This window comes from Pseudomonas sp. NFACC41-3, assembly GCF_900109505.1.
GTDB lineage: Bacteria > Pseudomonadota > Gammaproteobacteria > Pseudomonadales > Pseudomonadaceae > Aquipseudomonas > Aquipseudomonas chlororaphis.
Map to the genome: position 1 here is coordinate 956,206 of NZ_FOAE01000002.1, position 57,671 is coordinate 1,013,876.

The 57,671-nt window shown below is 64.3% G+C and carries 46 protein-coding genes (2 of these 46 only partly in view); 21 read left to right on the plus strand and 25 right to left on the minus strand.

From position 1 onward, the window contains the following. Positions 1-308, plus strand: partial view of an ammonium transporter gene (locus BMY68_RS13860; RefSeq protein WP_085531678.1) — the end only. 901 nt of this gene lie to the left of the window's left edge; the window shows 308 of its 1,209 coding nt (coding positions 902-1,209); its start codon lies off the left edge, out of view; the stop codon is at positions 306-308. Positions 309-357: 49 nt separating this feature from the next. Here the strand turns inward: BMY68_RS13860 and BMY68_RS13865 are convergent, their stop codons facing one another. After that, positions 358-2,316, minus strand: a complete 1,959-nt coding sequence (locus tag BMY68_RS13865) for a cation:proton antiporter (protein WP_085531676.1) — start codon at positions 2,314-2,316, stop codon at positions 358-360. A gap of 216 nt (positions 2,317-2,532) precedes the next feature. On the opposite strand from BMY68_RS13865, the gene BMY68_RS13870 reads away from it, so the two are divergent. The 4 genes from BMY68_RS13870 to BMY68_RS13885 all read left to right on the plus strand — a co-directional run bounded on the left by BMY68_RS13870 (position 2,533) and on the right by BMY68_RS13885 (position 4,666). Continuing rightward, positions 2,533-2,769, plus strand: coding sequence for a glutaredoxin family protein (locus BMY68_RS13870; RefSeq protein WP_009044929.1), 237 nt, complete (start codon positions 2,533-2,535; stop codon positions 2,767-2,769). Positions 2,770-2,881: 112 nt separating this feature from the next. Further along, positions 2,882-3,310: a S24 family peptidase gene (locus BMY68_RS13875; RefSeq protein WP_009044928.1), complete on the plus strand. Its 429-nt coding sequence runs from the start codon at positions 2,882-2,884 to the stop codon at positions 3,308-3,310. Positions 3,311-3,366: 56 nt separating this feature from the next. Beyond that, positions 3,367-3,687 carry a hypothetical protein gene (locus BMY68_RS13880; RefSeq protein WP_007923266.1) on the plus strand — a complete coding sequence of 107 codons (321 nt, stop codon included), beginning with the start codon at positions 3,367-3,369 and terminating at the stop codon, positions 3,685-3,687. 88 nt (positions 3,688-3,775) lie between these two features. Beyond that, a complete protein-coding gene (locus BMY68_RS13885) occupies positions 3,776-4,666 on the plus strand; it encodes a pseudouridine synthase (RefSeq protein WP_085531674.1) in 891 nt (296 codons plus the stop codon). Between the two features lie 81 nt (positions 4,667-4,747). Here the strand turns inward: BMY68_RS13885 and BMY68_RS13890 are convergent, their stop codons facing one another. Both BMY68_RS13890 and BMY68_RS13895 read right to left on the minus strand, forming a co-directional pair. Continuing rightward, complete coding sequence (locus BMY68_RS13890) at positions 4,748-4,969, minus strand: YgdI/YgdR family lipoprotein (protein WP_007923269.1); 222 nt, start codon at positions 4,967-4,969, stop codon at positions 4,748-4,750. 71 nt (positions 4,970-5,040) lie between these two features. Next, on the minus strand, positions 5,041-5,436 hold the full coding sequence (locus tag BMY68_RS13895) for a glycosyltransferase family protein (protein WP_085531672.1): 396 nt from the start codon (positions 5,434-5,436) through the stop codon (positions 5,041-5,043). 79 nt (positions 5,437-5,515) lie between these two features. Between BMY68_RS13895 and moaB the strand changes: the two genes are divergently transcribed. Beyond that, complete coding sequence (gene moaB / locus BMY68_RS13900; RefSeq protein ID WP_007923271.1) at positions 5,516-6,055, plus strand: molybdenum cofactor biosynthesis protein B; 540 nt, start codon at positions 5,516-5,518, stop codon at positions 6,053-6,055. Positions 6,056-6,077: 22 nt separating this feature from the next. Then, positions 6,078-7,265 (plus strand): molybdopterin molybdotransferase MoeA, encoded by a 1,188-nt coding sequence (gene glp, locus BMY68_RS13905; protein WP_175534842.1) that lies wholly within the window; start codon positions 6,078-6,080, stop codon positions 7,263-7,265. Positions 7,266-7,323: 58 nt separating this feature from the next. Here the strand turns inward: glp and BMY68_RS13910 are convergent, their stop codons facing one another. Next, on the minus strand, positions 7,324-7,587 hold the full coding sequence (locus BMY68_RS13910; protein ID WP_009044924.1) for a hypothetical protein: 264 nt from the start codon (positions 7,585-7,587) through the stop codon (positions 7,324-7,326). Positions 7,588-7,811: 224 nt separating this feature from the next. Here BMY68_RS13910 and yegS point away from each other — a divergent pair, with 224 nt between their 5' ends. Beyond that, positions 7,812-8,714: a lipid kinase YegS gene (gene yegS, locus BMY68_RS13915; RefSeq protein ID WP_085531668.1), complete on the plus strand. Its 903-nt coding sequence runs from the start codon at positions 7,812-7,814 to the stop codon at positions 8,712-8,714. Here yegS and BMY68_RS13920 read toward each other — a convergent pair. The 3 genes from BMY68_RS13920 to BMY68_RS13930 all read right to left on the minus strand — a co-directional run bounded on the left by BMY68_RS13920 (position 8,711) and on the right by BMY68_RS13930 (position 11,232). Then, positions 8,711-9,370, minus strand: a complete 660-nt coding sequence (locus tag BMY68_RS13920) for a response regulator (RefSeq protein ID WP_009044922.1) — start codon at positions 9,368-9,370, stop codon at positions 8,711-8,713. The two genes, yegS and BMY68_RS13920, sit on opposite strands and share 4 nt — an antisense overlap. Next, positions 9,367-10,260: a sensor histidine kinase gene (locus BMY68_RS13925; protein ID WP_085531666.1), complete on the minus strand. Its 894-nt coding sequence runs from the start codon at positions 10,258-10,260 to the stop codon at positions 9,367-9,369. The genes BMY68_RS13920 and BMY68_RS13925 overlap by 4 nt, the downstream gene beginning before the upstream one ends. 504 nt (positions 10,261-10,764) lie before the next feature. Next, positions 10,765-11,232, minus strand: coding sequence for a hypothetical protein (locus BMY68_RS13930; protein ID WP_009044920.1), 468 nt, complete (start codon positions 11,230-11,232; stop codon positions 10,765-10,767). A 539-nt stretch (positions 11,233-11,771) separates the two neighbouring features. Between BMY68_RS13930 and BMY68_RS13935 the strand changes: the two genes are divergently transcribed. Both BMY68_RS13935 and BMY68_RS13940 read left to right on the plus strand, forming a co-directional pair. Further along, complete coding sequence (locus BMY68_RS13935) at positions 11,772-12,707, plus strand: chemotaxis protein CheV (RefSeq protein ID WP_009044919.1); 936 nt, start codon at positions 11,772-11,774, stop codon at positions 12,705-12,707. Positions 12,708-12,806: 99 nt separating this feature from the next. Further along, positions 12,807-13,610, plus strand: coding sequence for an MOSC domain-containing protein (locus BMY68_RS13940; RefSeq protein WP_085531664.1), 804 nt, complete (start codon positions 12,807-12,809; stop codon positions 13,608-13,610). An 84-nt stretch (positions 13,611-13,694) separates the two neighbouring features. Here BMY68_RS13940 and BMY68_RS13945 read toward each other — a convergent pair whose 3' ends face one another. The 8 genes from BMY68_RS13945 to BMY68_RS13980 all read right to left on the minus strand — a co-directional run bounded on the left by BMY68_RS13945 (position 13,695) and on the right by BMY68_RS13980 (position 23,162). Next, complete coding sequence (locus tag BMY68_RS13945) at positions 13,695-13,979, minus strand: pyrimidine/purine nucleoside phosphorylase (RefSeq protein ID WP_007930001.1); 285 nt, start codon at positions 13,977-13,979, stop codon at positions 13,695-13,697. Positions 13,980-14,061: 82 nt separating this feature from the next. Continuing rightward, positions 14,062-14,604 carry a 3'-5' exonuclease gene (locus tag BMY68_RS13950; RefSeq protein WP_009044917.1) on the minus strand — a complete coding sequence of 181 codons (543 nt, stop codon included), beginning with the start codon at positions 14,602-14,604 and terminating at the stop codon, positions 14,062-14,064. 69 nt (positions 14,605-14,673) lie between these two features. Continuing rightward, a complete protein-coding gene (locus BMY68_RS13955; RefSeq protein WP_085531662.1) occupies positions 14,674-16,632 on the minus strand; it encodes an acetyl/propionyl/methylcrotonyl-CoA carboxylase subunit alpha in 1,959 nt (652 codons plus the stop codon). 115 nt (positions 16,633-16,747) lie between these two features. Beyond that, positions 16,748-17,545, minus strand: coding sequence for an enoyl-CoA hydratase/isomerase family protein (locus tag BMY68_RS13960; RefSeq protein WP_085531660.1), 798 nt, complete (start codon positions 17,543-17,545; stop codon positions 16,748-16,750). Next, positions 17,542-18,699, minus strand: coding sequence for a citronellyl-CoA dehydrogenase (gene atuD, locus BMY68_RS13965; RefSeq protein ID WP_007930006.1), 1,158 nt, complete (start codon positions 18,697-18,699; stop codon positions 17,542-17,544). Before atuD ends, BMY68_RS13960 begins: the two co-directional genes overlap by 4 nt. Positions 18,700-18,854: 155 nt before the next feature. Further along, the gene (gene atuC / locus BMY68_RS13970; protein ID WP_085531658.1) at positions 18,855-20,471 is read right to left on the minus strand and encodes a geranyl-CoA carboxylase subunit beta; all 1,617 of its coding nucleotides are present in this window, start codon (positions 20,469-20,471) and stop codon (positions 18,855-18,857) included. Positions 20,472-20,474: 3 nt separating this feature from the next. Next, a complete protein-coding gene (locus tag BMY68_RS13975; protein WP_085531656.1) occupies positions 20,475-21,359 on the minus strand; it encodes an SDR family oxidoreductase in 885 nt (294 codons plus the stop codon). A gap of 12 nt (positions 21,360-21,371) precedes the next feature. Then, positions 21,372-23,162: an acyclic terpene utilization AtuA family protein gene (locus BMY68_RS13980; protein ID WP_085531654.1), complete on the minus strand. Its 1,791-nt coding sequence runs from the start codon at positions 23,160-23,162 to the stop codon at positions 21,372-21,374. A gap of 210 nt (positions 23,163-23,372) precedes the next feature. Between BMY68_RS13980 and BMY68_RS13985 the strand changes: the two genes are divergently transcribed. The 3 genes from BMY68_RS13985 to BMY68_RS13995 all read left to right on the plus strand — a co-directional run bounded on the left by BMY68_RS13985 (position 23,373) and on the right by BMY68_RS13995 (position 25,415). Further along, entirely contained in the window at positions 23,373-23,996 is a 624-nt protein-coding gene (locus tag BMY68_RS13985; RefSeq protein ID WP_009044910.1) for a TetR/AcrR family transcriptional regulator, read from the plus strand. Positions 23,997-24,102: 106 nt separating this feature from the next. Further along, positions 24,103-24,894, plus strand: coding sequence for a substrate-binding periplasmic protein (locus tag BMY68_RS13990; RefSeq protein WP_062825109.1), 792 nt, complete (start codon positions 24,103-24,105; stop codon positions 24,892-24,894). 83 nt (positions 24,895-24,977) lie between these two features. Then, the gene (locus BMY68_RS13995) at positions 24,978-25,415 is read left to right on the plus strand and encodes a pyoverdine biosynthesis protein (protein WP_085531652.1); all 438 of its coding nucleotides are present in this window, start codon (positions 24,978-24,980) and stop codon (positions 25,413-25,415) included. Positions 25,416-25,471: 56 nt separating this feature from the next. Here BMY68_RS13995 and BMY68_RS14000 read toward each other — a convergent pair whose 3' ends face one another. Beyond that, complete coding sequence (locus BMY68_RS14000; protein WP_007922891.1) at positions 25,472-26,020, minus strand: RNA polymerase factor sigma-70; 549 nt, start codon at positions 26,018-26,020, stop codon at positions 25,472-25,474. 375 nt (positions 26,021-26,395) lie between these two features. On the opposite strand from BMY68_RS14000, the gene BMY68_RS14005 reads away from it, so the two are divergent. From BMY68_RS14005 to BMY68_RS14020, 4 genes are all read left to right on the plus strand, one after another. Then, the gene (locus BMY68_RS14005; protein ID WP_085531651.1) at positions 26,396-39,424 is read left to right on the plus strand and encodes a non-ribosomal peptide synthetase; all 13,029 of its coding nucleotides are present in this window, start codon (positions 26,396-26,398) and stop codon (positions 39,422-39,424) included. Positions 39,425-39,621: 197 nt separating this feature from the next. After that, entirely contained in the window at positions 39,622-40,440 is an 819-nt protein-coding gene (locus BMY68_RS14010; RefSeq protein WP_085531650.1) for an alpha/beta fold hydrolase, read from the plus strand. Between the two features lie 218 nt (positions 40,441-40,658). Further along, positions 40,659-41,711 carry a hypothetical protein gene (locus BMY68_RS14015; RefSeq protein WP_085531649.1) on the plus strand — a complete coding sequence of 351 codons (1,053 nt, stop codon included), beginning with the start codon at positions 40,659-40,661 and terminating at the stop codon, positions 41,709-41,711. A gap of 504 nt (positions 41,712-42,215) precedes the next feature. Next, a complete protein-coding gene (locus BMY68_RS14020) occupies positions 42,216-42,587 on the plus strand; it encodes a DUF6124 family protein (RefSeq protein WP_085531648.1) in 372 nt (123 codons plus the stop codon). 130 nt (positions 42,588-42,717) lie between these two features. Here the strand turns inward: BMY68_RS14020 and BMY68_RS14025 are convergent, their stop codons facing one another. The 4 genes from BMY68_RS14025 to dsbD all read right to left on the minus strand — a co-directional run bounded on the left by BMY68_RS14025 (position 42,718) and on the right by dsbD (position 49,517). Further along, on the minus strand, positions 42,718-46,074 hold the full coding sequence (locus tag BMY68_RS14025; RefSeq protein WP_085531647.1) for a DEAD/DEAH box helicase: 3,357 nt from the start codon (positions 46,072-46,074) through the stop codon (positions 42,718-42,720). 88 nt (positions 46,075-46,162) lie between these two features. Beyond that, positions 46,163-46,930, minus strand: coding sequence for a thiol:disulfide interchange protein DsbG (gene dsbG / locus BMY68_RS14030; protein WP_085531645.1), 768 nt, complete (start codon positions 46,928-46,930; stop codon positions 46,163-46,165). Continuing rightward, a complete protein-coding gene (locus BMY68_RS14035; protein WP_009044901.1) occupies positions 46,906-47,778 on the minus strand; it encodes a TlpA disulfide reductase family protein in 873 nt (290 codons plus the stop codon). The genes dsbG and BMY68_RS14035 overlap by 25 nt, the downstream gene beginning before the upstream one ends. Beyond that, the gene (dsbD, locus tag BMY68_RS14040; protein WP_085531643.1) at positions 47,778-49,517 is read right to left on the minus strand and encodes a protein-disulfide reductase DsbD; all 1,740 of its coding nucleotides are present in this window, start codon (positions 49,515-49,517) and stop codon (positions 47,778-47,780) included. Before dsbD ends, BMY68_RS14035 begins: the two co-directional genes overlap by 1 nt. Positions 49,518-49,671: 154 nt before the next feature. Between dsbD and BMY68_RS14045 the strand changes: the two genes are divergently transcribed. The 4 genes from BMY68_RS14045 (at position 49,672) to BMY68_RS14060 (ending at position 53,667) form a co-directional block, all read left to right on the plus strand. Beyond that, the gene (locus tag BMY68_RS14045) at positions 49,672-50,349 is read left to right on the plus strand and encodes a response regulator (protein WP_007922871.1); all 678 of its coding nucleotides are present in this window, start codon (positions 49,672-49,674) and stop codon (positions 50,347-50,349) included. Further along, complete coding sequence (locus BMY68_RS14050; protein ID WP_175510545.1) at positions 50,350-51,675, plus strand: ATP-binding protein; 1,326 nt, start codon at positions 50,350-50,352, stop codon at positions 51,673-51,675. A gap of 273 nt (positions 51,676-51,948) precedes the next feature. Beyond that, positions 51,949-53,361, plus strand: coding sequence for an aspartate aminotransferase family protein (locus BMY68_RS14055; protein ID WP_085531641.1), 1,413 nt, complete (start codon positions 51,949-51,951; stop codon positions 53,359-53,361). Between the two features lie 81 nt (positions 53,362-53,442). Further along, positions 53,443-53,667 carry an MbtH family protein gene (locus BMY68_RS14060; protein ID WP_045881987.1) on the plus strand — a complete coding sequence of 75 codons (225 nt, stop codon included), beginning with the start codon at positions 53,443-53,445 and terminating at the stop codon, positions 53,665-53,667. 290 nt (positions 53,668-53,957) lie between these two features. On the opposite strand, the gene BMY68_RS14065 is transcribed toward BMY68_RS14060, so the two are convergent. From BMY68_RS14065 to BMY68_RS14085, 5 genes are all read right to left on the minus strand, one after another. After that, positions 53,958-54,785 carry a class I SAM-dependent methyltransferase gene (locus tag BMY68_RS14065; RefSeq protein WP_085531639.1) on the minus strand — a complete coding sequence of 276 codons (828 nt, stop codon included), beginning with the start codon at positions 54,783-54,785 and terminating at the stop codon, positions 53,958-53,960. 206 nt (positions 54,786-54,991) lie between these two features. Beyond that, positions 54,992-55,978: a metal ABC transporter solute-binding protein, Zn/Mn family gene (locus tag BMY68_RS14070; RefSeq protein ID WP_085531637.1), complete on the minus strand. Its 987-nt coding sequence runs from the start codon at positions 55,976-55,978 to the stop codon at positions 54,992-54,994. Then, on the minus strand, positions 55,979-56,878 hold the full coding sequence (locus tag BMY68_RS14075) for a metal ABC transporter permease (protein WP_085531635.1): 900 nt from the start codon (positions 56,876-56,878) through the stop codon (positions 55,979-55,981). Continuing rightward, a complete protein-coding gene (locus BMY68_RS14080) occupies positions 56,878-57,633 on the minus strand; it encodes a metal ABC transporter ATP-binding protein (protein ID WP_007930424.1) in 756 nt (251 codons plus the stop codon). The genes BMY68_RS14075 and BMY68_RS14080 overlap by 1 nt, the downstream gene beginning before the upstream one ends. Continuing rightward, positions 57,630-57,671, minus strand: the final stretch of a protein-coding gene (locus tag BMY68_RS14085; RefSeq protein ID WP_085531633.1) for a metal ABC transporter substrate-binding protein. The gene runs 888 nt beyond the window's last position; 42 of the gene's 930 nt are visible here — the last part of the coding sequence; the start codon falls outside the window, past its right edge; it ends in the stop codon at positions 57,630-57,632. Before BMY68_RS14085 ends, BMY68_RS14080 begins: the two co-directional genes overlap by 4 nt.

Here is a 57,671-nt window from a genome sequence, read left to right on the forward strand (position 1 = left end):
TTATCGCCACCCAGACCCGTTGGAAGATCGACGATGTGCTGGGTGTCTGGCCACTGCACGGGCTGTGCGGCGTGTGGGGCGGTATTGCCTGCGGGATCTTCGGCCAGAGCGCCTTGGGCGGCCTGGGCGGCGTCAGCCTGGTCAGCCAGGTGATCGGAACCGGCCTGGGCGTGCTGGTGGCGCTGGTCGGCGGCTTTATGGTGTACGGCGCGATCAAGGCGCTCTGCGGCCTGCGCCTGACCCAGGAGCAGGAGTATTACGGCGCCGACCTGTCGCTGCACAAGATCGGCGCGGTCAGCCAGGACTGAGCCCATGCGGCCCTGGCTGGAGTCTCCGGCCAGGGCCGCTTGCCGCTGATCATTGGCCGCCGAGCAGGCGCGCCTCCGACGCTTCGATGGCCGCCAGCGGGCCGGACATCAACACCGTATCGCCGGCTCGCAGCAGGGTGCCGGCGGCCAGCTCCAGGTCACGGCCATCGCGCTGCACGCCTTGCACATCCACGCCCAATTGCTCCAGCGCCAGCTCGCCGAGGGCCAGGTCGCAGGCGTGGGCCGCGCTGCCAAGATTGACCGCATGCATCAGCACCCGCGGCTGGCCGCGATTGTCCAGCAGGTCGGTCTGCGCGCCATGGTAGAAGCCATGCAGCAGGCGATAGCGGTTGTGGCGGACCTCATCGACCTTGATCTGTACCTGGTGTTCCGGCAGCCCGAGCATCACCAGCGCATGGGACGCCAGCATCAGGCTCGACTCCAGCAGCTCCGGCACCACTTCGCTGGCGCCGGCGGCTTTCAGTTCGGCCAGTTGGCTGTCGTCCCGGGTGCGCACCAGGATCGGCACGTCGCTGTTGATCCGGCGCGCGCTTTTCAGCACGTTGAGGGCGATGTCGGTCTTGTCCACGGCAATCACCAGCAGCCGCGCGCGTTCGAGGCCGACCGCCGCCAGCAGCTCGGCGCGGCGGGAGTCGCCGTAATGCACGCAGCTTTCGCCGGCCGCGGCTTCCTGGACCCGTACCGGGTCGTCGTCCAGGGCAATGAAACGCTGCTGTTCGCGGCGCAGGAAACGGCCGATCGACTGGCCGACGCGGCCATATCCACAGATCACCACATGGTCCTGCAATGCGGCGTTGAGGGCGCTGATTTCTTCCAGGTGGGCCTCCTGGTTCGGCTTGCGGTGCAGGCGCGCGGCAATGCCCGGGGCGGCGCGCAGCAGCAGGGGCGTCAGCAGCATCGAACAGAAGGTCGCGGCCAGCAGCAGGCCGCTCAGCTCGGCCGGCATCAACTGGCTCTGCTGCATCTGCGCCATCAGCGCAAAACAGAACTCGCCGCCCTGGGCCAGGGCCAGGCCACTGCGCCAGGCCGTCTCGCCGTCGCTGCCGCGCAGCTTGAGCAACAGTGCCACCACGGCACCTTTGATCAGCATCAGGGCCAGGGTCAGGCCGAGGACCAGCAGGGCATGGCTGGCGAACAATTGCAGGTCGATCAGCATGCCGATGCTGACGAAAAACAGCCCCAGCAGAATGTCGCGGAACGGCCGGATATCGGCCTCGATCTGGTGCCGGTAGCGGCTTTCCCCCAGCAGCATGCCGGCGAGGAACGCACCAAGGGCGGGGGACAGGCCGAGCAGGTGGGTCAGCCAGGCGGTCAGCAGGACGATGACCAGGGCCAACAACACGAACAGCTCGGCGGAGTGGGAGGCGGCCACCTCGTGGAACAGCCGTGGCAGCAGCCAGCGGCTGGCCAGCGCCAGGCCGATGAACAGCAGGGCGGTCTTGCCCAACGTCAGGGGCAGCGCCCAGTACCAGGCCTGTTCGGTGTTGCCGGCGAATACCGGCACCAGGGTCAGCAACAGCACGGCCACCACGTCCTGGAACAGCAACACGCCGATCGCATTCTGCCCGTGGCTGCTGAAGATTTCCCCGAGGCTGCCCAGCTCCTTGCTGACGATGGCGGTGGAGGACAGCGCCAGGCCCGCACCGAGCAGCAGCGCCGGGATCAGCGGTACGCCGGCGAGAATCAGCAGGCCGCCAAGGACGGCGCCGCTGCACAGCACTTGCAGGCTGCCCAGGCCGAATACCACCTGGCGCAGGGCCAGCATTTTCGAGACGGAAAACTCCAGTCCCAGGGAAAACAGCAGGAACACCACCCCCAACTCCGCCAGGTCAGGCAGGTTTTCGTTGTCGTTGACCCAGCCGAAGGCGGTCGGCCCCACCAGCAGGCCCACGCACAGGTAGCCCAGCACGGGCGGCAGGCGCAGGCGGCGGAACAGGGCAATCACCACCAGGGATGAAGCAAGGATGATCAACAGATTGGCGAACACAGACATCTCCGGGCGGCGGGTTGTAATGACAGAGCGTAGAGGCAAAAAAAGCCGCGAGGGTCGCTCAACCGCAAGTTGGCGGCGCTGACCTGCATCAGCTGTTTGGCAGAATGCTCGACGATGGCCATTGTTGGCCGCAGGGTATTGCGTTCATCGGTCGACGGCTTTTTCCCGCGGGCCTAGAATAAGCGCCTGTCTCTTTTCGGTCTGTCTGTCATGCCTCCTGAATGTCAGCTGTTCGGCACCCTGGGCTGCCACCTGTGCGAACTCGCCGAGGCGGAGTTGATGCCGCTGGTGGAGCACGGGCTGATGGTCGAGCTGGTGGATATCGCGGAAAACGAAACCCTGTTCGAGGCGTATGGCCTGCGTATCCCGGTCCTGCGCCGGGTGGACAACGGCGCCGAGCTGGGCTGGCCGTTCGATGCCGAGCAGGTGGTGGCCTTCCTGCGCTGAGCCGGCTGTCGCTGGCACGACCCTTTCCGTTTGTCGCCTGCGCTGCAATCCCTTGGCGGGATCCCGATTATTCGGTTACTGTATATGCGTACAGTTATCGGGATGGTTCGTCATGTCTCTCACAATCCTCGCCCGCGCCGAGCGTTTGCAACACCTGTCGCCCGAGCATGCAGGGCACGACGGGTTTGCCGCCGGGCTCACGTTCGAAGGCGGTTTTTCCCTGGATCGCACTGTGGGGCTCGGAGCGCCGCAGATCCGTGCGGTGCTGGTGGATGACGACAGTCTGCTGGGCTTCGGGATCTATCCCGGCGACCGGCTGATCGTCGATCGTTCGGCGGCCCCGGCGGTGGATCAGTACGTGGTGGCCCATCTCGATGGCGAAGACGCCTATGGCGTGCGCCTGCTGGCGCCCGATCCCAAGGGTGGGCTGCTGCTCAAGGCGGCGCGACCTTCGGTTGCACCGATCCCCCTGGACGATCGGGACTCGGCGCAAATCTGGGGCGTGGTGTTGTGGGTGGTCAGTTATGTCGGCCGTGGCTGATATCGAGGCGCAGGGCGTGTGCTCAGTGGATGAATGAGAGGGTAGAAGGACTGATGATGGTCAATGTCGAACAATTGAAGAGCAGTGTGAACCGCATGTCTGCCGATGTGGTGCGCGAAGCGGTACTCGAGCTGCGCCTGGACGGCCTGGTCACGGAAGGCAAGACACCGTTCAACAAGCTGCATTTCAATACCTGCTTTGCCGAAATCGAAGCCCTGTTCCAGCGTGCGGGTTATCACCGGCAACTGGACGTGGTGGGGTATCAGGGGTTGTTGTATGCGCTGTATGACCCGGCCCGCTGGGAGGCGGTCGATGTGCTGCGCTGGCTGAAGGAGTTCACCGATGCCGCCGCGCAAGCCGGCGTGGCCCGGGCTTAGTCGCAGGTTCCGGAGGGGGAAACTCTCCTAGGCTCCCCGGGACCCATGTTGGATAATGTCGCTCTGCATTGTCCGCTCGAGCTTTTGTATGTCTTCCGTACCTTTTTTTGCCGCACAGCATCAGGCCAGCACCCTGTACCTGCCCCCCGGTTCATGGCCAACCGTACTGGATTGCCTGTGTGACCATTTCAGCACCATCAGCCGCGAGCAGTGGCTGAGCAGGATCGCCCGCGGCCGGGTGCTCGATGGACAGGGACTACCGATCGGTGTCGACCTGGCGTACCGCGAAGGCCTGCGCATTCATTATTTTCGCGAAGTGCCCGACGAAAAGATCATCCCGGTGCAGGAGTCGATCCTCTACGTCGATGAGCACCTGGTGGTGGCGGACAAGCCGCATTTCCTGCCGGTCACCCCGGCGGGGGAATATGTCGAGCAAACCTTGCTGCGCCGCCTGATCCGCAGCCTGGACAATCCCCACCTGGTGCCTCTGCATCGCATCGACCGGCATACGGCGGGCCTGGTGTTGTTTTCGGCCAATCCGCAAAGTCGCTCGGACTATCAGTCGCTGTTCCCGACGCGCAGGATCGACAAGCGCTACGAGGCCATCGCACCGGCCTTGCCCGGTCTTGAATTCCCGCGGGTGCATAAAAGCCGCCTGATCGATGGCGAGCCCTTTTTCCGCATGCAGGAAGGGCCTGGTACGCCTAATACGGAAACGGCACTGGAGGTCCGGGAAAAGAATGGCGACCTCTGGCGTTATGGGCTGTATCCGGTGACCGGCAAAAAGCACCAGTTGCGGGTGCACATGAGTGCACTGGGGGCGGCGATCTGCAACGACCCGTTTTATCCCGATGCGCTCAAGGATGTGGAGGATGATTACGCCAAGCCGCTCAAGCTGCTGGCCCAGGGGCTGCGTTTTACCGACCCGCTGACAGGGGAGGAGCGCGAGTTCGAGAGTCGGATCACCTTGCAGTGGTAATCCAGGCCACTGCTTGCTGTTGCCAGAAACGATAAAGCCCGCGAAAGCGGGCTTTATCGTTCAAGGCAGTAACGGTATGGATTACAGCTCTTTTACCGTACGAACCTGATCCTTGTTGATGCGGGTTTGTTTGCCGTCCAGTTGTTCGAACTCGTAGAAACCGGAATCCTCATCGTATTTCGGCGTATCGACGGCCTGGATTTCGCGACCGTCATTCAGGGTGATCACAGTAGGCGATGCGCAACCGGCGAGAGTGGCAAGGCCCAGTGCAAGCATGAGAGTGGCGAGAGTCCGCTGAATCATTGTGTGTCTCCGAGATGAATACTTTTAGTTGCTGTGCTTGAGACGTATGCAACGCCTGCAAGTTCCTTGAGTTAAGGGCATTCTGACACGCCGTGCTGCTGGCTTAACAGCTCTGGTGTATTCAGATTAGCCAATCGGGGATCGTTTGCCGGACATTGCAGGGCCTGAGTATCCAGCCCGCGCATGATACGTCCGGGGCTGCGCTCACCGTTCTGCCAGGCTCCGTCGAAGGTGCCGAGCAGCGTGCGCGGAATGATACACAGCAAGGGTTCCCAGTGCTCGCCATGGCGCAACATCAGCGGTTTGTCCGGATGCAGGGCGGCGCTTTGTCGCATGGCGTCGATCAGTTGCGCATCGATGCGCGGCACGTCGCAGGGCAACCCCTTGTCCCTTCCGCCCATGCGTTGGCCGCGTCCACCGGCCAGGAGCAGAATGGAGCAGGGCAGCAAATCTGCGCGCTGGGTCATGGCACGTCTCCACAGGGGCGGGCAAAGAGAGCGCTGTGATATAACACCGGGCTGTTTCTCCTACAACTGGATCGAGCCTATGAAAGCCAAGGCTGATGTACCTTTTGCACCCCTGAACATCGCGGTGCTGACTGTCAGTGATACCCGGACCCTGGAGACCGATACCTCCGGCCAGGTCTTCGTCGATCGTCTGAGCGCTGCTGGCCATAACCTGGCCGCGCGCGTCCTGCTCAAGGACGATCTCTACAAGATTCGCGCACAAGTGGCGACCTGGATCGCCGACGACCTGGTCCAGGTGGTGCTGATCACCGGCGGCACCGGTTTCACCGGCCGCGACAGCACCCCGGAAGCCGTGTCTTGCCTGCTCGACAAACAGGTCGACGGCTTTGGCGAGTTGTTCCGCCAGATCTCGGTCGCCGACATCGGCACTTCCACCGTGCAGTCCCGGGCCCTGGCCGGGCTGGCCAACGGCACGCTGGTGTGCTGCCTGCCGGGCTCGACCAACGCGGTGCGTACCGGTTGGGACGGCATCCTCGCCGAGCAACTGGATTCGCGGCACCGGCCGTGCAATTTCGTCACGCACCTGAAACAGGCGGCGCCTTGTGAATCCCGTGGGTAAGCCGGGCAAGACCGGTGCCTTGATGCCGGTCGAGGTCGCATTGGCCCGTTTGCTGGAGATGGCCGAGGCTACTCCCATTCTCGAGCGCGAGCGGCTGCCGCTGGCGGCGGCTCAAGGCCGGGTCTTGGCCGACGATTTGGTTTCTACCCTGGATCTTCCGCCCTGGCCCAACAGCGCCATGGACGGTTATGCCTTGCGTGCCGCGGATTGGCGTGGTGAGGCCCTTGTAGTCAGCCAGCGTATTTTCGCCGGCCAGGCGCCCGAGCCTTTGGCGCCCGGTACCTGCGCACGCATCTTCACCGGGGCGCCGGTCCCGGCGGGAGCCGACTGCGTGGAAATGCAGGAGAACGCCGAGGTTCAGGCCGATGGGCGGGTGTCCTTTACCGAGCCGCTCAGTGCCGGGCAGAACATTCGTCCCCAAGGCCAGGAAACCACGGTCGGCGAGTGCGTATTGGTGGCCGGAACGCAGCTGGGGCCGATCGAGCTGGGGCTCGCTGCTTCCTTGGGTTGCGCGGAACTGGAGGTGGTGCGTCGAGTGCGGGTCGCCGTGCTCTCCACCGGCGACGAGCTGGTAGAGCCCGGGCAAGCGCTGGGTCCCGGGCAGATCTACAACAGCAACCGTGTCCTGCTGTGCAGTTGGTTGCAGCGTCTGGGCTGTGAGGTGGTCGACGGCGGCATCCTGCCGGACGACCTGCCCACGACCCGGCATCGTCTTGCCGAGCTGGCGGATGTGGATCTGATCCTGTCCACCGGTGGTGTATCGGTGGGCGAGGCGGATTTCCTGGGCATCGCCTTAAGAGAAGAGGGCGAGCTGGCCCTCTGGAAGCTGGCGATCAAGCCGGGCAAACCGTTGACCTTCGGGCATTTCCGCGGTGTGCCGGTGATCGGCCTACCGGGTAACCCGGCCTCGACGCTGGTGACCTTTGCCTTGCTGGCTCGCCCCTATATTTTGCGGCGCCAGGGAGTGAAGGAGCTGCAGCCCTTGCAGTTCCAGGTTCCGGCTGGATTTGCCTGGCCGAAGCCGGGGAACCGCCGAGAGTATCTGCGTGGGCGCCTGGAACAGGGCAGGGCAATCATCTATCGGAACCAGAGTTCCGGGGTTTTGCGCAGTGCCGCCTGGGCCGAGGGGCTGGTCGAGGTACTGGAAGAGCGAACGTTGGTTGAGGGCGATTGGGTCAACTTCATTCCATTGAGTGAAGTCCTGGGCTGACGCCAGGGGAGGCGGACCTGGTCGGCAGCGCCGGGTCCATCCTCCAGAGCCCCCCCTATCAACGCAGGAGTAAAAGGATCAGCAAGCCAAAACGGCTGTTCAGTCCCCAGGACAGCAGTGCCGATATAAATCCGGCATAGGCCAACACCCACGCGAGCTTCTTGAGCAAGGCATGAAGCTTGCTGTCGGGCTTATGCTCGGGGTCACGGGTATGTACTTGATGGACACTCAGTTCCGGGTGTTTGCCTGTACTGAGCAGGATGCTCCCTTCCAGTCGAGTGAGCGCGGAGTTCGAGCGTTCAAAGCATTTCTTGTCATCCATGTGTTTCGCTTCCCTGTTTGAGGCGTCGTTCGCCTGCCATGAACATTCTCCGATTGTCTGTTTCGGGTCAATTCAGGTGATTCTCAATCTGCGGTCAGAAAAGTTACCGGTCAGCCAGCAGACGGCCTGACGGGGACAAATTGATTACATCCCGATCGGACTTTTTCTCATGGACCGAGGGTCAACATCCTTCAATGGCCCTCGAATGACAGGAGTGATGAGCGATGAGCGAACGCAAGGCGATGCTGATACTGCACGGCAAGCAGGCCCTCAACGAAGAGGTCCGCGAGGCTGTCGAGCGCAAGCGTGAAGAGGGTTGGGAGCTGGCGGTCCGCCTGACCTGGGAAGCGGGCGACGCCCAGCGCCTGGTGGATGAAGCCCTCGTGGCCGGTTACACCCGCCTGATCGCAGGAGGCGGTGATGGCACTTTGCGTGATATCGCCGAGGCCATGGCGGCGCAGGCCCACGATGCCAGCCTGGTGTTGCTGCCGCTGGGCACGGCCAATGATTTCGCGCGGGCGGCTGGCGTGTCGTTGCTGCCCCATGAGGCATTGAACCTGCTCGACGTGCCGGCACGGGCGATCGACCTCGGCGAGGTCGGTGGCCAGGTATTTCTCAATATGGCCACGGGCGGGTTCGGCAGCCAGGTGACGGCCAATACCTCCGAGGACCTGAAAAAGATTCTGGGGGGCGCGGCCTATCTGTTCACTGGTTTGTCCCGTTTCAACGAACTGCATGCGGCATACGGTGAGCTGCAGGGGCCGGATTTCCATTGGCGCGGCGAGTTGCTGGCCCTGGGGATCGGCAACGGGCGCCAGGCCGGTGGTGGGCATCTGCTGTGCCCTGAGGCGATGGCCGATGACGGATTGCTGGATGTCAGTATCCTGCCGGCCCCCCAGGAGCTGGTGGGCACCTTGAAGGACCTGCTGGCCGGCGGCTGGGGAATCGACAACCTGTTTGTGCGCACGCGCCTGCCCTGGGTTGAAATCAAGGTGTCCGAGGGGCTGGATATCAATCTCGACGGTGAGCCCCTGCAAGGCGAAAACCTGTGTTTTCGCGCGCTCCCAGGGGCATTGCGGGTGCATTTGCCGGAAGACTCCCCGCTGTTGGCGGCTTCGGCGTCTTAATCGTCGAGGCTGATGATCTGTTCGCGGACGGCAAACAGGACCAGGCCGGCCACATCATAGATCTGCAGGCGTTTCATGATCTGCGAGCGGTGGGTTTCCACGGTCTTGATGCTCAGGCCCAGCCCATGAGCGATTTCACGGGTCGATTTGCCGCGAACAATCAGGCGCAGGATCTCCAGCTGGCGTGCGGTCAGGTTATGGGTTTCAACGGGTTCCGGATGGGGCTTCTGCACGCGGATCAGCGCCTGGTTGATCACCGTGTGGGCAATGGCCGGGCTGAGATAACGCTCGTTGTTGCGCAAGGCGTCGAGCGCGTGCTCGAGCTCGTTGGCGGTGGTGTCCTTGAGCAGATAACCATGAGCACCGGATTCCAGGGCCTGCATGATCAGCGCCGGATCGGTGTGCATCGAGAGAATCAGTACTTTGCTCTGCGGGTGCACCACCTTGAGTCTCTTCAGGGCTTCAAGGCCGCCGATATCCTTCATGGAAATATCCAACAGGATAATGTCCGGCGACAGCCTCTCGACCATTTCCAGTACTTGTGCGCCATCGTTGGCTTCACCGATCACGGCATAGCCAGGAATATCCATGACCAGGGCACGCACGCCAGCCCTGATGAGCGAGTGGTCATCCACCAGAAGTAAATTGCAGGTCAATGTAAAACCTTATTCGTACTGGCCCGTTCGAGTGCGCGAGGCGCCCAGGGGAAGAGTGCTTCGATTTGTGTGCCCTGGTCGGGCTGGCTGGAAACCTTCAGGGTGCCACCCAGTTGCGCGATTCTTTCCGCCATGCCCGCCATGCCGCGTTGTCCTTGCGCGCCTGGATTGGTCGCCGGGGAAAAGCCACGGCCATCATCGCTGATAAACAGCGAAAGGCCCTCGGGCAGGCGTTGCAGGCGTACCAGCAGGTTATCCGCCTGGGCGTGACGCAGCATGTTGGTGACGGCTTCTTGAGTGATACGAAAGGCGGCCACCGCCATCTCCTCGGGGATGCCTGCCAGGCGTTGCTTGCATTCCAGGCTCCAGTGCACGGAAGTGTTTTCCAGGGTCTTCAGCAAGTGTGCCCGCAGGCTGGCTTCCAGGCCCAGGCTGGCCAATTGCCGGGGATTGAGAATGGCCGATACATCGCGCACCTTGGCCAGGGTTTCTTCCAATGTGCTTTGAAGCGTCGTGCAATGCTGTTGCAGGTCTTCGGGCAGGCGGCGCTTGAGCCATTCGCTTTGCAGTTTGGCGGCAGTCAACAGCTGACCAATATCATCATGCAATTCACGACTGAGGCGATGGCGCTCGTTTTCCTGGACTTCCAGTAAGCGATCCGCCAGTTCCTGAGGCTGGAACTTGATCGATTTGCGCGAATCGCCGTAATAGGCCCAGACACTGGCCAGGGCCACCAGATTCAGGATCAGCAGGCTGAGGGGAAAGGTCGTCGACAGGCAATAGACAGCCAGACTTCCAAGTGCCGAGCATGAGCACAGCAACAGGTTGAGCCAGCGCAGGTTTATTCGAGAGAGAAGTCTGGTGGCAGTTGACTTGAGGCTGGCGTACATAGCGGATGGAGCCAATGAATGTTCGCTGCGGGGAGACCGGTCAAGTCGACTGACGGGCCCCGGTTTGGAATACGGTATTGTTTGAGTATGCGGCTTCAATTAACGCGGTCTATTCGTTGGGAGCAAGCCTTGCACTGATCAGGTGTGTAACAAGATCAATCTGAAATCACAGTGCCATTAAGGATGTCGTTTAGTGGCTGGCATAGTATCAGCTTAGCTACCGTTGGTCGCGCCTCTATATATGTCCAGCGGGTCAGGAATATTGCCTTTTGGGACGTATGTTCCGATTCGCTTGTTTTAACTGGCTCCGCTCAAACAGTGACTGTATCTGGCCTTGCGCGAACGGGTAGGCGAGATTCAGAGCACTTGAAGTCTCGGGATTGGTTTTATTTAGTTGTCTTAGTTGGTTCTGTCGTTAACAGGCATGAAATATTGGATAACGACATGATGCTGGTCAATGTCACGACATATCTAACGACTGAAGTTAGGTATTAACGACAGGGTCTATGCGTTTCTCTTGGCGATCGAAAAAACTTTGAACGAATTTTGGTGGCAGGACAGGGGGGCGGGCAAAGGGTCGATTTGCACGGCGAGGGATTCGATGAGAGTGGCCTGTTCGTTGCCATCGAGGTTCAGTTGCCCGGTCACCGGATCGACGAGTTCAAGCTGCCAGGCCATCAGGCTGAAGCACTCCCCGAGAGTGTCGAGGATCTGCTCGTTCATGTCCGGATGAGGGTGGGAGTGATCCAGCAACGCATGAACCTGGCGCGAGAATTCGGCGGTGCTGCGCAGCGCCAGCGCGTCGGTTTTCTCGGCAAGTTTGAGCAGAGTGGACAACATGCAATCGATGGCGTCCTGATCGTTCCTGATCAGGTTGAGATGGTTCAGGCATTCAACAGACTTGGCCAATAGTGCTTCTGCCTCAAGCAGAAAGTCAGGTGACTGGTGCCACTCTTTATCGTCGATCAGCATGCTTGTCTCCACGACGCCACGTCAGATGATGGAATGGTCCGTTTTGTGAGCGGCTGTAAGGTATTACGTCGGTTATGCCGTGGGATATAGGACGAATCTGATTGGTTCTCAATGGACGAAGACGCTGTGCTGGTGTTTAGTCTGCAGGCGACAGACTGCCGAGCACGGTGTGTCGGCCACGCTTGGATAGCGGAGGCGGGGGGGCTCGAAGGGGCACCAGCCCATCTTCCTGCGATCACAAACAAAAGCCTGACTCCATTCATGCAATGAGAATGGCGTCACATTAATGGCTATTGGATATTGCGAATATCAGGTTGGTCCTGATTGCCGGTAGGGGATTCCCTTATAAAGGGGAACCAAGTGCTGAAAACGAGGTCGCGGCGGGAGCTTGGGCGGATGAAATCGCGAAGCCAGTAAAGCATGATGTTAATGTGACATCAATGCCTTTGCATGGCATTTTGTACGCGGGTCAAGATTCGGCGAATCGCGCCGATAACCCGCGTTAGTGAATTCATCAGAACAAGCCCAGGAGTCATTACATGGCCGGCATTCTCGACACGGTAGATCAACGCACGCAACTGGTGGGTGAGAATCGCCTGGAAATCCTCATGTTTCGTCTGGCCGGGCGACAGTTGTTCGCGATCAACGTGTTCAAGGTGCAGGAAGTCCTGCAATTGCCGAAGCTGACGCTGATGCCCCAGCGCCATCCGTTCGTCTGTGGCGTGGTCAACCTGCGGGGGCAGACGCTGCCGGTCATCGACCTGTCCCAGGCGATCGGCATGCGGCCTCTGGTGCCGGGTCCCAACAGCACCATCATCGTTACCGAGTACAACCGCTCGGTGCAGGCCTTCCTGGTGGGAGGCGTCGACCGCATCGTCAACATGAACTGGGAAGCCATCCTGCCGCCGCCGACCAGTGCCGGGCGCCAGCATTACCTGACGGCGATCAGCAAGGTCGACGATCAACTGGTCGAGATCATCGACGTGGAAAAGGTCCTGGCCGAAATCGTTCCGTACAACGCCAAGGTCTCGCGCGACAAGCTCGACGATCCGGTGCTCGAGCGTGCCCGCGGCCGTGAAGTGCTGTTGGTGGACGACTCCAACGTGGCGCTGTCGCAATTGCGCGACACCCTGGGCCAGCTGGGGGTGAAGATGCACATTGCCAGCGACGGCCTGAAGGCCCTGAAGATGCTCAAGGCCTGGGCCGATACCGGGGTCGACATGACCGACAAGCTGCTGATGGTGTTCACCGACGCCGAAATGCCGGAAATGGACGGCTATCGCCTGACCACCGAAATCCGCAACGATCCTCGTCTGCGCGGCCTTTACGTGGTGCTGCATACCTCCCTGTCCGGCAGCTTCAACGAGTCGATGGTGAAGAAGGTCGGTTGCGACAACTTCCTGTCCAAGTTCCAGCCGGACAAACTGGTCGACGTGGTGCGCCAGCGCCTGATGCTGGACGAAGTTCCCGCCTGACGGGAGCATTGGCCGGAGCGACGCCTGCGCGGCAGGTGCTTCTTTGATTCGCGGGCCGGCTCGTATAAGGTTGCTTTTTTTGCTACCCGGGAGCTGGCCATGCGTCTCAGCGCGCTTTATCGATACCCCTTGAAATCCGGCAAGGGCGAGTCCCTGCAACAGGTCGCGCTGGACAGGCTGGGGCTGGAGGGAGATCGACGCTGGATGCTGGTCGATGAACCCAGCGGGCGTTTCCTGACCCAACGTGCGGTCCCGCACATGAGCCAGCTTTCGGCGCTCTGGAACGCCGAGGGAGGGCTGACCCTCAGTGCTCCCGGCTACCCATCCCTCAATGTGCCACTGCCTGGTGCGGATGCCCCGTTACGTGGCGTGACCATCTGGCGCGATACCCTGCGCGTACCGGATGCCGGCGACGAAGCCCATGCCTGGTTGAGCGATTTCATCGGCAAGCCGACCCGCCTGGTACAGGTCCCCCCGGAGCGTGCGCGCACCACTCAGGCCGGTTACGGCAGGGATGACGATCAGGTGGCCTTTGCCGACGGTTTTCCGCTGTTGCTGATTGGCGAGTCCTCCCGGGAAGACCTGTCCAGTCGTGTCGGCCGTCCCCTGGAAATGCTGCGCTTTCGCCCGAACCTGGTGATCGAGGGCTGCCCGGCCTTCGCCGAAGATGGCTGGAAACGCATCCGCATCGGCGATATCGAGTTTCGGGTGGTCAAGCCTTGTGCGCGTTGCATCCTCACCACCATCGATCCACAGACTGGCGAGCGCAGCGCCGACCGTGAACCGCTGGCCACGCTGCAGCAGTACCGGGCGCAAGAAGGCGGGGCGATGTTCGGGCAGAACCTGGTGAACGATGGCATTGGCCGCCTGGAAGTCGGTATGCCGGTCACCGTGCTGGAATAAAGAGTCGGCAGCGCTGAAACGAAAAATGCCCGTATCGTCAGATACGGGCATTTTTTTATCGCCGAGGATCAGCTCCTGGAGGGATCAGCCGCGGTATTCGCACAGGTAGGCGGTGTCGACGGCCACCTTCAGCTGGAACTTGCTGTTGGCCGGTACGTTGAACTGGCTGCCGGCGGCAAAGGTTTCCCAGTCGTTGCTGTCAGGCAGCTTGACGGTCAGGGCGCCGGAAACCACGTGCATGATTTCCCGTTGAGCCGTGCCGAACTCGTATTCGCCCGGAGCCATGACGCCGATGGTGGCGGGACCTTCGGCCGTGCCGAAGGCAATCGACTTGACGGTGCCGTCGAAGTACTCGTTGACTTTAAACATGGGCGATTCCTCAAAAAAGGGGTCAAAAAGGCCGGCCAGTATGCACAAGGCCTTCAGATGCGTCACCTGTTGCGCGGACGGATCAGCCGGGAAGAATCAGAGGCAATAAACGCGCCGTATTGCGGGCATCTTCCAGGGCGCGATGCTGCTGGCCGGTGAACTGCAGCCCGGCCAGTTGCAGCGCGCCGTTCAGGCCCAGCGGTCGTTCGAGGCGGCGGGCCTTGGCGAAGCGTTGCTTGAGGTTCATGTGCGGCAGTTGGGCGAGGGCGCTGTGCAGTTGCGAGCGTTGCCACTCCTGCAGCAGCTGCTTGCGATCGTAGTCGCCCCAGCTGGCCCAGCCCTCCAGGCGTGTGTGATGCTGGCCCAGCCAGCGTTCGAACAGCGGCCAGACTTCGCTCAACGGCTGGGCGCCGTCGATCTGGGCCTGGGTGATGTGGGTCAGTTCGCGGCAGAACGGCGTCAGCATCGGCCGCCGCAGCGGGCGCACGAAGCGTTGGAAATGGTCCAGTTCACGCCCTTCGCGGTTCACCAGGGTGGCGCCGATCTCGATGATTTCCATGTCGGTCACCGGCCAGCCTCCTTCGTCCGTGGTGGCTTCCAGATCAATTACCAACCAGTGGGGCATCACAGGCTCCAGCTTCAACATCCCGATGAGGCTTGAGCGTAGCCAAACCCGACGTCTGCGCCTAGCGGCTTATTCCACCTCCAGCAGAATCTGGCGGTTTTTCACCTGATCGCCCAGGTTGACCTGCAGCCGCTTGATCACGCCATCGATCCCGGCCTTCAGCGGATGCTCCATTTTCATCGCCTCCAGCACCAGCAGCAGTTGCCCCTTGCTGACGGTCGCGCCCTCGCTGACCAGTACGTCGACTATGGCGCCATCCATGGGCGCCTTGAGCATGCCGCTGTGGACGCCGGCCTGGCTGGCCACCGGCGCGTGGCTCAGGTCTTGCAGGTGCAGGCTGCCAGGCCGGGTGAACAGCCAGAGCTGTCCGGCTTCCAGGGTGTAGGTGTAGCGGCGGCGGATACCGTCGATGGTCGCGCAGGCCCAGCGGCCATCCGCCTCCAGCAGTTGTACCTCGAAGCTTTCGTCGGCGTGTTGAATCCGCAGCGTTCCGGCCTGGTTATTCAGTTCAAGGTTCCATACGGCTTCACCCGAGCCCAGGCGATAGTGCAGCGGCACACTGGCGTTGTTGCGCCAGCCGGCCAGCGCCGCGCCGTGACGCTGGGCCACGTGCTGATAAAACAGTGCCGCGGCCAGGGCCAGTTCGGCGCCGCTTGGCGGTTGTGGGCGCAGGCTTGGATCATCGGCGAAATGTTCGGCGATAAAGGCGGTGCTGAATTCGCCGCTGGCAAACCCGGGATGGCGAAGCAGGTTCGCCAACAGCTTCTGGTTGCTCGCCACGCCGGTCAGCACCGTGTCCTCGACTGCGCGCAACAGCTTGCGGCGCGCTTCTTCGCGGGTGGCGCCATGGGCGATGAGCTTGCCCAGCATGGGGTCATAGAATGGACTGACGCTCTGGCCTTCCAGCAGGCCGTGATCGATACGCACATCGGCACCCAGCGCCGGCTCCCAGCGCCGTACCTGCCCGGTTTGCGGCAGGAAATCCTGCGCCGGGTCCTCGGCATACAGCCGCACTTCGATGGCATGGCCCTTGAGTTCGACCTGCTCCTGGCGCAGTGGCAGCGGTTGACCGGCCGCCACCTGCAGCTGCAGGGCCACCAGGTCCAGGCCGGTGATCATTTCGGTGACCGGGTGTTCGACCTGCAGGCGGGTGTTCATTTCCAGAAAGTAGAACCGGCCCCGCGCATCGAGGAGAAATTCCACGGTGCCGGCGCCGACATAATTCACCGCCCGGCCGGCCTTGAGGGCGGCCTCGCCCATGGCCTGGCGCAGCTCGGCGGTCATCACCGGGCAGGGTGCTTCCTCGACGACTTTCTGATGACGGCGCTGGATCGAGCAATCGCGCTCGCCGAGGTAGATCAATTGGCCGTGGCGGTCGCCGAACACCTGGATTTCCACATGCCGCGGTTCGATCAGCGCCTGCTCCAGAATCAACTCGTCGCTGCCGAAGGCGTGCAGCGCCTCGGAGCGCGCGGTACGCACCTGGGCCAGCAGCTCGTCGGCCCGCTGCACCAGGCGCATGCCGCGTCCGCCGCCACCGGCGCTGGCCTTGATCATCAGCGGGTAGCCGATGCGTTCGGCTTCGCGTTGCAGGGTCGCATCGTCCTGTTCCGCGCCCTGATAACCGGCGATGCAGGGCACGCCCGCCGCGAGCATCGCCAGCTTGGACAGGCGCTTGCTGCCCATCAGTTCGATGGCCTCGGCACTGGGGCCGATAAAGGTGATGCCGGCTGCCTCGCAGGCGCTGGCGAACTCGGCGTTCTCCGACAGAAAGCCGTAGCCGGGATGCAGTGCGTCGGCGCCCGTGCGCCGCGCCGCGTCGAGGATCGCCTGGCTGTTCAGATAAGACTGTTGGACCGCCGCCGGGCCGATGCGCACCGCTTCGTCGGCCATCCGCACATGCAGCGCATCGGCGTCGGCATCGCTGAACACCGCCACGGTGCGATAACCCAGGGCTTGGGCGGTGCGCTGGATGCGGCAGGCGATTTCACCGCGATTGGCGATCAGGATTTTGCTGAAGGCGGGCATGAGGTGGTTTCCTGAGATCGGTGGTGTTTGGTCGGGCATTTCGCGAGCAAGCTCGCTCCTACAAAGGCGTAGGCCAGTCACGGACCGGTAGGAGCGAGCTTGCTCGCGATGGGGCTCATGAGGCCCACGCCGGTTTGCGTTTCTGCACGAAGGCCATGGTTCCTTCGATGCCTTCGGCACCGGTGACGGCGGCGCCGAACTGTTCCGCCGCGCGATCGAGCAGCGGCGCCAGCGGTTCTTCAGCGCTGGCCAGCAACAGGGCCTTGGTCGCGGCGTTGGCCTCGGGCGCGCAGCACAGCACATGGGCCAGCACCTCATCGAGGCGTTCGGCCAGGGCCTCTGGGCCGTCTTCGACAAAATGCACCAGGCCCAGCCGCTCGGCTTCGTTGCCATCAAAGCGCGCGACGGTCAGGGCCAGCCGACGGGCCTGGGTCAGGCCGATGCGCTTGACCACAAACGGCGCGATCTGCGCCGGCAGCAGGCCGAGGCTGGTTTCCGGCATGCCGAACTGCGCCTGATGATCGGCGATGGCGATGTCGCTGACACAGGCCAGGCCGAAGCCGCCACCCAACACCGCGCCCTGCAGCAGCACGATCAGCACCTGCGGGGTGTGCTGGGCTTCTTCGAGCAGTGTGCCGAACGCCCGGTTCAGTTCCTGATAGGCACTGGCGCCCTGGGCACGGGCACTGGCCATGTCTTTCAGGTCGCCGCCGGCGCAGAAATGCCCGCCGGCGCCCCTCAGGACCAGGGCGCGAATGCCGCGGTCATCGCGTACCGCCGCCAGCACCGCGCGCAGTTCGGCGACCATGTGCAGGCTCATGGCGTTACGGCTGTCCGGGCGATCGAGGGTGATGTGCAGGACGCCACCACGGGGCGCCAGCAGCAGGGTTTCGCAGGCGGGCAGGCGGCTCATTTTCTTTTCCCCGGCAGGATGCCCATGAGTTTGCAGATGATGCCCAGCATGATTTCGTCGGCGCCGCCGCCGATCGAAACCAGGCGCACGTCGCGGTAGGCGCGGGCCACCGGGTTGTCCCACATGAAGCCCATGCCGCCCCAGTATTGCAGGCAACTGTCGCTGACTTCGCGGCCCAGGCGCCCGGCCTTGAGCTTGGCCATGGACGCCAGGCGGGTGACGTCCTGGCCGCGCACGTATTGCTCGGTGGCCTGGTACACCAGGGCCCGCAGGCATTCGATTTCGGTGGACAGTTCGGCCAGGCGGAAGTGGATCACCTGGTTGTCGATCAGCGCGCTGCCGAAGGTCTTGCGCTCCTTGCAGTACTCGATGGTGCTGTCGACGCAGTACTCCAGGCCCTTGATCATGTTGGCCGCGCCGAACAGCCGCTCTTCCTGGAATTGCAGCATCTGCATCATGAAACCCGCGCCTTCGTGGCCGATGCGATAGCGCTGGGGCACGCGCACGTTATCGAAAAACACCTGGGCGGTTTCCGAACTGCGCATGCCGAGCTTGTCCAGGTGCGGGCTGAGGCTGATGCCGGGGCTGTTCATCGGCACCATGATCAGCGACTTGTTGACGTGGGGCTTGTCGTCCGAGGTGTTGGCCAGCAGACAGATGAAGTCGGCGCTGGGGGAGTTGGTGATCCACATCTTGCTGCCGTTGATCACATAGTCGTCACCGTCCTTGCGCGCGGTGGTCTTGAGCCCGGCCACGTCGGAGCCGGCACCGACTTCGGAGACACCGATGCAGCCGACCATTTCCCCGCTGATGGCCGGGCGCAGAAACTCCTCGCGCAACTCGTCGGAGCCGAAGCGCGCCAGGGCTGGGGTGCACATGTCGGTCTGCACGCCGATGGACATCGGGATGCCGCCGCAATGGATGGTGCCGAATTCTTCGGCGGCGACGATCGAATAGCTGTAGTCCAGGCCCATGCCGCCGAACTTCTCCGGCTTGGAGATGCCCAGCAGGCCCAGTTCGCCGGCCTTGCGGAAAATCTCGTGGATCGGAAAGCGCCCGGCCTTTTCCCATTCCTCGACATGCGGGTTGATCTCGCGCTCGACAAAATTGCGCACCGTGCGCCGCAGTTCTTCATGTTCCTGGGTGAAGATCATTTTTATTGTTCTCCTCAAGTTGAGTGACGCAATCCCTGAACCTTGTTACCCCTGTAGCCGCTGCCGCAGGCTGCGATCGGCCCCGCAGGGGACGTGCCCTTGAGGCCCTCGAAGGCCCTTTGAGCCTTATCGCAGCCTGCGGCAGCGGCTACAGGTCAGAAGCGTGCGACGCCGAAGCTGTTGGGCTGCAATGGGCGAACCTGCGCCTCGTGGCAGATATCCAGCAGATAACCCAGCAGGGTGCGGGTATCCCGTGGGTCGATCAGCCCGTCGTCCCACAGGTTGGCGCTGCCATACAAGGCCGTGGACTGGCTGTCGAGTTTCTGCGCCGTGACCTGTTCCAGCATATCCAGCATCTGCGGATCGGCCTCCTGGCCCTGCTTGGCGTGCTTGGCCTCGGTGACGATGCGCAGCACCTTGCCGGCCTGGGCGCCACCCATCACCGCGGTGCGGCTGTTGGGCCAGGCGAAGATGAAGCGCGGGTCCAGGCCGCGGCCGCACATGGCGTAGTTGCCGGCGCCGTAGGAGCCGCCGACCACGATCGTCAGCTTCGGCACCCGGGCATTGGCCACTGCCTGGATCAGCTTGGAGCCGTGCTTGATCACGCCCTGCTGCTCCGACTCGGTGCCGACCATGAAACCGGTGGTGTTGTGGAAAAACAGCAGCGGGGTGCCGCTCTGGTCGCACAACTGAATGAACTGCGCGGCCTTGCTCGCGCCTTTCGGGGTGATCGGCCCGTTATTGCCGATAAATCCGCAAGGGCGCCCCTGGATCTGCAAATGGCCGCAAAGGGTCTGCTGGTCGAACTCGCCCTTGAACTCGAGGAAGTTCGAACCGTCGGCAATGCGCGCGATGATTTCCCGGGCGTCGTACGGCTTCTTCGGGTCGTCGGGAATCAGCCCCAGCAGCTCGTCGATCGGGTACAGCGGCTCCGCATAAGGCCGGGGTGGCTGTAGCGGCAGCCGGGCATTCCACGGCAGGGCTGCGAGGATTTCCCGCACGATGCGCACGCCGTCGCCGTCGTTTTCCGCCAGGTATTCCGCGGTGCCGGCCACCTGCGCATGCATCTCGGCGCCGCCCAGTTCTTCATCGGTGGCCACCTCGCCGGTGGCGGCCTTGAGCAGGGGCGGGCCGGCGAGAAACAGCTTGGCCTTGCCGCGCACCACCACCACGTAATCCGACAGCCCCGGCTGGTAGGCCCCGCCGGCGGTGGCCGAGCCGTGGACCACGGTGATCTGCGGCAGACCCATGGCCGACATGCGCGCCTGGTTGGCGAAGCTGCGCGCGCCTTCGACGAAAATCTCCGCCGCGTAATTGAGGTTGGCGCCGCCGCTTTCGGCCAGGGTCACCACCGGCAGTTTGTTTTCCATGGCGATCTGTTGCAGGCGCAGGGATTTTTTCAGGCCGCTGGGGGAGATGGTGCCGCCCTTGATCGCACTGTTATTGGCCACCACCAGCACCCGCACGCCGCTGACGTAGCCGATGCCGGCGATCAACCCGCCACCGGCCTGGCTGCCGTCCTTGTCGTCGTGCAGCTTGTAGCCGGCCAGGCTCGCCAGTTCGAGAAAGGGCGCGCCGGGGTCGAGCAGCAGATTGAGGCGTTCGCGGGGCAGCAGTTGCCCGCGCTTTTCGAATTTCGCCTTGGCCTCGGCGGCCTTGGCCAGCAGGTTCTGTTCCAGCTGGCGGATCTGCGCGATGCCGGCCAGCATCGCCTCGCGGTTCTGCTGGAACTGCGGGCCGTGGGGATCGAGCTGGGACTGTATGACTGGCATGGCTTATTTCCCGTCCTTGAGTGGCTCGTCCTTCAGCACATCCGGCAGGTAGGCGCGGTGGAAGCCGTTGTAGGACTCGCTGTGGGACGCCTTGTGCAGCGGCCAGGCACGGCTGCCGAGGCTGGCGGCGCCGTCGATGCGCAAGGTGCTGCCGCTGATGAAGGCCGCCGCCGGGCTGAGCAGGAAGACGATGGCGGCGCTGACTTCCGACTCGGTGCCGATGCGTTTGAGCGGCACGTGTTCGCGCAGGGTCGGGATCACCGCCTTGAACGCGCCTTCGTAGGTGTCCATGCCGCTGGAGGCGATCCAGCCCGGCGCCACGGCGTTGACCCGCACCCCGGCATGGCCCCATTCGAACGCGGCGGTCTTGGTGAAATTGTCCATCCCCGAACGCGCGGCGCCGGAATGGCCCATGCCGGGCATGCCGCCCCACATGTCGGCGAGCATGTTGACGATGCTGCCGCCGTGCTTGCTCATGGACTGGTTGAAAACTTCCCGGGCCATGAGAAAACCGCCCACCAGGTTGGTGCGCAGCACGGTTTCAAATCCCTTCTGGTTGATCGAGGCCAGGGGCGAGGGGTACTGCCCGCCGGCGTTGTTGACCAGGCCATGCAGCGGCCCGTGGTCACGGATCAGTTCGCTGACCAGGGCCTTGACCGCGTCCTCGTCGCGGATATCGCAGGCATGCCCGCTGGCCTGGCCGCCGTCTTCGGCGATCTCCGCGGCCACCTTGTGCAGCTTGTCCGCCTTGCGCCCCACCAGCAGCACGCGGGCGCCAAGGGCCGCCAGTTCATGGGCGGTGCAGCGCCCGATGCCGCTGCCGCCGCCGGTGACGACTAGGGTCTGGCCGGCGAACAGGTCGGGTTTGAAAATCGAGTCGTAGCCCACGAAAAGCCTCCTTCAGTTGACGGCGTCGGCGATGCTCTGTGGCACCGGGATCTGGATTTCCAGCAACTGCTGGGCGAAGGCCTTGCCTTGCGGGTCGATGCGCAGGCTGGCGACACCGCCGCCACCGAGGGCGTTCTCCAGCAGGAAATTCAGGCTGTGGGTGCCCGGCAGGTACCAGCGCTGGACCCGGCCATGCACCGGGTCCAGCACATGGCTCATCCAGTCCACCACGACGGCGGGTGTCAGGGCCTCGGCGATCCACGGCAGGTATTCGGGGGCGCGGGCCATGACCCCGATATTGCTGTGGTTGCCCTTGTCGCCGGAGCGCGCCACCGCCAGCTTGACCAGCGCCACGCTGGCATCGGCGCGGCCCACGGGGCTGGCCACGGCATGGGGCGCGGGCAGGGCGCTGGCGTCGAGGCTGTCGAGCTCGGGCAGCTCGACCCGGTGGCGCTGGCCGGCCATCTCGACTTCCAGGGTGCAGGCGTTTTTGTCGATCAGGAACGAGAACAGGCGGATCAGCGGATAGACCGTGGGCCGGCCGCCGACGATGCCGGTCAGGCCCGGGGCCATGCCGGTGGCGGCCTGGGCGATCTCCCGGGAAAACAGCACCAGCGCGCGTTTGTCCGGATGGCGCACGGCGAGCTTGATCACCACTTCGCGGCTGTCCTGGCGCTGGCCGTGGGGGCCATAGGTGGCTTCGCTGCCGAGCAGTTCGATGTTGACTTCGCTGTAGGGCACCCAGCCGCGTTGGCCGAACATTTGCGTAGTCTTGTCGATGATCGCCTGGCTGACCCGGCGCGCCTTGGCCACCGCGTCGATACCGGCGATCAGGCAACTGGCGGTGCAGCGGAAACCGTCCGGGTAAGTGGCGCTGACCTTGTACTGGCCGGTCGGCGGCAGGCCCTTGGCGCCGTGCACGCTGACCGCATTCTTGCCCTGTTGGCGCAGTTTGACCTGGGTGAAGTCGCAGACCACGTCCGGCAGCAGATAGGCCCGTGGGTCGCCGATCTCATAGAGCAGTTGTTCGCCAACGGTCAGCGGCGTGACCAGGCCACCGGAACCTTCGGGCTTGCTGACCACGAACTGGCCATCGGCACTGACTTCGACGATGGGAAAGCCGATGTGTTCGTAGTCCGGCACGTCGCGCCAGTCGGTGAAGTTGCCGCCAGTGCACTGCGCGCCGCATTCGATGATGTGCCCGGCGAGGGCGGCCTGGGCCAGTTTGTCGTAGTCGTGCCAGGACCAGCCGAATTCATGCACCAGCGCCGCGCTGACCACCGCGCTGTCGACCCCGCGGCCGGTGATGACGATGTCGGCGCCGAGCTTCAGGGCTTCGACTATCCCGGGGGCGCCGAGGTAGGCGTTGGTGGACACGCACATCGGCGGCAGCGGCGCACCGCTGAACATCTCATGAATGCCGCTGCCGCTCAGTTGCTTGAAGCGGGGTTGCAGATCGTCGCCCAGCAGCACGGCGATTTTCAGGGCCACGCCGGCCTGGTCGCAGGCCGCTTGCAGGGCCGCGGCACAGGCCTGCGGGTTGATCCCGCCGGCGTTGCTGATGACCCGGATCTCCTGCCGGGCGATCTCGCCCAGCAGTGGGCTCAAGACCTCGACGAAATCCGTGGCGTAGCCGGCAGTAGGGTCCTTCATTCGCGCGCCGGCCATGATCGACAGGGTGATCTCGGCCAGGTAGTCGAACACCAGGTAATCCAGGCGGCCACCCTGCACCAGTTGCGCGGCGGCGCTCGAGGTGTCGCCCCAGAAGGCGCTGGCACAACCGATGCGGAGGGTCTTGGTCATGGCTGGGGCTCTCGATAAAAGACTCGATAAAAAGACGCGATGACAGAACTGGATCGAGACTACCAAGCAAGCGCTTGGTTTGTAAATGTCGGAAATATCTTATTCCCAAGCGCTTGCTTGGTCGTCCCCGCGGGCTTAAATTGCGCGCGCAAGCTCCCTGTTTCAGGGGGCTGCGCCGCATAACGATCGAGCGAATGTAGGAGAGAGGCCGTGGACGAGCAAAAAGCCTTGCTGGTGATGCGCCAGCTGGTCGCCAACGGGCAACTGACCGACCCGGACAGCGCCCGCGGCAAGCTGCTGCAAACCGCGGCTCACCTGTTTCGCAACAAAGGCTACGAGCGCACCACGGTGCGCGACCTGGCCGGCGCGGTGGGCATCCAGTCCGGCAGCATCTTTCATCACTTCAAGAGCAAGGACGACATCCTGCGCGCGGTGATGGAGGAAACCATCCACTACAACACCGCCCTGATGCGCGCCGAACTGGCCGAAGCCGGCAGTGTGCGCGAGCGGGTGCTGGCGCTGATCCGCTGCGAGCTGCAATCGATCATGGGCGGCAGCGGCGAGGCCATGGCGGTGCTGGTCTACGAATGGCGCTCGTTGTCGGCCCAGGGCCAGGCCGACGTCCTGGCGCTGCGCGACATTTATGAGCGGATCTGGTTGCAGGTGCTGGGCGAGGCCAAGGAGGCCGGCTTTATCAAGGGCGATGTGTTCATTACCCGGCGTTTTCTCACCGGGGCGCTGTCCTGGACCACCACCTGGTTTCGCGCCGAGGGCAGCATGACCCTCGAGCAACTGGCCGAGGAAGCGCTGACCCTGGTGCTCAAGGAACCGTAGGCCTCCTGCAAGTAATTAATTATTCAGTGGAAAGTTGTCGAAGCCAGGGAAACCGCCTAGCTTTAATGGCATTGCCCTGTTTCCTTTCTTGAGGTGAGTTGCCTTGATGTCTTCGCCAATGCGGACGGCTTTGCGAGTGCTGGTGTGGGGCCTGGCCACCCTGACGGTTTTTCCGGCCTGCGCTGCGCAGTTGGTACGCGTGGGGGCGGCGCATTTTCCCCCCTATACCGTGCGTCCCGAGCAGGGCGCCGACACCGGGCTGCTGCCGCAACTGGTGGACGCCTTGAACGCGCTGCAGAGCGACTACCAATTCGTACTGGTGCCGACCTCGATTCCCCGGCGGTTTCGCGATTTCGAGCAAGGCCGCGTCGACATGGCGATTTTCGAGAACCCGGCCTGGGGCTGGCAGAACATTCCCCACACCAGCGTCGACATGGGCCTGGAAGATGCCGAAATCTTCACCGCCCAGCGCGAGCCCGGCCGCGGCCAGGAGTATTTCGCCGACCTCAAGGGCAAGCGCCTGGCCCTGTTCAGCGGTTACCACTATGCGTTCGCCAACTTCAATGCCGACCCCAAGTACCTGGCCGACACCTACAACGCGACCCTGACCTATTCCCACGACAGCAACCTGCTGATGGTGCTGCGCGGTCGTGCCGACATTGCGCTGGTGACCCGTTCCTACCTCAGTGATTTCCTTTCGCACAATGCCGACACCGCGCAGCAATTGTTCGCCTCCGAGCGGATCGATCAGGTCTACCACCACTACGCGCTGATTCGCCCCATGGCGCCGATCAGCGGCGAAAACTTCGCCAAGTTGCTGGGGCGCCTGCGCGACAGCGGTGAATTGCTGAAGATCTTCGATCCCTACCGCATCGTGGTCATGCCACCGGCCAAATGAAGCCGCCCCCAAGGCGGCTTGCCTAAATTTCCCTGTGCGGCTCACGTCATTTGGTTGAACACTGATGACGCTGAGTCCGTGCCATGTCCTCTGTCGATATGCTGTCCGCTGTGACCGTTGCCGATCCCTGCCGTTGCGCCGCCGATCCCGCCGGCTTGCAACCGCTGTGCCTGGCCGGTATTGAAACCAGCGGTGCCGGCCGCGGCCCTGGCACGCCACTGCCACCGGCGGGCAGCGAGGTGCTGCAAGCCTTGCGTGGGCAAGAAGGATGGCGTGACGAGTGGATGGCCGGCTGGTTATCGACCCTGGTGCATTCGTTATGCCTCGACCACGGGCCGCGCGAATGGCTGGCCGAGGACGCTGGCCAGAGGCTCGAGCAGCAGGAGCGTTGCCTGCATTGTGGGAGAGCCTTCGATTTTTCCCACAAGCGCGCCGCCCTGCTGATTCTGGCGCAGGGGCGGGGTGTCGGACGGCATCAGGCGGTCGAGAAAATCTGGCGGGAGCGTTCCTGTTCGCGGTAGCGCCGTGGCTGACGGTGGCTATCGCGATCAGGTGCGGGAGTAGCGTGTGGCGCGGATCAGTGACGGGCGTAGGTGTCGGCGCGGTTGCCAGAGACTTTGCGGCAATGCACCAGCGCATCGCGAATCATGAAATTCACCAGGGTCGGCGAGACCCCGAGTTCCTTGGCGATGTCCTTTTGCGGCACGCCATGCAGGCGATACATCTCGAACGCATAGCGGGTGCGGCTGGGCAGCTCTGTCAGCGCGTCGGCAATGTGTTCCAGGGTCGAGAAATTGATGTGTGAGGTTTCCGGCGACGCTCCCTGCACGACCACATTCAGACCCTCTTCTTCAGTGCCCGAATACTTCTGCTCCAGCGCCTGCTTGCGATAGTGGTCGATCGCCAGGTTGCGCACGATCTGGAACAGATAGCTCAACTGCGCCTTGAACGACGAGGTGATCTGCGGCGCCGATTGCAGCCGGAAGAACGCGTCTTGCACCACGTCTTCGGCACGGGAACGACAGCCGGTAATACGCGCCGCGATCTTGACCAGGATCAGGCGGTTGTCGACGAAGGCCTGGAGTAGCGGTGAATCGCACCTGCTTGTGGATACTTGTTCCGTCATGGAAATCACCTTGCTGCAAAAGGGTTAGTAGGACGACAGAAATTTCAGATTCGTCTTACACATCGAGCGACAAATTATTCTTAATGATAATGATTGTCAATTGAGAAAGAGAATTAATGAGCATCTTTGGTGCAGAGTGAGAACTGCGGCTCGTTGTCGCACTTTGTGAAGGGGTTCGAGGGCAGAGTGCGGACTAATTATTTCAAGACGCCATCCGTTCTCATTGGAGAAAGGTTCCGGGTGGAACATCCCGCCACAGCGCTCTCCAGATGTCCCATTCCGAGGGCAGGGGCCTTTATTTTTCAAAGGTTTATGTAACGGCCGCGGCTTTTTCCCGCGGCTCTACGTGCAAGCACAATCCGCGCAGGAAACCCCATGATGGACGCGTTCGAACTCCCCAGCACTCTGGCTCAAGCCCTTCAACGCCGGGCGGCTCAGACCCCCGATCAAGTGGCCTTGCGCTTCCTTGCCGAAGAGCAGGATCAGAGCGTGGTCCTCAGTTATCGCGACCTGGATTTGCGTGCCCGGACCATCGCCGCGGCGCTGCAGGCCAATGCCGGCTTGGGCGATCGCGCAGTGCTGCTGTTCCCCAGCGGCCCGGACTATGTCGCGGCCTTTTTCGCCTGCCTGTATGCCGGGGTCATCGCGGTGCCGGCCTATCCGCCGGAGTCGAGCCGACGCCATCACCAGGAGCGGCTGATCTCGATCATCGCCGACGCCGAGCCGCGGCTGCTGCTGACCAGCAGCGGGCTGCGCGACTCCCTGGCGCAGATGGACGAGCTGCAAGGTGTCGACGCGCCGCAACTGCTCTGCGTGGATACCCTGGCGGCGAGCCTGGCCGAAGGCTGGACGGCCACCGAACTGCGCGGCGACGACATCGCCTTCCTGCAATACACCTCGGGCTCCACCGCCTTGCCCAAGGGCGTGCAGGTCAGCCACGGCAACCTGGTGGCCAACGAGCTGCTGATCCGCCGCGGCTTCGGCATCGATCTCAACCCCGACGACGTGATCGTCAGCTGGCTGCCGCTGTACCACGACATGGGCCTGATCGGCGGCCTGCTGCAACCGATCTTCAGCGGTGTGCCCTGCGTATTGATGTCGCCGGCGTATTTCCTCGGCCGACCGTTGCGCTGGCTGGAGGCGATCAGCGAATACGGCGGCACCATCAGCGGTGGCCCGGACTTCGCCTACCGCCTGTGCAGCGAGCGAGTCAGCGAGTCGGCCCTGGAACGCCTGGATCTCAGCCGCTGGCGCGTGGCCTATTCCGGGTCCGAGCCGATCCGCCTGGACACCCTGGAGCGCTTCGCCGAGAAGTTCGCCGCCTGCGGTTTCACCTCGAATCATTTCTTCGCCTCCTATGGCCTGGCCGAAGCCACCCTGTTTGTCGCCGGTGGCACCCGTGGCCAGGGCATCCCGGCCCTGCGCCTGGACGAGCAGGCCCTGGCGCAGAACCGCGCCGAGCCGGGCACCGGCAACGCCATGATGAGCTGCGGCACCCGCCAGCCCGAGCACGCGGTGCTGATCGTCGAGCCCAATACCCTGGCCGAGCTGGAAGACAACCGGGTCGGTGAAGTCTGGGCTGCCGGCCCGAGCATCGCCCATGGTTACTGGCGCAACCCTGAGGCCACGGCCAAGACCTTTGTCGAGCATGCCGGCCGGACCTGGCTGCGCACCGGCGATCTGGGTTTCATGCGCGATGGCGAGCTGTTCATTACCGGCCGCTTGAAAGACATGCTGATCGTGCGTGGGCACAACCTTTATCCACAGGACATCGAGCAGACCATCGAGCGTGAAGTCGAGGTGGTGCGCAAGGGCCGGGTGGCGGCGTTCGCCGTCACCGAGCAGGGCGAGGAAGGCATCGGTATCGCCGCGGAAATCAGCCGCAGCGTGCAGAAGATCCTCACGCCGGACGCGCTGATCAAGCTGATTCGCCAGACCGTGGCCGAGGCCTGTCAGCAAGCGCCGAGCGTGGTGGTCCTGCTCAATCCCGGCGCCCTGCCCAAGACGTCCAGCGGCAAGCTGCAACGTTCGGCCTGCCGCAACCGTCTGGCCGATGGCAGCCTCGACAGTTATGCCCAGTTCCCTAGTCGCCAGGCTGTGGCCGGCGAGGCCAGCGGCGAAGCGGCCAGCGAACTGCAAGAACTGATCGGCCGCATCTGGCGCGAACAGCTGCAAGTCGAGCAAGTAGCGAGCGACGATCACTTCTTCCTGTTGGGCGGCAACTCCATCGCCGCGACCCAGGTCGTCGCGCGCCTGCGTGAAGCACTCGGCCTGGAGCTGAACCTGCGCCTGCTGTTCGAGGCGCCGACCCTTGGCGCCTTCGCCGCGCAGGTCGCCCAGTTGCAACAGGACGGCGGCCTGGCCCAGGGCGCGATCAACGCCTTGTCGCGTGCCGAGGCGCTGCCTCAATCCCTGGCGCAGAACCGCCTGTGGATCACCTGGCTGCTCGACCCGCACGGCAGCGCCTACAACATTCCCGGTGGCCTGCGCCTGCGTGGCGAGCTGGACGAAGACGCGCTGCGCGCCAGCTTCCAGCAACTGATCGAACGCCACGAATCCCTGCGTACGCGCTTTTTCGAGCGCGACGGCCAGGCGCTGCAACAGGTCCTGCCGGCCTGCGAATTCAATCTGCAGGTGATCGACCTCAGCGACCTGCCGCTGGCCGAGCGCGAAGCGCGGGCGCAACAGATCCGTGAGGATGAGGCCCGTACCCGGTTCGACCTGGAACAAGGCCCGCTGCTCCGGGTGACCCTGGTGCGCCTCGATGACGAAGAGCACCAACTGCTGGTGACCCTGCACCACATCATCGCCGACGGCTGGTCGCTGAATGTGCTGATCGACGAGTTCTCGCGCCTCTATGCCGCCGCCTCGCAAGGCCAGGCGACGAGCCTGGCGCCGCTGCCGTTGCAGTACGCCGACTACGGCAGCTGGCAGCGCCAGTGGCTGGCCCAGGGCGAAGGCGAACGGCAATTGGCCTACTGGAAGCAGCAGTTGGGCGACGAGCACCCGAGCCTGGGACTGGCCACCGATCACCCACGTTCGGCGCAACGGCAACACAGCGCCGCGCGGCACAGCCTGCGCCTGGGCGCGAGCCTGAGCGACGCCATTCGCCAGACCGCCCAGGCCCATGAATCCACACCTTTCATGCTGTTGCTCACGGCGTTCCAGAGCCTGCTGCATCGCTACAGCGGCCAGCGCGACATCCGTATCGGCGTGCCCAACGCCAACCGTCCGCGCCTGGAAACCCAGGGCCTGATCGGTTTCTTCATCAACACCCTGGTGCTGCGCGCCGAGGTGGACGGGCGCCTGCCGTTCGTTGAGCTGTTGGCGCAGACCCGCCAGGCCGCGCTGCAGGCCCAGGCCCATCAGGACCTGCCGTTCGAGCAACTGCTCGAAGCCTTCCCCCAGGCCCGCGAACAGGGGCTGTTCCAGGTCATGTTCAACCACCAGCAGCGTGACCTCGGTGCCCTGCGCCGGTTGCCCGGGCTGCTGGCCGAGGAGTTGCCGTGGCACAGCCGCGAGGCCAAGTTCGACCTGCAACTGCACAGTGAAGAAGACCGCAACGGCCGCCTGAGCCTGTCCTTCGACTACGCCAGCGAATTGTTCGAGGCCGCGACCGTCGAGCGCCTGGCCGAGCATTTCGTCAGCCTGCTGCGCGAAGCCTGTGCGCGTCCGCAGACCGCCATCGCTGACCTGCCGTTGCTCAACCCCTGCGAGCAGGCGCAGCAGCAACAGTGGAGCGAAGCCCCGTGCGCGGCGGCCAGCCAGTGGCTGCCCGAGCTGCTCGAAGCACAATTGCAGCAGACCCCGGAACGCACCGCGCTGGTGTGGCAGGGCGGCGAGCTGAGCTTTGCCGAGCTGCATGCCCAGGCCAACCGCCTGGCCCATTACCTGCGCGACAAAGGGGTCGGCCCGGATGTCTGCGTGGCCATCGCCGCCGAGCGTTCGCCGCAGCTGTTGATCGGCCTGCTGGCGATCGTCAAGGCCGGCGGCGCCTATGTGCCGCTGGACCCGGACTACCCGGTCGAGCGCCTGGCCTACATGCTGGCCGACAGTGGCGTCGAGCTGCTGCTGACCCAGACCCACCTACTCGAGCGCCTGCCCCAGGCCGCCGGCGTCAGCGCCATCGCCATGGACAGCCTCAAGCTCGACAGCTGGCCGAGCCATGCGCCGGGCCTGCACCTGCACGGCGACAACCTGGCCTATGTGATCTACACCTCCGGCTCCACCGGGCAGCCCAAGGGCGTGGGCAACACCCACGCGGCCCTGAGCGAACGCTTGCAGTGGATGCAGAACACTTACCGCCTGGACGCCAGCGATGTGCTGATGCAAAAGGCGCCGATCAGCTTCGACGTGTCGGTGTGGGAGTGCTTCTGGCCGCTGATCACCGGCTGCCGCCTGCTGCTGGCCGCGCCGGGCGAACACCGCGACCCGCATCGCATCGCCCAGTTGGTGCAGCAATACGGCGTGACCACGCTGCACTTCGTGCCGCCGCTGTTGCAGCTGTTCGTCGATGAGCCGTTGAGCGCCGGATGCAGCAGCCTGCGCCGGCTGTTCTCCGGTGGCGAAGCCTTGCCGGCCGAATTGCGCGACCGGGTGCTGGAGCAACTGCCGAACGCCCAGCTGCACAACCGCTACGGCCCGACCGAAACCGCGATCAACGTTACCCACTGGCATTGCCGCAGTGTCGATGGCCAGCGTTCGCCCATCGGCCGTCCGCTGGGCAACGTGATTTGCCGGGTGCTGGACGCCGACCTCAACCCGGTGCCGGTCGGGGTGCCGGGCGAGCTGTGCATTGCCGGGATCGGCCTGGCCCGTGGTTACCTGGGGCGGCCAGGGCTGAGCGCCGAACGTTTTGTCGTCGACCCGCTGAGCAGCGACGGCGCGCGCCTGTACCGCACCGGCGACCGGGTGCGCTGGGCGGCCGATGGCGCGCTGGAATACCTCGGGCGTCTCGACCAGCAGGTCAAGCTGCGCGGCTTTCGCGTCGAGCCCCAGGAAATCGAAGCGCGCCTGCTGGCCCAGGAGGGCGTGGCCCAGGCCGCGGTACTGGTACGCGAGACCGCGGCCGGTGCGCAGCTGATCGGTTATTACACCGCCAGCGCGGATGGGGAAGAGGAGGGGGCGCAGACCGCGCGCCTGAAAACCGCCCTGGCCAGTGAGCTGCCGGAGTACATGGTGCCGGCGCAACTGATGCTTCTTTCGGCCATGCCCCTGAGCCCGAGCGGCAAGCTCGACCGCCGCGCCTTGCCGGAACCGCAATGGCAGGTGCGTGAACACGTCGAACCCGTCACTGAGTTGCAACAGCGGATCGCGGCGATCTGGCGCGAGGTGCTGGGGCAGCAGCGCATTGGCTTGCGCGATGATTTCTTTGCCCTGGGCGGCCACTCGCTGCTGGCCACGCAGATCATTTCCCGGACCCGCCAGGCCTGCGACGTCGAGTTGCCGCTGCGGACCCTGTTCGAAGCCAGCGAGCTGGGCGACTTCGCCGAGCAGGTGCGGCTGATCCAGGAAGCCGGCAAGCGCAACCAGCAGCCGCCGATCGCCAGGGTCGATCGCAGCCAGCCGGTACCGCTGTCCTATTCCCAGCAGCGCATGTGGTTCCTTTGGCAGATGGAGCCGGACAGCCCGGCCTACAACGTCGGCGGCATGGCGCGCTTTACGGGCGTGCTGGATGTCGGGCGTTTCGAGGCGGCGCTGCAGGCGCTGATCCTGCGCCACGAAACCCTGCGCACCACCTTCCCTAGCGTCGACGGCGTGGCCCAACAACGGGTGCACGGGGAAACCGGCGTGCGCATGGGCTGGAAGGATTTCTCCATGCTGGATGCAACGGCCCGCGAGCAACGCCTGCAACAGCTGGCCGACAGCGAGGCGCACCGGCCGTTCGACCTGGAGACCGGTCCGCTGCTGCGCGCCTGCCTGGTCAAGGCGGCGGAGCATGAGCACTACTTCGTGCTGACCCTGCACCACATCGTCACCGAAGGCTGGGCGATGGACATCTTCGCCCGTGAGCTGAGCGCGTTGTACGAAGCCTTTATCGACGACCGCGACTCGCCGCTGGAACCGCTGCCGGTGCAGTATCTGGACTACAGCGTCTGGCAGCGCCAGTGGCTGGAGTCCGGCGAGCGTCAGCGCCAGCTGGATTACTGGACCACGCAACTGGGCAACGAACATCCGCTGCTGGAACTGCCGGGCGACCGGCCGCGGCCGCCGGTGCAGAGCCACCGCGGTGAGTTGTACCGCTTCGACCTGAGCGACGAGCTGGCGGCACGGGTGCGGCGCTTCAACGCCGAACATGGCCTGACCCTGTTCATGACCATGACCGCCACTTTGGCCGTGCTGCTCTATCGCTACAGCGGCCAGACCGACCTGCGCATCGGTGCGCCGGTGGCCAACCGCATCCGCCCGGAAAGCGAGGGGCTGATCGGCGCTTTCCTCAACACCCAGGTGCTGCGTTGCCAGCTCGACGGGCAGATGAGCGTCGGCGAGCTTTTCGAGCAGGTGCGGCATACCGTGATCGAAGGCCAATCCCATCAGGACCTGCCGTTCGACCACCTGGTGGAAGCCCTGCAACCGCCGCGCAGCGCCGCCTATAACCCGCTGTTCCAGGTGATGTGCAATGTTCAGCGCTGGGAGTTCCAGCAGAGCCGCAGCCTGGCCGGCATGACCGTGGAATACCTGGCCAACGATGCGCGGGCCACCAAGTTCGACCTCAACCTGGAAGTCACCGATCTCGATCATCGCCTGGGTTGCTGCCTGACCTACAGCACCGACCTGTTCGACGAACCGCGCATCGCGCGCATGGCGGCGCACTGGCGCAACCTGCTGGAGGCCTTGATCGCGGCCTTGATCGAGAGCCCCGAGCAGCGCTTGAGCGAATTGCCGCTGCTGGACCGCGTCGAACAACAGCAGCTGTTGGACAGCCTGGGTGTCGAGCCCGGCGAACATCGCCTGGACCAGTGCATCCATCACTTGTTCAGCGAGCAGGCGCTGCTGCGCCCGGACGCGCCGGCCCTGACGTTCGCCGGGCAGACCCTGAGCTATGCCGAGCTCGACAGCCGCGCCAACCGCCTGGCCTGGATGCTCCGTGAGCGTGGCGTCGGCCCGCAGGTGCGGGTCGGCCTGGCCCTGGAGCGCTCGCTGGAAATGGTCATCGGCCTGCTGGCGATCCTCAAGGCCGGCGGCGCCTACGTGCCGCTGGACCCGGAATACCCGCTGGACCGCCTGCACTACATGATCGATGACAGTGGTATCGGTTTGCTGCTCAGCGATGCGGCGATGTTCCAGGCTTTGGGTGAGTTGCCAGCCAGCGTGGCGCGCTGGTGCCTGGAAGAGGACGGCGCGCAACTGGCCAACTACCCGGCCAGCGAGCTGCCCTTTATCAGCCTGCCGCAGCACCAGGCGTACCTGATCTACACCTCGGGCTCCACCGGCAAGCCCAAGGGCGTGGTGGTGTCCCATGGCGAGATCGCCATGCACTGCCGCGCGGTGATCGAGCGCTTCGGCATGCGTGCGGACGACTGCGAGCTGCACTTCTATTCCATCAACTTCGACGCCGCCACCGAGCGTCTGCTGGTGCCGCTGCTCAGCGGCGCCCAGGTGGTGCTGCGGGCGCAAGGGCAGTGGGATGCGCAAGAGATCTGCCAGCTGATCCGTGAGCACCGTATCAACATCCTCGGTTTTACCCCGAGCTACGGCAGCCAGCTGGCGCAGTGGCTGGCGACCCAGGGCCAGACCCTGCCGGTGCGCATGTGCATCACTGGTGGCGAGGCGCTGACCGGCGAACACCTGAGCCGCATCCGCGCGGCGTTCAAGCCGAGCCTGTTCTTCAACGCCTACGGCCCGACCGAAACCGTGGTCATGCCGCTGGCCAGCCTGGCGCCGGAACAACTGGAAGAGGGCGCCGGCAGCGTACCGATCGGCACGCTGGTGGGTGAGCGCGTGGCCTACATCCTCGACGCCGATCTGGCCCTGCTGCCGCAAGGCGCCACCGGTGAGCTGTATGTCGGCGGGGCGGGCCTGGCCCAGGGTTACCACCAGCGTCCGGGCATGAGCGCCGAGCGCTTCGTGGCCGACCCGTTCAGTACAAATGGCGGGCGCCTGTATCGCACCGGCGACCTGGTGCGCCAGTGCGCCGATGGCCTGGTGGAATACATCGGCCGGGTCGACCATCAGGTGAAGATTCGCGGCTTCCGTATCGAGCTGGGGGAAATCGAAAACCGCCTGCTGGAACATGACGCCGTGCGCGAAGCGGTGGTGCTGGCCCTGGACATGCCGGGCGGCAAACAGCTGGCCGGCTATTTGGTGACGGATATCGCCGAGCAAGGCGACGAGCAACAGGCGGCCCTGCGCGAGGCGATCAAGGCGCAGCTGAAAATCCACCTGCCGGATTACATGGTGCCTACCCACCTGATCCTGCTGGCGAGCATGCCGCTGACCGCCAACGGCAAGCTCGACCGCCGCGCCTTGCCGGCGCCGGACCTGGAGCTCAACCGCCAGCAGTACGTGGCGCCGAGCAACGAGCTGGAGCAGACCCTGGCCCAGGTCTGGTGCGACGTGCTGAACCTGCGGCAGGTCGGCCTGCACGACAACTTCTTCGAACTGGGCGGCGACTCGATCCTGTCAATCCAGGTGGTCAGCCGCGCCCGTCAGCTGGGCATTCATTTCAGCCCGCGGGACCTGTTCCAGCATCAGACCGTGCAAACCCTGGCCGCGGTGGCCAGCCGCAGCGAGCGGATCGTCGCCGAGCAAGGCTTGCTCAGCGGCGAGTCGCACCTGACACCGATCCAGCACTGGTTCTTCGACAGTGCGATCCCCGAGCGTCAGCACTGGAACCAGGCCCTGCTGCTGGCGCCGACCCAGGTGCTCGATGGGCAGTTGCTGGAGCAAGCGTTGCACGCGGTGCTGGCCCAGCATGACGCCCTGCGCCTGCGCTTCACCCAGGTCGACGGCCAATGGCGGGCCGAGCACCAGCCGCTGTCCGAGGCGCCACTGCTGATGCAGATGCGCGTGGCTTCCATGGAGCAATGCCCGGCGTTGTTCGCCGAGGCGCAGCGCAGCCTGGACCTGGCCAACGGACCGCTGTTGCGCGCGCTGTTGGTGGACGGTCCGGATGCGCAGCAACGCCTGTTTATCGCCATCCATCACCTGGTGGTCGACGGCGTGTCTTGGCGGGTGTTGCTGGAGGATCTGCAAAACCTCTACCGCCAGCTTGAAGCTCAGCAAACGCCGCGCCTGCCGGCGAAAACCAGCGCCTTGCGCGATTGGGCGTCACGCCTGCAGGCCTATGCCGGCAGCGAGTCGCTGCGCGAAGAGTTGAGCTGGTGGCAGGACCAATTGGCTGGCCCGGCGGCGACGCTGCCGGTGCAGCACGCCCAGGGCGGGCGGCAGAACAAGCATGCGCAGACCGTCAGCGTGAAGCTGGATGCCGAGCGCACCCGGCAGTTGCTGCAACAGGCGCCGAGCGCCTACCGCACCCAGGTCAACGACCTGCTGCTGACGGCCCTGGCCCGTGTGTTGTGCCGCTGGACCGGCGAGGCTTCGGCGCTGATCCAGCTCGAAGGCCATGGCCGCGAAACCCTGTTCGACGAGATCGACCTGACCCGCACGGTCGGCTGGTTCACCAGCGCTTACCCGCTGCGCCTGACCCCGCTGGCTATAGAGGAAGCGGCCGGGCAGGGCGCCTCGATCAAGGCGATCAAGGAGCAGTTGCGCGCCGTGCCGCATAAAGGCCTGGGTTATGGCGTGCTGCGCTACCTGGCCGACGGGGCTATCCAGCAGGGCATGGCGGCCTTGCCGCAAGCGCCGGTCACCTTCAACTACCTGGGGCAGTTCGACCAGAGCTTTGCCAGCGACGCGCTGTTCCGTCCGCTGGACGAGCCGGTGGGCGCCGCCCATTCGCCGGAAGCGCCGCTGCCCAACGAGCTGAGCATCGACAGCCAGGTCTACGCCGGCGAGCTGGTGCTGCGCTGGACCTTCAGCGGCGAGCGTTTCGATGTGCAGAGCATCGACGCGCTGGCCCAGGCCTACCTCGGCGAACTGCACAGCCTGATCGGCCATTGCCTGGAGGACGATGCCGGCGGCCTGACGCCGTCGGACTTCCCCCTGGCACGCCTGACCCAGGCACAACTGGACGCGCTGCCGGTGTCGGCCAGCGCCATCGAGGACGTCTACCCACTGACCCCGATGCAGGAGGGCATGCTGCTGCACACCCTGCTGGAGCCGGGCACCGGCCTGTACTACATGCAGGACCGCTACCGCATCGACAGCGAGCTGGACCCGGTGCGTTTCGCCCAGGCCTGGCAGGCGGTGGTGGCCCGTCACGAAGCCCTGCGCGCGTCCTTCTGCTGGAACGTCGGCGAAGACATGCTGCAGGTTATCCACAAGCCGGGCAGCACGCCGATCGAGTTCCTGGACTGGAGCGCTGTCGCGCAAGACGAGCAGGAACCGAAGCTGCAGGCGCTGCTGAAAAGCGAGCGCGAGGCCGGTTTCGATCTGCTCAGCCAGGCACCGTTCCACCTGCGGCTGATCCGAGTGGGGGCCGCGCGCTACTGGTTCATGATGAGCAACCACCACATCCTGATCGATGCCTGGTGCCGTTCGCTGTTGATGAACGACTTCTTCGAGATCTACACCGCCCTGGGCGAAGGTCGCGAAGCCCAGCTGAGCGTGCCGCCACGCTACCGCGACTACATCGGCTGGCTGCAACGCCAGAGCCTGGCCGAGGCGCGCCAGTGGTGGAAAAACAACCTGCAAGGCTTCGAGCGCACCACGCCGATTCCGAGCGACCGGCCGTTCCTGCGCGAACACGCCGGCGACAGCGGCGGCATGATCGTCGGTGACTGCTACACCCGTCTCGATGCCCGCGACGGCGCGCAATTGCGTGAGTTGGCGCAGCAGCATCAGTTGACCGTCAACACCTTCGCCCAGGCGGCCTGGGCCCTGGTCCTGCGGCGCCTGAGCGGCGAGGGTGACGTGCTGTTCGGCGTCACCGTGGCCGGGCGTCCGGTGCAAATGCCCGAGATGCAGCGCACCGTCGGCCTGTTCATCAACAGCATCGCGCTGCGGGTGCAGCTACCCGAAGACGGCCAGCGCCTGAGCGTGCGTCAATGGCTCAGCAGCCTGCTGGAACGCAACATGGAGCTGCGCGAGTACGAATACCTGCCGCTGGTGGCGATCCAGGAAAACAGCGAACTGCCCAAGGGCCAGCCGCTGTTCGACAGCCTGTTCGTGTTCGAGAACGCGCCGGTGGAAGTCTCGGTGCTGGACCGCGCGCAAAGCCTGAACGCCACCTCGGATTCCGGCCGCACCCACACCAACTTCCCGCTGACCGCGGTGTGCTACCCGGGGGATGACCTGGGGCTGCACCTGTCCTACGACCAGCGCTACTTCGAGCAGGCGACCATCGAGCGCATGCTCGGCGAGTTCAAGCGGCTGCTGCTGGCGCTGGTGCAGGGCTTCCATGGCGACATGGCCGAGCTGCCGCTGCTGGGCGCAGCAGAGCAGGACTTCCTGCTCGCCGGCTGCAACCAGAGCGAGCATGACTACCCGCTGCAGCGCAGCTACGTCGAACTGTTCGAGGCCCAGGTGGCGGCGCATCCGCAACGCATCGCCGCCAGTTGCCAGGACTTGCACTACAGCTATGCCGAACTGAACCAGCGCAGTAACCGCCTGGGCCACGCCCTGATCGCCAACGGCGTGGGCCTGGACCAGCCGGTGGCCCTGCTGGCCGAGCGCAGCCTGGACCTGCTGGGCATGATCATCGGCAGCTTCAAGGCCGGCGCCGGCTACCTGCCGCTGGACCCGGGCCTGCCGGGCCAGCGCCTGGGGCGGATCATCGAGCTGAGCCGCACGCCGTTGCTGGTGTGCACCGCGGCCTGCCAGGAACAGGCGCGAGCCTTGCTCGACGAATTCGCTTGCGCCAACCGACCACGTTTGCTGGTGTGGGAAGAGGTGCAAGCGGCCGATCATTCGCAGGACAACCCGGGGATCTACAGCGGCTCGGACAACCTGGCCTATGTGATCTACACCTCGGGCTCCACCGGCCTGCCCAAGGGCGTGATGGTCGAGCAGCGCGGCATGCTCAACAACCAGCTGAGCAAGGTGCCATACCTGCAATTGAGCGAAGCCGATGTGATCGCCCAGACCGCGTCGCAGAGCTTCGACATTTCGGTCTGGCAGTTCCTCGCCGCGCCGCTGTTCGGCGCGCGGGTGGACATCGTGCCGAACGCCATCGCCCATGATCCGCAAGGTTTGCTGGCCCATGTGCAGGCGCAGCGCATCAGCGTGCTGGAAAGCGTGCCGTCGCTGATCCAGGGCATGCTCGCCCAGGAGTCGATCGACCTTGATGGCCTGCGCTGGATGCTGCCGACCGGCGAGGCGATGCCGCCGGAGCTGGCGCACCAATGGTTGCTGCGTTACCCGCAGATCGGCCTGGTCAACGCCTACGGTCCGGCCGAGTGTTCGGATGACGTGGCCTTCTACCGCGTCGACATGGCTTCGACCCGTGGCAGCTACCTGCCGATCGGTACGCCGACCGACAACAACCGCCTGTACCTGATGGATGGCGCGCTGGAGCTGGTGCCACTGGGCGCGGTGGGCGAGCTGTGCGTCGCCGGTACCGGGGTCGGCCGTGGTTATGTCAGCGATCCGCTGCGCACCGCGCAGGTGTTCGTGCCGCATCCGTTCGGTGCCCCGGGCGAACGCCTGTACCGCACCGGCGACCTGGCACGACGCCGCGCCGATGGCGTGCTGGAGTACGTCGGGCGGATCGACCATCAGGTGAAGATCCGTGGCTACCGCATCGAGCTGGGGGAAATCGAAGCCCGCCTGCACGAACAACCGGAAGTCCGCGACGCGGCGGTCGGCGTGCAGGAAGGCGTCAACGGCAAGCATTTGGTGGGCTACCTGGTGGCGAGCGACTCGCCGCTGAACCCAACGGAACGCCTGGAGCGCATCAAGCAACGCCTGCGCGCCGAGCTGCCGGAATACATGGTGCCGCTGCACTGGCTGTGGCTGGAGCGCCTGCCGCTCAACGCCAATGGCAAGCTCGACCGCAAGGCCCTGCCGGCCCTGGAGATCGGCCAGCTGCACAGCCAGGACTACCTGGCACCGCGCAGCGAACTGGAGCAGACCCTGGCCGCTATCTGGGCCGAGGTGCTCAAGGTCGAACGGGTCGGGGTCCGGGACAACTTCTTCGAGCTGGGCGGGCATTCGCTGCTGGCCACGCAGATCGCCTCGCGGGTGCAGAAGACCCTGCAACGCAACGTGCCGCTGCGTGCGATGTTCGAGTGCAGCACGGTGGAGGAGCTGGCGCAGTACATCGACGGCCTGGCGAGCAGTGAAATCAACGAGGAGAAGGTCGATCGCCTGAGCGACCTGATGGCGGAGCTGGAAGGGTTGTAGTCCGGCGTTGTCAGGCCTGGCGCTATCGCGAGCAAGCTCGCTCCTACAGAGGTCATATCAAACCCTGTAGGAGCGAGCTTGCTCGCGAAAAATCTCCAGGCCTGCACTTTTCTTCGAACTCGTCCGATTGACTGAACCCTTTCACCGGCACAGGCTAGCGGAGCTTTTCTGGAGCCCCCCTCAACAGGAGACAGTTGATGCCCTTCGCGACTATTGATGGACAATCCCTTCACTACCTGGACCAGGGCAGCGGCCCGGCGGTGCTGCTGGCCGGCAGCTACCTGTGGGACCTGAACATGTGGGCGCCGCAGATCGAGGCGCTGTCCCGGCAGTACCGGGTGATCGCCCTGGACCTGTGGGGCCACGGCCAGTCCGGGGCGCTGCCGCAAGGCACCACTTCGCTGGACGATATCGCCCGGCAGGTGCTGGCACTGCTGGATCATCTGCAGATCGAACGCATCAGCCTGGTCGGCCTGTCGGTGGGCGGCATGTGGGGCGCGCGCCTGGCCCTGGCGGCGCCGCAGCGCATCAATGGCCTGGTGTTGATGGACACCTATCTGGGGGCCGAGCCGGAGCCGACCCGCCAGTATTACTTCTCGTTGTTCAAGCAGATCGAAGAGAGCGGGGTGATCGCGCCGCAGTTGCTGGACATCGTGGTACCGATCTTCTTCCGTCCGGGCATCGACCCGCAGTCGGCGCTGTACCGGGACTTCCGCGCCGTGCTCGCGGCACTGCCCAGCGAACGCCTGCGCGAAAGCGTGGTGCCCATGGGCCGCATCACCTTCAGCCGCGCAGACCTGCTGTCGCGCCTGGACCAGCTGGACCCCAAGACCACCTTGCTGCTGTGCGGCGACCAGGACAAACCGCGCCCACCTGCGGAAACCCGGGAAATGGCCGAGCTGATCGGTTGCCCTTACCAACTGGTGCCTGAGGCCGGGCATATCTCCAACCTGGAGAATCCGGCGTTTGTCACTGAAGCGTTGTTGAAGTTTTTGGCGGAACGGCATTCCTGCTGATGCTTCGGCGGCGTTTGGGCTGACGTTATCGCGAGCAAGCTTCGCTCCTACAGAAACCGTATTTCTCCTGGTGGATCGCATTCTTCTGTAGGAGCGGCCGGTCGACGCTCGATTGCCCGCGATTCGATCTCACGACCACCACCCGACCCTCTGCTATAGTCGCGCCCGGCTCAGGTCCAAGCACCTGCGCCGGGCGTTTTCATTCAGGGACAGGGGCGATGACGGAACATATTTACTGGCGCGATATCGAGGACTTGGCCGGCAATTGGAACGGCCTGGGTGTGGACGTCCAGCGCCCGGCCAGCGGCAAGCCGAACTTGCGCCTGCTCAGTGGCCACAACCGACGCATGCAACTGGTGCTGGGTGACCAGACGCTGCTCTGGGGCACCATGTCCCGCTGCCTTTACGGCGTGTGGCTGGTACGCAATCACCTGGTGGAGCAATGGCCGCAAACCCTGGTGGGCCCCATCGATTCGCCCCAGGTGGAGCAACTGCTACGCCTCGACCCGGCCCTGCGCCTCAAGGCCTGGAGCCGCTTCTTCGTCCAGCAGTTGATGCAGCACCAGCCGGATTTTTTCTACCCGGGCTACTGGCTGGTCCGGGCCCTGCGCCCGGAATCCCTCAAGCCGATGCGGCCGTTGCTGAGCGGCACCGAAGCCTGGTACTTCAAGGGCGGTGAAGACGCCCTGAGCCATATGCCGCAGTGGGCGATCTACGGCCGCAACATCCTCGACAACCGGCAACCCGGCGCGGCGCGCTGGGTCGAGTTGGGCGAGAGTGGCGGCGCGGTGGTCGGCCTGCATGCAGTGGACCCGCATTCCGGGCGCCTCAAATGGTGGCGCAAGAAAGCCCGCGAAGGCAGCTTGCCGCCCATCCTGCTGTGGTACGTGAGTGGCCTGAGCTGCCACCTGATTCTCGATGGCCATTACCGCTTGCAGGCGGCCATCGATGAAAACCTTCCCCCGGAGTTCCTGGTGCTCAGCTCGCCGCGGCTCTTCAGCTATCGCCCGAACCCGCAAGAGCAGCAGAAGGTGCTGGGGGCGCTGCAGATGCAGATCCAGCGCAAGAACCTGGAAACGGTGCGTTTCAACCAACTGCTGATCAGCACCTTCGATGACCGGCCGTATCACGGTTTCGGCAGCCAGTCGTGGGCCGGGATTGCCTCGGAAAAGGTCTGGGTCGATCAGGTCAGCGGCCTCCTCAACGAACGAGGCGACACGGGCGAGCTGGAGAACATCCTTGCCCGCGAAGCGCCGGACGAGTTCGCCTGAGCCTTGCGCACAAATGCCGAATGTTGACGCCCCTGTAGCCGCTGCCGAGCGCAGCGAGGCTGCGCTCGGGCGCGAAGCGGCCGCAAACCCGGCGACGGGATTTTGCCTGACACACCGCGTTGGCAGGTTTGGCGCCTGCTGCGCAGTCGATCGCAGCCTCGCTGCGCTCGGCAGCGGCTACAGGGGGCTGATTCGCTTTCTTTTGTAAGGCTTTTCCTAGAAACTTCTGCGCGCTTGAGTGCGCCTGTATGCGGGGCTAGGCTGCCTGGGTCATCGCCAAATCGGTGACACGGATGTGCAAGTCCGGGCTCTTACCAGGTGCAGAAGCGCTCAGTCGTGAGTGAGCGTTTTCATGTCCGCTGCTTTATGGCGGCCATGCGCGGGAGATCCTCGGATCTGCTGAGTGGCCTGGTAGCTCGGTCTTGCACACCCGCGTATGGCTGCCACCCTTAATTCGTGTGCAAGCGAACGGTGTCAGCTCCTTTATTTACCAGGAGCTCAACCATGAAAAAACTTGTTCCCGATCCACCTGTTGATTCCAGCACCTACCGCAACCCCGAACTGAAACAGGCCAACCAGGCCCTGCGCCAATCCTTGGCCGAGCAACCTGTCGAAACGGTGCCGTTTGCTTCCTTGGCCACCACCGTATCGGTGCGTGTCACCCCGGATTCTCTTTTCTGTGTACGCGAAGGCATCAGCGCCGAAGAAGCCCTGGTGCATGTCTCGCTCTTGCTCAAATGCGCCGAAGAAGTCAGCGATGAAATCACCGAACGCGGCAGTGGCCTGGAGCGTGGGTTGATCTGGTCGATGGTCCATTCCGTGGAAATGGCCAGGGCGGTGGTGGATGCGTTGCTGGATGGGCGTGGCGCCCGTTGAACCGATACTGTTTTTTGAAGCGCGCATCGTGAGCGGGTTCGCCCCCACGGAGGCCTGATAGTCGTTTCACAATCAGGTATCCGTGGGGGCGAGCGCTCAGGTCAGCGTCAGGCGCTGACGGTGTTCAACGTTAGGTCTGTTCTTCCAGCGCATTCAGTTTCGCCAGAAATGAAGCGGGCCCCATTCTTTGCAGCGGGAATTTGCCGCGACTCACCGCATCGAAATAGCGCAGCGACCCCCACAGTTCAAAATCCCCCACCAGATAGACCCGACGTTTGGCCCGGGTGAGGGCAACGTTCAGCAGGTTAGGCTTGGAGGCGGCCCACTGCGCCGCTCCCGCATGCTCGGTGTCTGCCCCCAGCAGCATGAACACGGTGTCTTGTTCTTTACCCTGGAAGGTATGCACGGTGCCGACGGAGGCTTTCAACCACTGCTTCAACTCGCCCGCAGGTAATTTCGGGCGATGGTTGGGCCGGGCCCAGGCCGCCATGCGTATGGCTTTTTGCAGGGCCAGGCGCACGGCCTTGAACGGCGAGATCACGTACAGCTGCGGCAGCTCCCCATCGCGCAGGTACAGCTGCCCGAGCAGATCGACCATGAACTCGATCTGCTGGGGGACAACCTGTTTGTGTTCGACATTGCCAGGGATATCGACCCAGCAACTGGAGCTGTACACCGGGGCGTCCTGTTCGGCGTGGGCATTGGGCAGGCCAAAGACCATCTTGTTACCGTAGGCGATCTGGTTCGACAGGCTGAACATGGGTTCGATGCAGCGTCTGTGGACCCGCAACGGGCTGCCGATCCACAGCTCTTGATCGGTATCGTTCTTGAACACGCTGCCATACAGATTGTTGTGGTCCGCCAGGCTTTGCACCGACACACGATTGGGGGCGAAGGCATCGTTCGCCGTGTGTACCGATAGCTGGCCCAGGGTCTTGACCAGGCGTTGCGGCAGGGTGAAGACCGGCTCGATTTGCAGGGGGTCGCCCACCACCATGGCTCTTTGCGCCCGCCACAAGGCACCGACGGCGGCCTGGGGCACGGCTTGTCCCGCCTCGTCGATGTACAGCCAGCCCAAAGAGCCAGCACCCAACCCACGGAACTGGTTGGCAAAGGAGGCAAAGGTGCTCGAGACCACCGGAATCACCATGAACAGGCTTTGCCAGAGCACCTGGGTCAGTCGCTCATCCTCGGGGGTCTTGTTGCTCAGCAACAGGCTGATGGCGGCGAGGTTGGCGCTGAAGCCCTTGCCGTTCGAGCCTGAAGGCGCCACCTCGGCCAGCCAGGCTTCATGCAGGGTCAACGCCGCGGCGAACAAGGTCGAGCGCAAGCGATTGAGTGCTTCATCATGCCAAAGCCCATTGATCTGGAACTCGCTGTTCTCCAGCTCACTGAGCTGGCTTGGCAAATTCGGACGGCCCAGGCGGCTGGCGAAATCGTCCAGGCATCGGCACTTGTCTTGCCATTGCGCCAGACGGGTATCGAGTTCGCTTTTACAGAACAGCAATGCGGTTTGCGCGCTTTCAAGTTCTGGTCTGAGGCTATTGTTCAGAAGGCTTTTCGCGCGGTTGATCTCTTCATGCGCCTGACGCTGGAGCCGGGCATTCTCCAGTTGTTCGTCACGGTGGGTTTTAGCGGCTTGAGTATTGAACAAGCGCTTCCACCAGACCGGACGGCTGCGATCTATCAGGCGCTCCAGTTCCTGCAGGCTGCTCAGGTGTTGCGCTGATGCCTGAAGTTGCTGTTGTTGTTGGTCGACGGCTTGCTGGGCGGACACCCTGGTCTGTTCGGCCTGATTGAATGACTGTTGCTGAAGGTGCAGGAAGGCCTGTTCATCGGTAGCCGCCATTTCTTCCAGCAGGCTGGCGTAACGGGCTCGTTCCTCCAGTGCTTTGCTGACTTCCTCATCGGCTTTTTTGAAGGCTGCGCTGGCATCCTTGAAGGTGGGGCCCTTGTATTCATCCACCCATTGCCGAATCGTCAGTGGCCGATTGGGTTCGGTGGAGTCTACCGGGGCGAAGAACATGCGTTCCTGTAGCACTTTTCGGTTGTTGCTATTGCCGAGTGCGGCGCAGATCAAGCCCCAGGGTTTGTCCTCGTCGGACAGGTCGCTGATGCTGCCATCGCTTTTTTGTGCGGCAATCTTATGGGCGACCGGTTGCAGGTACTGCACGTCGCTCCAGCATTTTCCCAGGGATTTGCGTTTGGGCAGGTCTCGGGAAATGTTTTCCACGGCGGCATTGTTGGAGGAGGCCACCACCATTTCATAGCCGGTCAACTCAGGTTTGAGCGCGCGGATGGTGTAGGTATTCGGCATGCCCTTGAAGGTGACCTGCGGTTTTTTCCCGCCGACGAAAGCATCTTCCGCCTCGCTGTATCCCGCCAATACCCGCGCCCGACGCACGATGTTCTCGGCGAACATGTCGCGCAATAACGTCGTTTTGCCTGTCCCGGGTGGTCCGTTAACGGAGAACACCCCACTGTTTTCCAAGGTGCCGAGCGCGGTATTGATCGCGAACTGTTGCATCAGGCTCATGGCATGGCCGGGCTCATCCGGCCAATGCCCGGGGTTTATGCATTGCGGTTGCAGGGCCTGGTAAATGGCCTTGCGGCCATTGTCGGTATACAGGTCGATTCTTTTGCCCGGGTCGGCTTCGCCCAGGTATTGAAGCAAAGGCAGTGGCTGTTCTGCGCGTTGCAGGCTGGCGATCGCACGCTCGATGTCTTTTATGAAAAAGCTGTTGAGGATGTCGATCTCGGTATCGGGTTCTTCTTCGTCCTCGACTTCCGTTGCCTGTGCCGCAGAGGGTTGCGTGAGTGGTTTCTCGACCTTGGGCTGGGTCAGCACTTGAAGCAATGCGACAGCGCTACCGCTGTTCTGCTCAGGCGTGAAACTGGCCCAGTTGCACAGCAGTTGATGCAGGTGCATGACTTCCTCGGCCATCAAGGCTGGGTCATCGTTTTGCTGACGCTGTCCGTGGAAGTTGTGCAGCAGTTTGACCAACTGCTCCTTGGCGTCCTCGAAGGCTTGATGGCCAAGCGCACCAAGCCCTTTGCTCACCGTTTGCCCCAGGGCCCAGGGAGCCGTCGACAGTGACACGGCATCCAGTTGCGGGACGGCTTGCGCATTGAGCTTGATCTTGGCGAAGCACGTCAGCCCTTCAAGCTCCACCCGTTCCTGCTCTTCGTAGAAGGTGTTCTCGTCTACCGATAAAGCGGCCAGATACGGTTCGCAAAGAGTCGCAATGACGGAGGCGTCAAAGACCCCGATATAGAGATTGAAGCCTTTGACTTGAAGGTCGTCAGGTATGGAAAAGTTGCGCCAGCGGCTGTCCTTGCTCTGCTGGAGAATTTCCTGGGAGAGCCATCGGGTCTCCCATTCCTTGAAGTCCTCAACATATTTCCCGAGGGCATAAGGTAGAAAGAATTCCACCTTGTGCCAGTAATCGAGAATGTCTAAAAGCCTGGCTTGTCCTTGAGCTTTCAAAACGTCACATCCCTGTCTGCGTGAATAAAGGCAGTAGTGTAACGCTGTCGGTAAGGCTAAAGGCCATTAGCGGTCAGGTCGTTCTCATTCATTTGGGCCCGAAAATCTTGCCCAGCTTGTCCGGCGCGGGTGCGCCTTGTTGCTGTTGCAGCTCGCCCTTGTCGTCCATGTAGAAGATCGCCGGGGTGGCGGACAGCTCCAGTTCGTCCATCAGCGCCATGTTGGCGTCGAGCTTGGCCTGGACCTCGGCGGGGATCTTGGCCAGGGGCTTGAGGCTGCTGCCCTTGCCGGCTTTCTCGTGGTCCTGCAGGGCTTTCTGCGGGTCTTTGGCGGCCAGCAGGGCGGCGGATTTGCCGGGGCTGTCTTCGCGGATGATGCCGACCATGATGTGCCGCAGCTGAACCTTGCCGGCGTTCACCCAGGGCCGCGCCTGTTCCCAGAACATGTTGCAGTAGGGGCAGTTGGGGTCGCTGAACAGGTAGACCACGCGCGGCGCGTCGGCCTTGCCGTCGGCGATCCAGTGGCTCTTTTCCATCTTGGCCCAGACGGCCTTGGCCATTGGCGCGTACACCAGTTTCTGCAGCGGCTCGGCGCTCAGGTCCTTGCCGTCGGCGTCGTACAGGTTGCCCAGCAGCACATGCTTGCCGTCCGGGGTCAGGTACAGCGCCATGCCGCGGTTCTGGTACTGCGCGGCATAGCCCTTGAGGCCGTCCGGGGCATCGAAGCTGCCGACGATCTTGGCGCCTTTGGCTTCGATCTTCTTGACCGCCTCGGGCAGTTCTTCGGCGTGCAGCAGCGGGGCCTGGAGCAGGGCGGCGCCCAGGGACAGGCTCAGCAGGTGGCGGATGAAAGGCATGGCAATTTCCTTGAAGGGGCGGCCTGCGTGGCCGTGGTCGAATGCGCTGAGTCGAAATGTTCCAGGGCGCGGGCCAGGCTGGCTTCGGACAGCTCGCCCAGGTGGCTGCCGAGCAGGCGCCCGTCGGCGCTGTAGAACAGCGTAGTCGGTAGCGCCATGGAGCCCACGGCCTTGCCCAGGCGGCCGCTGCCGTCGAACAACACGTTGTTCAGGTTCAGCTCCTGGGTGGCCAGGAAGGTGCTGACGCTCTGCATGCTTTCGGCCTGGTTGACGAACAGGAAGGTCAGGTCTGGGCGCTGCTGCTGGGCTCTTTCCAGCACCGGCATTTCCCGGCGGCAGGGCGGGCACCAGGTGGCCCAGAGGTTGATCACCAGCGGTTTGCCTTGGTAGCTGGTCAGTTGCACGGTGCCGCCGTCGGGGTTGCGCAGGGCGATTTCCGGCAGCCGCGTGCCTTGTTCGAAAAGGCTCAGGGACAGGGTGGCGAGCAGCCAGAAGGCCAGGCCGCTGCCGACCCCGGCGCCCAGCGGCTGGCGCAGGGCCGGGCGGCGCCAGCCCCAGGCGAGGGCGGCCAGCAGCAGGACGATGGCCCCCGGCCAGGCGAGGAAACCGCCGTCGCGCAGGTCGATGATCTGCCACAGGTCGTGGCGGTAATGCTTCCAGTAGGCGACCACGAAGCCGATGCGCGCCGCCAGCATGCCCAGCAGGAACAGGCCGAACAGCACCGATTCCGGGTTCTCGCCACCGCGCTTGGCGACTCGCCAGCCGACCAAGGTGGCCAGCGCCAGGGCACTGATCAGCAGCAGGTGGTTGAGCGCGATGGCAAAGGTGCCGATGGTAAAGGTCAGCATCAACGGGCTTCTCGGGTAGCGGTCCAGCGTTGCAGGAAGGCAGCCGCGTCTACCTCACCGGTAATCCGCTGGCTGCGGCGTTCTTCGCCGTCCGGGCCGATCCACACCAGGCTCGGCGGCCCCGGCACTTTATACCGGTTGAGCAGTTCGCGGCTGGCGGCGTTGTCGGCCGTGACGTCCAGGCGCAGCAGGCGCACGTCTTTCAGGGCCTCGAGGACCTGGGGTTGGCCGAACACCTGTTTTTCCATGATCTTGCAGGACACGCACCAGTCAGCGTAGTAGTCCAGCAGCACCCACTGGCCCTGGGCCCTGGCGGTGTCGAGGGCGCCTTGCAGGGCGGCCGGGTCGTTGACGGTGCCGAAGGCGTCGTGGGCGCTGACGGTCGCCACGCCATTGCCGCCGCTGTAGACCTTCAGCGGTCGCCACAGGTCGTCGCTACCACCGGCGGCGCCCACCAGCAGCAGGCTGCCCCACAGGCCGAACACCACTGAACCGGCGCCGAACACATGCCCGGCGCGCCCGGCCGCGCGCATCTGCTGCCAGGCGGTGTAGGCCAGGACCAGCGCCAGCGCGCCCCACAGGCCGATCCACAGCGATTCGTCGAGTACCGGGCGCAGCAGCACGATGGCGGTGCCGAGAAAGAGGAAGCCGAACACGCCCTTGAGCAGGTTCATCCACGGGCCGGGCTTGGGCAGGAAGCGGTTGCCCACGGTCACCAGCAACAACAGCGGCAGGCCGATGCCCAGGCCCATGACGAACAGGATCAGCCCGCCGTGCAGGGCGTTGCCGCTCTGGGCGATGTACAACAGGGCACCGGCCAGCGGCGCGGTCATGCATGGGCCGACCAGCAGGCCGGACAGGGCGCCGAGCACCCCGGCGCCGACCAGGCTGCCGCCGCTGCGCGAGCGGCTGGCGTTTTCCAGGCGATCACGCAGGGCCGCCGGCAGTTGCAGCTCGAAGAAGCCGAACATCGGCAGTGCCAGGACCACGAACACCGCGGCAAAGCTGCCCAGCAGCCAGGGCTGTTGCAGCAGGGCTTGCAGGTTGGCGCCGAGCAGCGCGGCGAGCACGCCCATGGCGGAATAGACCAACGCCATGCACACCACATAGCTGCCGGCCAGGGCGAAGCCACGCCGCGGGCTGGCGCCGCTGCCCACCACCAGGCCGGCGAGGATCGGCAGCATCGGCAGCGAGCAGGGGGCGAAGGCCAGCAGCAGGCCGAGGCCGAAGAACACCAGCAGGCTCCAGCCCAGGGCCCGCTGTTGCAGGCCGCTGGCCAGGGCCTGGTCGCTGGCCTCGGTGGTATTGGTTGCATTGGTGGCGGCCGGGCTGCCGCCCAGGTCCACTTCCAGGGATTGCGGCGGGTAGCACAGGCCGGCGTCGGCGCAGCCTTGCCAGCCGACCTTGACCTTGCCGGTGGCGCCGGCGGGGATTTTCAGTTCCAGGCCCTGGCGATACACCTGCTGTGCGCCGAAGAATTCGTCGCTGTGGGCCTCGCCCTCGGGCAGCGCCGGTTTGTGTGCGTCCGTCAGGCCGTCGAATTTCAGCCGTTGCTGATACAGGTAATAGCCATCGGCGATCTGCCAGAACAGCTGGGTTTCCCCCGACGCCAGGCGTTCGGAGGTGAAGACGAAGGCTTTGCCGACCGGGAGAAAGTCGGGTTTGACCTCGAACGGGTTGTTACCCGCCTGGGCCAGGCCCGACAGCAGCATGAACAACAGGATGAACAGACGACGCATGGAAAAGCCTTAAACCGGTGCAAGTGGGGGGCACAATGGCCGATGGCGATTAACCGATGATTAACCCTGCACGCCTTGTGGCACTGGCGGTGCAGGCATAATGTCGGCTTAATCGGCGCTGGTTTTAATGCACCCCTTTTCTACAGGTTCCACCATGCACGTACTTGTCTGTGAAGATGATGAGCTGATTGCCAGCGGGATCGTGGCCGGCCTCACGGCCCAGGGCCTGACGGTCGAGCACGTGGCCACCGCCTCGGCGGCGCGGGCCATGCTCGGCGTGGCGGAATTCGACGTGATGGTGCTTGACCTCGGCCTGCCCGACGAAGACGGCCTGAAGCTGCTCAAGCAGCTGCGCCACAACGGCCTGGAAATCCCCGTGCTGATCCTCACCGCGCGGGACTCGGTCACCGACCGGGTCGACGGCCTGCAGGCCGGCGCCGACGATTACCTGCTCAAGCCCTTCGACCTGCGGGAACTGGCGGCGCGCCTGCATACCCTGTTGCGCCGGGTGGCGGGGCGCAGCGTCAACCTGATCGAGCACGGCCGCCTGACCTACGACCCGAGCACCCGCGAAACCCAGCTCGGCGGCCAGCCGGTGGACCTGTCGCGGCGCGAGCAGGCGCTGCTCCAGGCGCTACTGCACAACCGCGGCCGGGTGCTGTCCAGCGAGCAGCTCAAGGACAGCGTCTACGGTTTCAACGACGAACTGGAAAGCAATGCCCTCAACGTGCACATCCATCACCTGCGGCGCAAACTCGGCAACGGCATCGTCGAGACCGTGCGCGGCCTGGGCTATCGCCTGGGGCCGGCGGATGGCGGGGAGGAGTCGTAAGTGATGAGCCTGCGTTTGCGCCTGAGCCTGACCATCGGCGCGGCTTTCGTGCTGATCTGGGCGCTGGCCGCGGCCTGGATGTTCAGTGACCTGCGCAACCAGATGATGTTTTCCCTCGACCAGCGCCTGGTGGCGTCGGCGCGCATGGTCGCCGGCCTGCTGGAACAATTGCCGGCCTTGCCGAGCAAGGGTGAGGGCACCCATTTCAGCGCCGAACAGTTGAACATTCCCGGGGGCATGGCCTGCCAGGTCAGCTCCCTGCGCGGCGAGATCCTCGCCCGCAGCCATAACCACCCCGACGAAAAGCTCGAAGCCGAACGCATGGGTTTTCACGACCAGATGATCGACGGCGTGCGCTGGCGCAGCTTCACCCTGGCCCGGGGCGACCTGCGCATCACCACCGCCGATCGCCAGGTCGAGCGTGAAGCGCTGAACATGTCGGTGCTGCTGGCGGCTTCGGTGCCGGTCGGCGTGGCCTTGCTCGGTTGCCTGTGGTTGTTGTGGCTGGGGATCGGCCAGGGCCTGGCGCCGCTGAACCGCATGCGCGATGCCCTGATGCGCCGCAGCGCCGACTCCCTGGAGCCATTGCAGATCCAGCCGCTGCCCAGCGAGCTGCGGCCATTGCTGGAAACCCAGAACCAGCTGTTCCAGCGCATCGGCAAGACCCTCGAGCGCGAGCGCCGCCTGACCGGTGACGCCGCCCACGAATTGCGCAGCCCGCTAACGGCGATCAAGACCCACCTGCAAGTGGCGCGGATGACCGACGGCGCGGCCCGCGATCAATCCCTGGCGCGCGCCGAAGAAGGCGCCGACCGCCTGCACCGGACCCTGGAGCAGCTGCTGTTGCTGGCGCGGGTCGAAGGCAGCCTGTCGTTCGAGGACGGCGTGCAGTGCAGTGCCGAACAGGTGGCGAAAACCGCGATCCAGGACGCCGCCAGCGGCGCCCGGCAGCGGGTCAGGTTGCATATCGACGAGCGGGTCTCGACGGCGCCGCTGGAAATGCCCTCGGTGCTGGCCATCGCCGCGTTGCGCAACCTGCTGGACAACGCCCTGCGCCACACCCCGAGCGATGCGCCGGTGGAGCTGAACCTGGAAACCATCGGCAACCGCGTGCGTTTCCAGGTGCGCGACCACGGTGACGGGATTCCCGAGGATGACTTGCAGCACCTGACCCAGCGCTTCTGGCGCAACGGCCAGAGCACCGGTTGCGGCCTGGGCCTGGCCATCGTCCAGGCGATTGTCCAGCGCTGCGGTTGCGTGCTGCATTTCGACAGCCGGCCCGATGGCTTGCGGGTCGAGTTGACCATGCCGCTGCAGTCGGCCTGAGGGCCTATCGCGAGCACGCTCGCTCCTACAAGAAGGGTTGTGCTGCCCACTGTAGGAGCGAGCTTGCTCGCGAAAAAACTCGAATCGCCACAGTCCCCTGACGATTCGTCCGCTTCCCGTTATCTCCCCACGCAATAAACCCTCGCCTGGGTGTAAATCCTCTCGTCGCTGATGCGTTTCCAGAACAGGAAAACCTGCGAGTGCGCGCTGAACCGGCTGCGTACCTGTGTGGTGTGCGGTTTCGCTCAACTCATCAGCGTGAGGATTCGAGAGATGTCAGTTGCTACCAGCCTTGTCGACGATCAGCCCGCGCGGACCAGTCCCGCGCCTGCCGAGACGCTTTACCAGTTCACCGAATCGCCGTTGCTGGCCCGGCAGAACCAGCAGGAATCCAATGCCCGCAGCTATCCGCGGCGGATCCCGCTGGCGCTCAAGCGGGCGAGCGGGATTCATGTCGAGGACGTCGAAGGCCGGCGTTTCATCGACTGCCTGGCCGGTGCCGGGACCCTGGCCCTGGGCCATAACCACCCGGTGGTGATCGCGGCCATCCAGCAGGTGCTGGCCGATGAGCTGCCGCTGCTGACCCTGGACCTGACCACCCCGGTCAAGGACCAGTTCGTCCAGGACCTGTTCGGCCTGTTGCCGCCGGCCCTGGCCGCCGAAGCGAAAATCCAGTTCTGCGGCCCCACCGGCACCGACGCCGTGGAAGCGGCGCTGAAGCTGACCCGCACCGCCACCGGCCGCAGCACCGTGCTGTCGTTCCAGGGCGCCTACCACGGCATGACCCAGGGCGCCTTGAGCCTGATGGGCAGCCTGGGGCCGAAGCGCCCGCTGGGTGCGCTGCTGACCACTGGGGTGCAGATCCTGCCGTTCCCTTACGACTACCGCTGCCCGTTCGGCCTGGGTGGCGAAGCGGGGGTCAAGGCCAACCTGAGCTACCTGGAAAACCTGCTGAGCGATCCGGAAGCCGGCGTACAGCTGCCGGCGGCGATCATCGTCGAAGCGGTGCAGGGCGAGGGTGGGGTGATTCCCGCCGACCTCGACTGGCTGCGCGGCGTGCGCCGGATCACCGAGAAGGCCGGGGTGGCCTTGATCGTCGACGAGATCCAGAGCGGTTTCGCGCGTACCGGCAAGATGTTCGCCTTCGAGCACGCCGGGATCATTCCGGATGTGGTGGTGCTGTCCAAGGCCATCGGCGGCAGCCTGCCGATGGCGGTGGTGGTCTACCGCGACTGGCTCGACACCTGGCTGCCGGGCGCCCATGCCGGCACCTTCCGTGGTAATCAGATGGCCATGGCCACCGGTTCCGCGGTGATGCGCTACCTCAAGGAACACCAGGTGGCCGAGCATGCCGCCGCCATGGGCGAGCGTTTGAGCGAGCACCTGCGGATCCTGCAGCGCGACTATCCGCAGATGGGCGACATTCGCGGGCGCGGCCTGATGCTGGGAATCGAGCTGGTGGACCCGAGCGGCGAAAAAGACGCCCTGGGCCATCCGCCGCAGTTCAGCCGCCTGGCGCCGCTGGTGCAGCGTGAATGCCTCAAGCGCGGGTTGATCCTGGAAATGGGCGGGCGCCATGGCAGCGTGGTGCGTTTCCTGCCGCCGCTGGTGATCACCGCGGCGCAAATCGACCAGGTGGCGGATATTTTCAGCCGGGCGTTGGCGGCGGCGGTCGCCAGCCTCTAATTTTCCATGGGCCTTGAACGTTCCTTATTCACAACCGCTGCGCCTTCAGCGCGGCGAGCCTTATAGCGATGGAGACACGTAATGACTTCAGTATTCGACCGCGAGGACATCCTCTTCCAGGTAGTGGTCAACCATGAGGAGCAGTATTCGATCTGGCCGGACTACAAAGCTGTGCCACAGGGCTGGCGCACCGTGGGCAAGAGCGGCTTGAAGAAGGATTGCCTGGCCTACATCGAAGAGGTGTGGACCGACATGCGCCCGCTGAGCCTGCGGCAGAAGATGGACGCCCAGGCGGCTGCCAACTGATTACCCCGTACTGACGTGGACCTGTAGCCGCTGCCGCAGGCTGCGATAAGCCCGATAGGGCTTCGGCGCTCTTAAGATCGCTGACGACCGTTCCGGTCGATCGCAGCCTGCGGCAGCGGCTACGTACCTGGGTAGGAGCGAGCTTGCTCGCGATAACGACCCTCCAGCCAACGCCGATGTCGAGGCGGATAACGCTATCGCGAGCCAGCTCGCTCCTACAGGTGATTTGATCAGGTGCCGTTAGCAAAAAGCCCCGCCCTCGTGAGAGAAGCGGGGCTTTTTTGTGGGCGTCAGCCCAGGCGCTTGATGGCCTGCAAGGTGTAGCTCAATGGCAGGCGCCAAGGGGCGTGTTGCAGGTGCCATTCGCCTTGTTCGTCACAGCGCATCTGCCCGGGCAGGGCTTCCCAGGGGATGCTCTGGTGTTCCACCAGGCCGCTGATGTCCAGGCCGTGCTTGAGCAGCGCGCTGACGATTTCCCCCAGGCCGTGGTTCCACGCATGGGTCACCGTGGCCTTGAGCGGCCGGTCGGTACTGACGTAGGTGCTGTCGTCGTCCCATACCAGCGGTTCGCTGCGCTCGAAGTAGGGCAGGTCGACCACCAGCGCATCCTCGTGGCTTTCGTCCAGGGCCCAGAGCATCGGGTGGCCTTCGCGGATAAACAGCCGGCCGCCGGGCTTGAGCAATTGGCTGACATTACGCGCCCAGGTGTCGACGCTGGGCAGCCAGCACAAGGCGCCGATACCGGTGTAGACCAGATCGAACGCGCCTTTGGGCAGCACCTCGCAGGCCTTGTAGACGTCGGACTCGACGAACTCGATGGCGCTCCCGGTGCGCGCCGCCAGGCTGCGGGCTTCGGCCAGGGACGCGGGGGAGAAGTCCAGCCCGGTCATCCGCGCGCCGAGGCGCGCCAGCGACAGGGTGTCGGTGCCGATATGGCATTGCAGATGCACACCGCGCAGGCCGCTGATATCCCCCAGCAGCGGCAGGTCGAAACGCACCACCTCGGACAGGTGCCGCGGGTCGTCGACAAACATCTGTGCCTGGTAGTCCGGCGAGGCCGCGTGCAGCGGTGCGCGCTCGTCCCAGTTGGCCTGGTTGAGCTTGAGGTAGTCACTCATGGCGGGGCTTCCTGTCCGTTCAATAGGAGCAGCAGGCTAGCATCGGCGACGCGGGGATTCTTGGGGGAATGTGTAAGCCGCGCCATTTCCCCTGTAGGAGCGAGCTTGCTCGCGATAAATGCAAGAACAACGCGTCCACTCAGGCAATACGCGTCATCGTTGACGTTCATCGCGAGCAAGCTCGCTCCTACAGAGGGAGTGGCGGGTCAGGTTTTCGGGGCGAGGGCACTGGTGATCTGGCCGATGCTGTTCTCCAGCTCCGCCAGCGGGTCGGCGCTGTCGGTTTGCAGCACCAGCAACTGGCTGCCGGCGGCGTCGATGGCGGCCTTGATGGCAGCGGACGGCTGGCGGTGGTGCAGGACGATGGCCACATCGTTGTCCTTGAGCCGGGTTTGCAGTTGCTGCAGGGCTTCGGGCGTCCACTCGTTGTCGGCGCGGGCGTCGACCTCCAGCAGCTCCAGGTTGAGCCCGCTGACCAGGTAACCGAAGTGGTCGCTGAGGCTGAGCACGCTGAGGTTGTCGGCGTTGGCCAGTTGCCCCTCGCTATCGGCGCTGAGCTTGAGCAGGCGTTGCTTGAGGCTGGCCAGGTTGGCGTCGATCTGCGGCTTGGCGGCGGGGGCCAGGCGCACCAGATCGGCGGCCAGCACATCGGCCATGCGTCCCAGGTTATTGCTCGACAGCCATGGCTGGCTGTTCAGGCCGTCGCTCTTGCCGGGCTGCAGGGCGACCCCGGGCAGGGCACCGTCCACCGGGCGCGCGGCATCGACTTCGACGATGCGGATATTGCTGCGTCGCGCGTTGGGGTACAGCGGGTCGTCCGGCCAGATCGAGCGCAGGCCGATCACCGCGTCGGCGTCGAGGGCCAGCTTGTGCAGCGCCGGGGCGCCGCGGCCGGTGAAGTAGGCGGTCTGGCGCGAGCCCGGCAGGTTGTCGGGGGCGGCGCGTTCGAGCCGCACATCGGTGCCTTGCAGCAGCCACTGGCCGAGGCCGAAGGTGATCGGTAGCGAGGCCAGCACGGTGAGCGGCTTGGGTGAGCTGGCGCTGTGCAGCGCCGTGGTGCCCAGGCTCTGGTTGGCGGTGACGCGCATCGGTTCGAAACGGTCCGGCTGGGCCAGGGCCGGCGCGCTGCTCAGTCCGCCGAGGGCCAGGGCCAAAGTCAGGGGGCGTGTCAGGTGACGTAATGAACTGTGCATTTATCCGATATTCCCTTTGAGGCTGGGGACAATGCCGCGGGCAACGGCGGCCAGGGCGAAGGCGACACCGGCCACCAGGATGATCGCGGCGCCGGAGGGGACGGGCAGGTCGAAGAGGATCGGCAGCAGGATGCCGCACAGGGTGCTGACCGTGGCGATCAGCACCGAGATCCAGAAAAAGCCCTTGAGCGACTGGCTCAACAGGCGCGCGGCCGCCGCCGGGATCACCAGCAGTGCGCCCACCAGGATCGCGCCTATGACTTTCACCGCGGCCACGGTGATCAGGGTCACCAGGATCACGAACAGGTAGTCCAGGGTCTTCACCGCGACACCGCGCACCGCCGCCAGTTGCGGGTTGAAGCTGGCCAGCATGATGCGGTTGTACAGCGGCAGGCTCAGGCCCATCACCAGGGCGCCGACGATCAGCAGCACCAGCAGGTCGTTGCCGTTGACCGTGAGCACCGAACCGAACAGCACGTTTTCCAGGATGTGCACGTTGATCTTGCCGGCGAGGATCAGCAGCAGGCTGGCGCCCAGGGCCAGGGACACCGACAGGAACACCCCGATCAGGGTGTCCGGCGCCAGGCCGGTGCGGTTGCGCAGGTAGTTGAGCAGGATGCCGAACAGCAGGCAGTAGCCGAACAGGCTGCCGTACGGGCCGGTGTAGGGTTCGCCGAGCAGGATGCCGATGGCCACGCCGGTCAGCGCCGCATGGCCCACCGCTTCGGAGAAGAACGCAAAGCGCTTGACCACTACCAAAGTGCCCAGGCCGCCCAGCACCGGGCCGATCAGCAAGCCGGCGAGCAGGGCGTTGACCACAAACCCATAGGCCAGGGCTTCTGGCAGGTAACCGGAGGAGGCCCAGCCCTGGATCATCAGACGAAAGGCTTCGTAACTCATCAGGCAACACTCCCGCTGACGATATCCGCGCTGCGCGGGTGGGTGGAAAACAGCGTCAGCAGGCGTTCCGGGGTCAGCGCCTGTTGCGGGTGGGCGTCGAACAGCACGCGGCGATGCAGGCCGGTGACCCGGTCCGCCAGGCGGCCGACCGCTTCCAGGTCGTGCTCGATCCACAGCAGGGTGATCCCGGCCTGGCGCCAGTCGCCGAGCAGGCGCTCGAAGACCTGGATACCGGCTTCGTCGAGGGCCGACATCGGTTCGTCCAGCACCAGCAGTTGCGGCGCCGGGATCAGCCCCTGGGCCAGCAGCACCCGCTGGCGTTCGCCGCCGGACAGGGCGCCCATGCGCCGCTTGCGTTTGTCCTGCATGCCGACCCGTTCCAGGGCCTCGCCTATGGCCGCGGCGTAATGCCGGCTGAGGCCGAGGAAAGCCGGGCGGCGCTGGCACATGGCGGCCATGAAGTCGTCGACGGTCATTGGCAGGCCGCGGTCGAATTCCAGGGCTTGCGGCACATAGCCGATCACCCCCGGCTCGCCCGGCCATTGCAGGCGCAACTGGCCCTGGTGGGGCATCTGCCCGAGCAGGGTCTTGATCAGCGAGCTCTTGCCGCCGCCGTTGGGGCCGACCAGCGCATGCACGGTGCCGGGCTGCACCTTGAAGCTGACGTTGTCGAGGATGGTGGTGCGGCCCAGGGTCAGGCTGACCTGGTCGAATTCGATGGACGGGCCGCGGGCCAGGCTGTGCAGGGCGGTCATGCGCCGGCCTCCTGGATCGCCCGGACCACGGTGTCGAG

Coding starts and splice junctions, on each gene's coding strand:
- BMY68_RS13960 (WP_085531660.1), bottom strand. CDS start 17,545: ATGAGCCGCCTGCCCGCCTGCGAAACCCTGCTGCTGGCGCCCCGTGGT.
- BMY68_RS13890 (WP_007923269.1), bottom strand. CDS start 4,969: ATGATTCAGCGGACTCTCGCCACTCTCATGCTTGCACTGGGCCTTGCC.
- glp (WP_175534842.1), top strand. CDS start 6,078: ATGCCGGTCGAGGTCGCATTGGCCCGTTTGCTGGAGATGGCCGAGGCT.
- BMY68_RS13880 (WP_007923266.1), top strand. CDS start 3,367: ATGGTCAATGTCGAACAATTGAAGAGCAGTGTGAACCGCATGTCTGCC.
- dsbG (WP_085531645.1), bottom strand. CDS start 46,930: ATGCCTTTCATCCGCCACCTGCTGAGCCTGTCCCTGGGCGCCGCCCTG.
- BMY68_RS13910 (WP_009044924.1), bottom strand. CDS start 7,587: ATGGATGACAAGAAATGCTTTGAACGCTCGAACTCCGCGCTCACTCGA.
- yegS (WP_085531668.1), top strand. CDS start 7,812: ATGAGCGAACGCAAGGCGATGCTGATACTGCACGGCAAGCAGGCCCTC.
- BMY68_RS13935 (WP_009044919.1), top strand. CDS start 11,772: ATGGCCGGCATTCTCGACACGGTAGATCAACGCACGCAACTGGTGGGT.
- BMY68_RS14045 (WP_007922871.1), top strand. CDS start 49,672: ATGCACGTACTTGTCTGTGAAGATGATGAGCTGATTGCCAGCGGGATC.
- BMY68_RS13980 (WP_085531654.1), bottom strand. CDS start 23,162: ATGACCAAGACCCTCCGCATCGGTTGTGCCAGCGCCTTCTGGGGCGAC.
- BMY68_RS14015 (WP_085531649.1), top strand. CDS start 40,659: ATGACGGAACATATTTACTGGCGCGATATCGAGGACTTGGCCGGCAAT.
- BMY68_RS14005 (WP_085531651.1), top strand. CDS start 26,396: ATGATGGACGCGTTCGAACTCCCCAGCACTCTGGCTCAAGCCCTTCAA.
- BMY68_RS14060 (WP_045881987.1), top strand. CDS start 53,443: ATGACTTCAGTATTCGACCGCGAGGACATCCTCTTCCAGGTAGTGGTC.
- BMY68_RS13930 (WP_009044920.1), bottom strand. CDS start 11,232: ATGCTGATCGACGATAAAGAGTGGCACCAGTCACCTGACTTTCTGCTT.
- BMY68_RS14065 (WP_085531639.1), bottom strand. CDS start 54,785: ATGAGTGACTACCTCAAGCTCAACCAGGCCAACTGGGACGAGCGCGCA.
- atuC (WP_085531658.1), bottom strand. CDS start 20,471: ATGCCAGTCATACAGTCCCAGCTCGATCCCCACGGCCCGCAGTTCCAG.
- BMY68_RS14020 (WP_085531648.1), top strand. CDS start 42,216: ATGAAAAAACTTGTTCCCGATCCACCTGTTGATTCCAGCACCTACCGC.
- BMY68_RS14010 (WP_085531650.1), top strand. CDS start 39,622: ATGCCCTTCGCGACTATTGATGGACAATCCCTTCACTACCTGGACCAG.
- BMY68_RS13875 (WP_009044928.1), top strand. CDS start 2,882: ATGTCTCTCACAATCCTCGCCCGCGCCGAGCGTTTGCAACACCTGTCG.
- BMY68_RS13995 (WP_085531652.1), top strand. CDS start 24,978: ATGTCCTCTGTCGATATGCTGTCCGCTGTGACCGTTGCCGATCCCTGC.
- BMY68_RS14075 (WP_085531635.1), bottom strand. CDS start 56,878: ATGAGTTACGAAGCCTTTCGTCTGATGATCCAGGGCTGGGCCTCCTCC.
- dsbD (WP_085531643.1), bottom strand. CDS start 49,517: ATGCGTCGTCTGTTCATCCTGTTGTTCATGCTGCTGTCGGGCCTGGCC.
- BMY68_RS13945 (WP_007930001.1), bottom strand. CDS start 13,979: ATGTTTAAAGTCAACGAGTACTTCGACGGCACCGTCAAGTCGATTGCC.
- BMY68_RS14055 (WP_085531641.1), top strand. CDS start 51,949: ATGTCAGTTGCTACCAGCCTTGTCGACGATCAGCCCGCGCGGACCAGT.
- moaB (WP_007923271.1), top strand. CDS start 5,516: ATGAAAGCCAAGGCTGATGTACCTTTTGCACCCCTGAACATCGCGGTG.
- BMY68_RS13895 (WP_085531672.1), bottom strand. CDS start 5,436: ATGACCCAGCGCGCAGATTTGCTGCCCTGCTCCATTCTGCTCCTGGCC.
- BMY68_RS14000 (WP_007922891.1), bottom strand. CDS start 26,020: ATGACGGAACAAGTATCCACAAGCAGGTGCGATTCACCGCTACTCCAG.
- BMY68_RS13870 (WP_009044929.1), top strand. CDS start 2,533: ATGCCTCCTGAATGTCAGCTGTTCGGCACCCTGGGCTGCCACCTGTGC.
- BMY68_RS14080 (WP_007930424.1), bottom strand. CDS start 57,633: ATGACCGCCCTGCACAGCCTGGCCCGCGGCCCGTCCATCGAATTCGAC.
- BMY68_RS14070 (WP_085531637.1), bottom strand. CDS start 55,978: ATGCACAGTTCATTACGTCACCTGACACGCCCCCTGACTTTGGCCCTG.
- atuD (WP_007930006.1), bottom strand. CDS start 18,699: ATGATCTTCACCCAGGAACATGAAGAACTGCGGCGCACGGTGCGCAAT.
- BMY68_RS13885 (WP_085531674.1), top strand. CDS start 3,776: ATGTCTTCCGTACCTTTTTTTGCCGCACAGCATCAGGCCAGCACCCTG.
- BMY68_RS13925 (WP_085531666.1), bottom strand. CDS start 10,260: ATGTACGCCAGCCTCAAGTCAACTGCCACCAGACTTCTCTCTCGAATA.
- BMY68_RS13990 (WP_062825109.1), top strand. CDS start 24,103: ATGTCTTCGCCAATGCGGACGGCTTTGCGAGTGCTGGTGTGGGGCCTG.
- BMY68_RS13950 (WP_009044917.1), bottom strand. CDS start 14,604: ATGCCCCACTGGTTGGTAATTGATCTGGAAGCCACCACGGACGAAGGA.
- BMY68_RS13955 (WP_085531662.1), bottom strand. CDS start 16,632: ATGCCCGCCTTCAGCAAAATCCTGATCGCCAATCGCGGTGAAATCGCC.
- BMY68_RS13940 (WP_085531664.1), top strand. CDS start 12,807: ATGCGTCTCAGCGCGCTTTATCGATACCCCTTGAAATCCGGCAAGGGC.
- BMY68_RS14035 (WP_009044901.1), bottom strand. CDS start 47,778: ATGCTGACCTTTACCATCGGCACCTTTGCCATCGCGCTCAACCACCTG.